Genomic DNA, 42061 nt, shown 5'->3' with positions numbered 1-42061 from the left:
TTGCTCAACACCTCGCGCATGACCTGTCTTGCTCGGTACAGTGGCCAGCTGCGTATGGGCCAATGATCATATGGGACCCAACAGCTATGCACCACCACGGTGTCGCCCTCGCGGACGAAGGCCAGCAGCCTTTCCAGCTCGGGACGCTGGGTGTCCTTGCCAGAAGCCTTGTCGGTGAACACCCGCGCCACCTGAACACCCTCCAATTGCCGTTCCGGGTTCTGGTCGAAGCTGCTGACGCGGACATAGCCGATGCGTTGACCTTGCAAGATGCCTCCAAAGGCAAAAGTGTCAGGATGAAATCTATTACCTTTGACGGAATATGTCAATCAATAGGAAATTTAACTCTATTCTGACATCGTTTGCACATGGCATCTGACATCAAGTTAGGGTATGCCTCAATCTGACGGCTGCGAACCGCCAGGGACAGGCGCAATGTCAGATTCTGTCGCGGCCTTGGCGCGTGCCTGGAAGCGTTCATAGCAATCCAGCCCGCAGAAATGTTCGACGTATTCCGCGCCTTCCGGGGTGAAGGCGGCATCGAGCGGAATTTCTTTGCAGCATACGCAGCAGGTGGTGCAACTGGCAGTGTTCGGGGCGTTTGCGTTCATGGTGGTACTCCTCCAGATTGGTAGCGAAGCTCAAAGCTGCCCACTCTCGGCTGGCTGGGAAGCGGTCATGATCTTCCCTTGAAGGCCCGCAGCAGCCGCGTCACAGACAGGACAAACAAGCCGGTCAGCGTGAGGGCTGCAATACCCCAGTGCTCCCCGATGAACGCGCCGGCCGTCGTGCCGGCTAGCACAATGGCGAGAATCGGCAAATGGCAGGGACAGGTGAGCACGGCCAGCGCGCCCCACAAGTAGCCGGTGATCGGTTTGTGCGTCTCAGACGGCAAGTGCTCTGGGCTGTTCATGGCAGACTCTCCGCGTGCTGTGCCGGTTCGGTTGGCATGGCGGCCAGTTGCATTTCGAGGCTGGCCAGGGCCTCGCGCCGACGCTCGACGAGTTGCCGCAACACGGCAAGCTGCGCAGACGCACCGTCACCGTCCGCAGCATCCAGCGCCCGGCACAGCCGCGCCAGTGCGTCCAGGCCGATACCCGCTTCGAAGGCAGCCCGTACAAAGCGCAGCCGTTGCAACGCGGTGTCATCGAACAAGCCGTAGCCGCCCGTGGTGCACGCGACCGGCCGTAGCAATCCGCGCAGCAGGTAGTCGCGCACGATATGCACGCTCACCCCGGCATCAAGGGCCAGCCGGGACACTGTGTAGGCGCTCATTGAACACCTCCTTTTCCTCATCCGGCGCAGCACGAAAGCTGCTTCACGTCCTTGCTGAAGGTCTGCGCCGCGAGCTTCAGCCCTTCGACCATGGTCAGGTAGGGGAACAATTGGTCGGCCAGTTCCTGCACGGTCATACGGTTGCGAATGGCGAGCACCGCCGTCTGGATCAGTTCACCCGCTTCCGGGGCCACCGCTTGCACGCCGATGAGCCGTCCGCTACCTTCCTCGATGACCAGCTTGATGAAGCCGCGTGTGTCGAAGTTGGCAAGCGCACGCGGCACGTTGTCCAAGGTCAAGGTGCGACTGTCGGTCTCGATCCCGTCGTGATGTGCTTCCGCCTCGCTGTAGCCCACGGTGGCGACCTGCGGGTCGGTGAACACCACGGCCGGCATTGCGGTCAGGTCCAGGGCCGCATCGCCGCCAGTCATGTTGATCGCAGCACGGGTGCCGGCCGCTGCCGCCACATAGACGAACTGAGGCTGGTCGGTGCAGTCGCCAGCCGCATAAATGTGTGGCGTACTGGTGCGCATGCCCTTGTCGATGACGATGGCCCCCTGCGCATTGGCAGCGACTCCCGCCGCTTCCAATGCCAGGCTGCGCGTGTTCGGTGCCCTGCCAGTGGCGACCAGCAGCTGGTCGGCGCGTATTTCACCGTACCCGGTGGTCAGCACGAATTCGCCGTCCACATGCGCGACCTGGCTGGCTTGCGTGTGTTCCAATACCTTGATCCCTTCGGCACGGAACGCGGCTGTAACGGCCTCGCCGATGGCCGGGTCTTCGCGGAAGAACAGCGTGCTGCGTGCCAGGATCGTCACTTTGCTGCCCAGCCGGGCAAAGGCTTGCGCCAGTTCCAGCGCCACCACAGACGAGCCGATCACGGCCAGGCGCTCGGGAATGGTGTCGCTGACCAGGGCCTCGGTGGAAGTCCAGTAGGGTGACTCTTTCAGGCCCGGAATCGGCGGCACGGCCGGGCTGGCACCCGTGGCGACCAGGCAGCGGTCGAACGCCACCACACGCTCGCCGCCATCGTTTAAACGGACGGCAAGGCTCTGGTCGTCCTTGAAACGCGCTTCACCATGCAGCACGGTGATGGCCGGGTTGCTGTCCAGGATGCCTTCGTACTTGGCGTGGCGCAGCTCATCGACGCGCGCCTGCTGCTGGGCCAGTAGTTTGCTGCGATCAATCGCAGGCACAGTCGCCGCGATGCCACTGTCGAATGGGCTTTCACGGCGCAAATGGGCGATATGGGCAGCGCGGATCATGATCTTGGACGGCACGCAGCCGACATTGACGCAAGTACCGCCGATGGTGCCGCGCTCGATCAGCGTGACGTTCGCACCTTGCTCGACGGCCTTCAGCGCCGCCGCCATCGCGGCTCCGCCGCTGCCAATAACGGCGACGTGCAGTCCGTCCCCATCACCACCAGCCTTGTCGCCACCGCCCAGCCATCCCAGCGCCTTGCCAAGCAGTCTGCCCCGCGCTGAAGTGGATGGGGCATCGGCGGGTGTGGCCTTGTAGCCGAGGCCGGCCACAGCGGCGGTCAGCGCCTCTGGCGAGGTGCCGGGATCGGTGGCGAGTTGCGCGGAGCCTTTCGGGTAGGACACGAGCGCCGACAGCACGCCCGGCACTTTCTCCAGGGCGTCCTTGACATGTGTCGCGCACGAGTCGCAGGTCATTCCGGTGATATTCAAATACATTGCATCGTTCCTTTTCGTTTCGGCAACTGCCAATGCAGTTAGCCGTGTTTGGGTGGTAGTTCGCAGCGGCGGTTGGCCGGTGAGAGCAGATCCCAGATCGACACCCCGATCATCAAGGCCAGACCGACATAGAGGAGGTTCGCCGTCCACCAATTGCCAAAAAACAAGAGCATGGCCGCCAGCACGATGGCTGGGCCGACCATCCCGAGCAGGCTGCGGTACCATTGCCGATGACTCAGCCAGCCCAGTGCATTCGCCAGCAAAGCCACGACTGCGAACAGCGGCAGCAGCTTGGAGATAAACAACCCTTCGTATTCCTGTAGAAAGCCAAGGCCGATGGCCGCGCCCAGGCTGGCGATAGCCGGGAAACAGGCAGCGCATCCCATCGCGGAAACAACGCTGCCAAGCGCGCCAGCCTTGTCGGCAATGCGTGTAATCAGTCCCATGATCGCCCCAGGTTCGGGTTCAGTGGCTCACTGCTTGACGCTGGACGGATAGCCCGCGTCTCCGGTTGCCTTGGTCAGCTTCTGCACGCTGGTCTTGGCATCATCGAACGTGACAACCGCTTCGCGTGTCTCGAAGGTCACGTCAATTTTGCTGACGCCTTCGACCTTGGAAATCGCCTTCTTGACGGTGATCGGGCAGGTGGAGCAGGTCATGCCCGGTACGGACAGCGTGACGGTCTGGGTGGCGGCCCACACGGGGGCAACAACGGCAGCGAGGGCGAGGGCGGCAAACAGTTTTTTCATGATGAACTCCTGTGATTAATAGAAAAATGGCATGACGTAGGGAAATCCGAGCGCGACCAGGACCAGCGCGGCCACGATCCAGAAAATGAGCTTGTAAGTAGCTCGCACTTGGGGAATCGCGCAGACCTCACCCGGTTTGCAGGCTTGCGCCGGGCGGTAGATGCGCCGCCAGGCGAAAAACAGCGCGACCAGCGCTGCGCCGATGAAGATCGGGCGATAGGGTTCCAGCACCGTCAGGTTGCCGATCCATGCCCCGCTGAACCCCAAGGCGATCAAAACCAGCGGCCCCAGGCAGCAGGCCGACGCAAGAATGGCGGCCAGCCCACCGGCGAAGAGCGCGCCGCGCCCGTTTTGTGGTTCAGACATACGCTTGTCCTTTCAAATTTGGTTTGGATAGCTTAAGCTTACTTCCGTAGTTATGTACGGAGTCAAGCGATATGCAAATTAATTTTGAGAATCTGACCATTGGCGTTTTTGCCAAGGCGGCCGGGGTCAATGTGGAGACCATCCGGTTCTACCAGCGCAAGGGCCTGCTGCCGGAGCCAGACAAGCCCTATGGCAGCATTCGCCGCTATGGCGAGGCGGATGTAACACGAGTGCGGTTCGTGAAATCGGCCCAGCGGCTGGGCTTTAGCCTGGACGAAATCGCCGAGCTACTGCGGCTGGAGGATGGCACCCATTGCGAGGAAGCCAGCGGCCTGGCCGAGCATAAGCTCAAGGATGTGCGCGAGAAGATGGCCGACTTGGCACGCATGGAGGCCGTGCTGTCTGAACTGGTGTGCGCCTGCCATGCGCGGAAAGGGAACGTTTCCTGCCCGCTGATTGCGTCACTGCAAGACGGAACGAAGCTCGCTGCATCGGCGCGGGGGAGTCACGGGGTGACTACGCCTTAGCGTGCTTTATTTTCCGAATTCTGAGACGACCCCATGTGGGCTCTTGTCTGTCTGCGTGGGCCCTCGCCTGCGCGAGGGTGACGGGCGATGCGCGGGTGACAGGCGAACACGCGGCCAACGGGGGAAACTGCCGCATGACCCCCGACGACACCCCCGCCCCCCGCGACCCCGCCGAGCAGGCCCGCCTCCACCTCGCCCTCACCGAGCTGTGGGAGCAGCGCCTGAGCTTCAACCAGCTCCTCGGCCTCAAGGTCGATTCCCTCGACCCCGACCACCCTCGCCTGCGCCTGGACATGCGCCCCGAACTCGTCGGCCACTTCCTCTACGGCCGCCTCCACGGCGGCGTCATCTCCGCCGCCCTCGACGCCGCCGCAGGCTTCGCCCTCACCCTGGCCATCGCCCGCAAGCACCCCCACGAACCCACCGCCCAGATCCTCCAGCGCTTCTCCCGCGTCGGCACCATCGATCTGCGCGTCGACTACCTCCGCCCAGGCCTGGGCGCTCACTTCATCGCCTCCGCCGAGGTCACTCGCCTCGGCGGCCGCGTCGCCTCCGCCCTCATGCGCATGCACAACCACGACGGCTTGCTCATCGCCACCGGCGCTGCGGCTTATGTCGTGAGCTAAGTGTCGGGCGCAGGCTCTGGCGAGGCTCGACTCTCGATCCTCGTGCGGGCTGCGGATGCTGCGGAAAAACGGGAACAAGGCGCTGCAGGAGGCTGGGTTGTCCGTGGGGGGATCGTCCCCACACTGAGGAGAAATCTTCTTTGCGGAGTTCCTCCATGGCTGCCCTCTTTCTCTGGATTTCTGTCCTCGCTCTGCTGGCGCTGTGGTCCCTGACGGTCTGGGCCGGTCATGCGGCGGCGGTCTGGGCGGTCTCGAATGCAGGCGCCCTGTCGGGCACGGCCGCCGACATCGCCGCCATCCGTCTGCCGCCCTGGCTGGAGTTCTGGGTGCCACGCGAGGTTCTGGAGTGGCTGCCGCGCATGCTGGCCGATCTGGCACCGCTGATCGACAGCCTGCTGCAGGCGGTGCCCGCGCTGGCGGGCGGCCTGACCGCGCTCGCCTGGGGCGTCTGGGTTCTGGGCGGGCTGCTGCTGGTGCTGCTGGGCATCGGCCTGCAGCTGCTGGTGTCGCTGCGGCGCTCGCGTTTGCCCGGCGGCGGCCGATCGGCGGGTGTTCAGGGTCTGGCGGCTCTGGCCGGCCGCTGGATGCGGCAGCGCACCGCGCGCTGAACGGACTTTTCTGAAACAGGATGTATCCTTGCGCCCATGCGGGTTTCCATCCTGATCAGCAGCCACAACTACGCACGCTTCCTGGGTGAAGCGATCGACAGCGCGCTGGCGCAACGTGACGGCGGGCCCGACGGCCTGCCGGTGCCCGAGGTGGAGGTAATCGTCTGCGACGATGCCTCCAGCGATGGCTCCGATGCGGTGATCCGGCGCTACGGCACGCGCATTCGCCACTGGATCAGCCCGGATAACCGCGGGCAGGCCTCGATGATGAATGCCGCGATGGCGCTGTCCACCGGCGACTGGGTGCTGTTCCTGGACGCGGACGACCGGCTCGAGCCCCAGGCCCTGGCGCATTGCCTGGAACGGCTGCGCGCCGAGCCCGACGGCGGACGCGATGTGGCCAAGATCCAGTTCCTGCTGCGCTGCGTCGACCGCGAGGGCCGCTGCATGAGCCGCACCATTCCCTATCTGATGCACGATGGCGACGTGCGGCCGCTGATCCGGCGCTTCGGCAGCTACGGCGGACCGCCCTCGAGCGGCAATCTCTACCGCCGCAGTGCGATCGCGCGCTATTTCCCGCTGGTCGAGGCGGACTGGCGGCGTGCCGCCGACACGCCGCCTTTCATCCTGGCGCCCTTTCATGGCCGCGTGCTGGGCATCGACGCGGCCCTGGGGGCCTACCGGATTCATTCCGGCGCGAATCGTGCGCGCGGCTGCTTCGGCAACATCGCCGCCCGCCATGCCGACACGCTGAGGGTGGATCTGCACCGCCGCGAGGCGTCGCTGGCGCTGCTGGCGCGCCACGGCGGCGAGCGCATCGAAGGCCCCTTTCTGCCGGCGCCGTGGAACCTGCGCACCCGGGTGCTGTCCTGGCGCACCGAGCCGCAGCGCCATCCCTACCGGCATGACGACGCGCTGCGCCTGCTGCGGCTGCAGGCGCGCTCACTGCGCGAATGCCCGGGCTACACCCGGCCGGAACGCTATGCCTCGCAGCTCTGGCTGATGGCGATGCTGGTGGCGCCGACGTCGCTGGCCAGCCGGATGGCGGTGACCAACACCTCCGGCCGGCTCAGACGCTGGCTGCGTCGGCTCCGGCCGGACACGGCGGTCGCATGAACGCCGGCTCCACCGCAGGCGCAGGCGCGGGCGCCCCGCCGGGCCTGATCGACCGCCTGCGCCATCTGGGCCGGCGCCTGCGCGGCTTTCATCGGCCGGATCTGTGGCTGGCGCGCCGGATCGGCCGGGTGCTGCCCGACCGGCTCTATCTGGCGGTCGGCCATCTGATCTACTTCGGCCGCTGGCCCGACTACCGGCAGCCGCGCAGCTTCAACGAGCACATCCAGGCCTACATGCTGCGCTGCCGCTCGCCGCTGCTGCAGCTCGCGGCCGACAAGGCCGCCGCCCGGCAGTGGGTGATCGAGCAGGTCGGCGACACGCATGTGCTGCCGCAGCTCGGTCTGTGGACACACGCCGAGGCGGTTCCGCTGCGCACGCTGGCGCGCCCCTGCGTGCTCAAGCCGACGGTGGGCAGCGGCCGGGTGATCTTCCTGCGCGAGAACGATCCGCCGCTGGACGCCGCCGCCGAGGCCGCGCTGCGGCTGGAGATGCAGCGCTGGCTCGACACCGACTTCAGCCGCCAGAGCCGCGAGTGGTGCTATTCAGGCCTGCGCGGGCGTATTCTGGCCGAGCCAATGCTGAACGATCCGAGCGAGCCCGGCGGCATTCCGCCGGATCACAAGGTCTATGTGATCGGCGGCGCGGTGCGCTTCATCCAGGTCGACCGCGGCCGCTTCGGGCGGCACACCCGCAATCTCTACGACACCGACTGGCGGCTGCTGCCGGTACGGCTGACGCTGGACAACCATGCGCCCGACCCGCGCCCGGCCGAGCTCGACGCGATGATCGCGCTGGCGCTGAAGCTGGCCGCGCCCTTCGAGTTCCTGCGCGTCGATCTGTATCTGTGCGAGGGGCGGCTGATCGTCGGCGAGCTGACCAGCTATCCGGGCGCCGGCTTCGAGCGCTTCATGCCGTCGGACTTCGCGCTGGATCTGGGCGCGCACTGGACGCGCGCGATGCGCGCCCGCCCCGACGATCAGCCCGCGTGAGGTGCCGCGGCCGGCACGATGACCGGCCGGGTATGCCAGATCTCGTGCGCGTACTCGGCGATGGTGCGGTCCGACGAGAACGGCCCCATGCCGGCGATGTTGAGCACCGCACGGCGGGTCCATTCGTCGGCGTTGCGGTATAGCGTGTCGACCCGGTCCTGCGTGGCGACATAGCTGGCGTAGTCGGCCAGCAGCAGATAGTGGTCGCCCCAGTTCACCAGCGCGTCGAAGATCGGCTGATAGCGGCCGGGATCGTCGGGGCTGAAGACGCCGTCGCGGATCGCGTCGAGCACCGCACGCAGCTCGGCATCGGCCTCGTAGATCGCGCGGGGCTGATAGCCGCGGGCGCGGATGTCGGCCACCTCGGGCGTGGTGTGGCCGAAGATGAAGATGTTCTCGTCGCCGACCTGCTCGCGGATCTCGACATTGGCGCCATCGAGCGTGCCGATGGTCAGCGCGCCGTTGAGCGCGAACTTCATGTTGCTGGTGCCCGAGGCCTCGGTGCCGGCGGTGGAGATCTGCTCGGAGAGATCCGCCGCCGGAATGATGACCTCGGCCAGGCTGACGCTGTAGTTCGGGATGAAGACCACCTTCAGCCGGCCGCCGACCCGCGGGTCGTTGTTGATGACCTTCGCGATGTCGTTGGTCAGCTGGATCACCAGCTTGGCCATGCGGTAGGCCGAGGCCGCCTTGCCGGCGAACACCACCACGCGCGGCACCCACTGCGCGTCCGGATTGGCCAGGATGCGCTGGTAGCGGGTGACGACATGCAGCAGGTTGAGCAGCTGGCGCTTGTATTCGTGGATGCGCTTGACCTGCACGTCGAACAGCGCGTCCGGATTCAGGTCGATGCCGAGCTGCTTGAGCACCAGGCGGCCGAGCCGCTCCTTGTTCTGTCGCTTGACCTTGCGCACCGCGCCCAGGAAGCCCGGCAGGTCCAGCGCATGGCGCAGGCTGTCGAGCTGGTCGAGCTGACGCCGCCAGCCCCGGCCCAGACGCTGGTCGAGCAGCGCCGCCAGCCCCGGATTGGCCTGCGCCAGCCAGCGCCGCGGCGTGACCCCGTTGGTCTTGTTGTTGAAGCGCTCGGGCCAGAGCTGCGCGAAGTCGCGGAAGATCGAGGCCTTCATCAGGTCGGAGTGCAGCGCCGAGACGCCGTTGATCGAATGGCTGGCCACCACCGCCAGATAGCCCATGCGCACCCGGCGCTCGCCGGCCTCGTCGATCAGCGAGACACGGCGCAGCAGGTCCGGATCACCGCCGCCGCGCTGGGCCACGCCGCCGAGGAAATGCGCGTTGATGTCGAAGATGATGCGCAGATGGCGCGGCAGCACCCGGCCGAGCATCTCGACCGGCCAGGTCTCCAGCGCCTCGTGCATCAGCGTGTGGTTGGTGTAGGAGAACACCTTCTGGCAGAGCTGCCAGGCGTGTGTCCAGGGCACGCGGTGCTCGTCGACCAGCAGCCGCATCAACTCGGGGATGGCCAGCACCGGGTGGGTGTCGTTGAGGTGGATGCTGACCTTGTCGGGCAGCGCCTCGAAGCCGGTGTGGGTGCGCAGATAGCGGCGCAGCAGGTCCTGCAGGCTGGCCGAGACGAAGAAGTATTCCTGGCGCAGGCGCAGCTCGCGCCCGGAGGCGGTCGAGTCGTCCGGATAGAGCACCCGCGAGACGTTCTCGCTGTGGTTCTTGGTCTCGACCGCGCCGAAGTAGTTGCCCTGGTTGAAGGCGCGGAGATTCATCTCCTCGGTGGCCTTGGCCGACCACAGCCGCAGCGTGTTGGTCGCCTCGGTGCCGTAGCCGGGAATGATGGTGTCGTAGGCCATCGCCAGCACATCGTCGGTGCCGACCCAGCGCACCGTGTCGCCGTGCTGCTCCAGGTGGCCGCCGAAGCGCACGCGGTACTGCACCTCCGGGCGCGGGAATTCCCACGGGTTGCCGCCGGTCAGCCAGTAGTCGGGCACCTCGACCTGGCGGCCGTCGACGATCTGCTGGCGGAACATGCCGTAGTCGTAGCGGATGCCGTAGCCGAAGCCGGGCACGCCCAGCGTCGCCATCGAGTCGAGAAAGCACGCCGCCAGCCGACCCAGGCCGCCGTTGCCCAGCGCCGCGTCGTGCTCGAGGTCGAGCACCTTGTCGACGTCGACATCGAGCTCGGCCAGCGCCTGGCGGATTACCGGCATCAGCTCGAGCGCCAGCACCGCATTGGTGAAGGTGCGCCCGATCAGGAACTCCATCGAGAGGTAGTAGACGCGCTTGACGTCCTGCGCGTACTGCGCGCGGGTCGTCTTCATCCAGCGCTCGACCAGGTGGTCGCGCACCGCGTGCGACACCGCGTGCAGCCAGTCCTCGGGACGGGCCGAGACGGGATCCTTGCCGACGGTGTACATCAGCTTGGTCGAGATGGCGCGCTTGAAGGCGCCGACGTCACGGGCAAGCTGCTCGTACTGGTGCTCGAACTGGGTCAGGTCCATGGGAATGATCGGGCGAAGAGGGAGAGATCGTCAGGCGCTGACCTGGCGGTAGAGCGCCTGGTAATGGCGCGCGGCGGCCGTCCAGCCGAAGTCCTGCCGCATCGCGCGCTGCTGCACGGTACGCCAGTCGGCCGGGCGGCGGAACAGCGCCGCGGCCCGCTCGGCGGCCCACAGCAGCGCGCCTGCGGAAAATTCGTCGAAGACGAAGCCGGTGGCGTCGCGGTCGAGCGTCTCCAGTCGCGTGTCGGCCACGGTGTCGGCCAGGCCGCCGACACGGCGCACCAGCGGCAGCGTGCCGTACTTCAGGCCGTAGAGCTGGGTGAGCCCGCAGGGCTCGAAGCGCGAGGGCACGGCGATCGCGTCGCTGCCGGCGATCAGCCGGTGCGCGAAGCGCTCGTCGTAGCCGATGCGCACCGCGATGTCGCCCGGATGGGCAGCGGCGGCTTCCGCGAACGCCGTCTCCATCCAGGCGTCGCCGCTGCCCAGCATCGCGAACTGCCAGCCCAGCGCGCGCAGGCCCGGCAGGGCTTCCAGCACCAGGTGCAGGCCCTTCTGCTCGGTCAGGCGGCTGACGATGCACAGCAGCGGCCGTGCCGGATCGACCGTCAGGCCGAGCTCCTGCTGCAGCGCCGCCTTGCAGGCGGCCTTGCCGTCGAGCGCATCGACATCGTAGTTCGCTGGCAGCAGCACATCGGTGGCCGGATGCCAGACCGCGTCGTCGACGCCGTTGAGAATGCCCGAGAGGTCGACGCCGCGGGTGCGCAGCAGCCCGTCGAGGCCACAGCCCTGCTCGTGGCCCTGGATCTCGCGCGCGTAGGTCGGGCTGACGGTGGTGATGCGGTCGGCGAAATACAGCCCGCCCTTCATGAAGCCGATCTGGCCGTGGAACTCGACGCCGTTGACGCCCCAGAAGCCGCTGGGCAGGCCCAGCTCCTGGAAGTGATGCCCGGCGAAGCCGCCCTGGTAGGCCAGGTTGTGCACCGTGAAGACGCTGCCGGCGAAATGCTGGTGGCGCGCCTGCTGCGCCGCACGCAGATAGACCGGCGCCAGGCCGGCATGCCAGTCATGCGCATGCAGCACTGTCGGATGCCAGATGGGATCGAGCCCCTGCGCCAGCTCCGCGGCGACCCAGCCCAGCAGCGCGAAGCGCAGATGGTTGTCGCCGTACGGGTGGCGGTTGGCGTCGGCATACGGCCCGCCCGGACGGCGGTAGTAGCCGGGCGCGTCGATCACATAGGCGGTGACGCCCTCGCCCACCGCCGGCAGCCGGCCCCACAGCAGCCGCGTGCCGCCACTGCCCCAGTGCAGCGCCGACGGCGGCTGCAGCTCGGCCACGACCACCGCCTCCTGCAGCCCGTCCAGGATGGCGTCGAAGCCCGGCAGCAGCACCCGCACCTCGTCGCCGAGCGCGGCCAGCGCCGGCGGCAGGGCGCCGGCGACATCGGCCAGACCGCCGGTCTTGAGCAGCGGGAAGATCTCGGCACAGACCTGCAGGACTCTCATAGCGCGGCAATCATCCTGCGGGTCACCAGGACCACGCCGTTGTCGGTGCGGAAGAAGCGCTGGGCATCCAGTTCAGGATCCTCGCCGATGACCAGGCCGTCGGGCAGCCGGCAGCGCCGGTCGATCACCACCTTGCTCAGGCGGCAGCCACGGCCGATCTGCACGTCGGGCAGCACCACCGCCTGGTTGATCTCCGAGAAGGAGCGCACCAGCACGTTGGAGAACAGCACCGAGTTGCGCACCGTCGCGCCCGAGACGATGCAGCCGCCCGAGACCAGGCTGTCGATCGCCTGACCGCAGCGGCCCGGCTCGTCGTGCACGAACTTGGCCGGCGGCAGCTGTTCCTGGTAGGTCCAGATCGGCCAGTCGCGGTCGTACATGTTCAGCTCGGGCGTGGTCGAGGCCAGATCGAGGTTGGCCGCCCAGTAGGCATCCACCGTGCCGACATCGCGCCAGTAGGCGCGCGAGTACGGCGGGTTGGCGATCGCCGACATCGAGAACGGATGCGCCAGCGCCTGGCCTTCCGAGACCGCCTTCGGGATCAGGTTCTTGCCGAAGTCGTGCTCGGAATCCGGATCGGCCGCATCCTCCTCGAGCAGGCGGTAGAGATAGTCGGCGCTGAACACATAGATGCCCATGCTCGCCAGCGAGGTGTTCGGATCGCCCGGCATCGGCGGCGGATCGGCCGGTTTCTCGACGAACTCGACGATGGCGCGGTTCTCGTCGATCGCCATCACGCCGAAGCCCTTGGCCTCCTCGCGCGGCACCTCGATGCAGCCGACCGTGACGCCCCGGCCGCTGGCGGCGTGGTCGGCCAGCATGATCGAGTAGTCCATCTTGTAGATGTGGTCGCCCGCCAGCACGACGATGTACTCGGGCGGGGTCGAGTTGCGGATGATGTCGAGGTTCTGGTAGATGGCGTCGGCGGTGCCGCGGTACCAGGATTCCTCGTCGACGCGCTGCTGCGCCGGCAGCAGGTCGACGAACTCGCCCATCTCGTTGCGCAGGAAGCTCCAGCCGCGCTGCAGGTGGCGCAGGAGCGAGTGCGACTTGTACTGCGTGATGACGCCGATGCGGCGCATGCCGGAGTTCATGCAGTTCGACAGCGCGAAGTCGATGATGCGGAACTTGCCGCCGAAGTGGACTGCCGGCTTGGCGCGCCGGTCGGTCAGATCCTTCAGGCGCGAACCGCGGCCACCGGCCAGGACCAGGGCAAGCGTGCGACGTGCCAGCGTGCGGCTTTCTGTGTAGCGGGTGATGTCCATGAGGCAGGTCTCCTTGTGCTCTGCTTGCTGTGTGCTGGTGAGGAACGGGAACAGGCGGGATCAGGTGTCAGGTGATGACGGTCGGCGCGGTCTGGCCGGAGAGTTCGCGGATGCGCGCCACCGTGTCGGCCAGCGCGATCAGGTCGGCCAGCGCGTCCTGGGTCGGCCGGTCATGGTCGCCGTCGGCCGGCTCGAAGCGCTCGAGGTAGACGCGTAGCGTCGCGCCCTCGGTGCCGGTGCCCGACAGGCGGAAGACCACCCGCGAGCCACCGGCCAGGATCAGGCGCACGCCCTGACGGCTGGAAACCGAGCCGTCGACCGGATCGGTGTAGGAGAAATCGTCCGCCTGCGCGATCTCCAGCGCGCCGAAGCGCTGGCCCGCCAGCGTCGGCAGCTGCTCGCGCAGCGCCGCCATCAGCGCGTCGGCGCGCTCGGTCGGGATGCCCTCCCAGTCGTGGCGAGAGTAGTAGTGGCGGCCGAAGCGCTTCCAGTGCGCGCGCACCAGCGACTCGACCGAGTCGCCGGTCGCCGCCAGCAGGTTCAGCCAGAACAGGATGGCCCACAGGCCGTCCTTCTCGCGCACATGGTTCGAGCCGGTGCCGTAGCTTTCCTCGCCGCAGAGCGTGGCCCGGCCGGCGTCGAGCAGGTTGCCGAAGAACTTCCAGCCGGTCGGCGTCTCCCAGGCCGGAATGCCCAGCGCCTGCGCGACCACGTCGGCGGCCTGCGAGGTCGGCATCGAGCGGGCGATGCCGGCCAGGCCGTCGCGGTAGCCCGGCACCTTGGTGGCATGCGCGGCCAGCAGCGCCAAGCTGTCGGAGGGCGTCACGACGAAATCGCGGCCCAGGATCATGTTGCGGTCGGCGTCGCCGTCCGAAGCGGCGCCGAAATCGGGCGCGCCGGCGCCGCTCATCGCGGCGATCAGCTCGGTGGCGTGGGCAGGGTTCGGGTCCGGGTGATGGCCGCCGAAGTCCTCCAGCGGCTCGCCGTTGACCACCGTGCCGGCCGGCGCGCCCAGCAGGCCCTCGAGCACCGCGCGGGCGTAGGGGCCGCTGATCGCGCCCATCGAGTCCATGCGCATGCGCCCGCCCCGGGCGAACCAGGCGCGCATCGCGTCGAAGTCGAAGAGCTTTTCCATCAGCTCGGCGTAGTCGGCCACCGGGTCGATCACCTCGACCGTCATGCCGGCCAGCGCGGTGGTGCCGAGCCGGTCCAGGTCCAGATCGGCCGCGCCCGCGAGCGTGCGGTACTCGGCGATGTCGCGGGTGCGGGCGTAGATGGCCTCGGTGATCTTCTCCGGGGCCGGGCCGCCGTTGGCGATGTTGTACTTGATGCCGAAGTCACCGTCCGGGCCGCCGGGGTTGTGGCTGGCCGACAGGATGATGCCGCCGTAGGCGCCGTGCCTGCGGATCACCGCGCTGGCCGCCGGCGTCGACAGCAGGCCGCCGCGGCCCACCATCACGCGGCCGACGCCGTTGGCGGCCGCCATCTTCAGGATGGTCTGCACCGCCACCCGGTTGTGGAAGCGGCCATCGCCGCCCACCACCAGCGTCTGGCCCGCCAAGGGGCCCACCTGCTCGGGCAGGATGTCGAACAGCGCTTGGACGAAGTTCTCGAGGTAGTGCGGCTGCTGGAAGACGGTGACCTTCTTGCGCAGGCCGGAGGTGCCGGGGCGCTGGCCGTCGAACGGCCGGGTGGAGACGATCTGGACGGTCGGAGCGTTCGGTGCGGTCGAGGTCATGGAAGCGTTCGGACTCATGGAATGAAGCTGGAAAACATTGTGCGCGGAGGCTATGCGCCGCGAACTACGGCGATTCCCGATGTGTTCACCGATCTGCGGCCTCGCTGCGATGGATCAGCAGCGCACGCGCCGGCAGCACCGCGACCGCGCCGGCGGCCAGCGCGGCGGCCTCGGGGTCGGGCGCGCCGCCCGGGCGGCTGCTGTCGAAGAGCGCCACCCAGCGCCGCCCCGGCCCCGGGTCGGGCAGCCGCGCCTCGCGGGCGATGTGCTGCGGATGCACCGACACCAGCACCGCCTGCGCATCGGCCGCCGCCTGCAGGCGGATCAGCAGCGTGCGGTCCTGGGAATCGCTCCAGTCGCCGTCGTGCATCGCACGGCCGGCCGGATGCCACCAGAGCACATCGGTGCAGCCCTGCGCGTCGGGCGTGCCGCGCAGCCAGCGGCCGATGCGCAGCGAGGCCAGCGTCTGGCGCCAGTGCCCGAGCCGGCGCGCGGTGGCCAGCAGGTCGTCGTCCTGCTGCGGCCAGTCCAGCCAGCTGATGGCGTTGTCCTGGCAGTAGGCGTTGTTGTTGCCCTGCTGGCTGTGGCCGATCTCGTCGCCGGCCAGCAGCATCGGCGTGCCCTGCGACAGCCACAGCGTCGCCAGCAGCGCCCGCTGCAGGCGCGCGCGCAGCGCGAGCACCGCGGCATCCTGCGTCGGCCCCTCCACGCCGCAGTTCCAGCTGCAGTTGTGGTGGTGGCCGTCGCGGTTGTGCTCGCCGTTGGCGTGGTTGTGCTTGTGGTCGAAGCTGACCAGATCGCGCAGCGTGAAGCCGTCGTGCGCGGTGATGAAGTTGATGCCGGCGGTCGGCGCGCGGTGCTCGTGGCGGAACTGCGCGCTCGATCCGGCGAAGCGGTGCGCAAAGATGCCGCGGTCGCCCGCATCGCGCAGCCACCAGGCCCGGATCGTGTCGCGGTACTGGTCGTTCCACTCGCTCCAGCCCGGCGGGAAGGCGCCGAGCTGATAGCCGCCCGGGCCGATGTCCCAGGGCTCGGCGATCAGCCGCACCGAGGCCAGCACCGGATCGGCGCGCAGCGCGGCGAAGAAGCCGGCCTCGCGGCTGAAGGCGCCGTCGCGCCCGCGCGCCAGCACCGGCGCCAGATCGAAGCGGAAGCCGTCGACGCCATAGGTCTCGACCCAGTGGCGCAGCGAGCCGGCCACCAGCTCGACCATGCGCGGCTCGGCCAGATTCAGGCAGTTGCCGCAGCCGGTCCAGTTCTCGTAGAGATCGGCGCGACCCTCGGCCCGGCGCAGATGGTAGGCGCGCGCATTGGCTAGCCCGCGCAGCGACAGCGTCGGGCCCAGCTCGTCGGTCTCGGCGCTGTGGTTGTAGACCACGTCCAGCACCACCTCCAGGCCGGCGGCGTGCAGGTCGCGCACCATCTGGCGGAACTCGCCCTCGGGCGTGGTGCCGGGGCGGCCGCTCCAGTAGCGCGGCTCCGGCGCCAGGAAGCCGATGCTGGAATAGCCCCAGTGGTTGGACAGGCCCAGGCGCTGCAGCCGCTCCTCGTCGGCGCGCGCGTGCACCGGCAGCAGGCTCAGCGTGGTCACGCCCAGCGCCTGCCAGTGCGCGATCATCGCCGGATGCGCCATCGCGGCGTAGCTGCCGCGCAGCTCGGCGGGAATGTCGGGATGGCGCATCGTCGTCGAGCGCACATGCGCCTCGGCGATCACCACCCGGTCGGCCGGATGGCGCGGGCGCTCGGCCGGATCGACCTTCGGCGTCGGCGCGACCACCCGTGCCTTCAGCGCGACCGCGGCGTTGTCGCGCGTGTCGGGCTGGCGCACGTCGGCGGCATCATGGCCGTGATAGAGGCTCAGGTCGACGCCCGGCCCGCCATAGGTGCCGACCACCGCCTGCGCCCACGGATCGAGCAGCACCCGGGCCGGATTGAAGCGGTGCCCCTCGCGCGGCGCCCAGGGCCCGTGCGCGCGCAGGCCGTAGACCGTGCCCGCGCCCAGCCCTTCGCCCAGCAGCCGGCCATGCCAGACACCGTCGGTGCAGCATGGCAGCCGCACCCGCGCCTGTTCCACCTGGCCGTCCGCATCGAACAGGCCGACCTCGACCGCCGTCGCGTCCGGCGCCCACACCGCGATGTCCAGCCCGCCCGCGACCGGCGTCGCGCCCAGCGGCGCCGGCCGGCCCGCCTCGATCCTCACGACCTTCATCACCCGATCCGACCGATCCGTCAATCGATCACCAGCATCACGGTGGCCAGCGGCGGCAGCGTCATGACGATCGACTGCGCCTGGTCCTGCCACGGCAGGGCCTCGCTCTCGAGCACGCCGTTGCCGACGCCCGAGCCGCCGTAGACCGCCTGGTCGGTGTTGATCAGCTCGCGCCAGGCGCCGGCCTGCGGCACGCCGATGCGCCAGCCGTGGCGCACCACCGGCGTCAGGTTGCAGATCACCAGCACCCGCGCGGCGTGGCCCGCCTCGTCGGGCGCGGCACGGCGCTCGAAGACGATCACCGAATGCTGCGCGTCCTCATGGCTGACCCAGGCGAAGCCGTCGGGCTGCACATCGCGCTGGTGCAGCGCCGGATAGTGGCGCAGCACGCTGTTGAGGTCACGCACCAGGCGCTGCACGCCGGCATGCGGCGCCTGCTCGAGCAGCGGCCAGTCGAGCTGCGCGGCCTCGTTCCACTCGTTCCACTGCGCGAACTCGCAGCCCATGAACAGCAGCTTCTTGCCCGGATGCCCCCACATGAAGCCGAGATAGGCGCGCAGGTTGGCGAACTTCTGCCAGTCGTCGCCGGGCATCTTGCGGATCAGCGAGCCCTTGCCGTGCACCACCTCGTCATGCGAGAGCGGCAGCACGAAGTTCTCGCTGAAGGCGTACATCAGCGAGAAGCGCAGCTGGTCATGGTGATGGCTGCGGTAGACCGGATCACGCGAGAAATAGGCCAGCGTGTCGTTCATCCAGCCCATGTTCCACTTGTAGTGGAAGCCCAGGCCGCCGGACTGCAGATCCTGCGAGGGCGGACGCGTCACCAGCGGGAAGGAGGTCGACTCCTCGGCGATCATCACCGCCTCCGGGCGCTGCGTGCCGACGATGAAGTTGGCACGGCGCAGGAACTCGATCGCCTCGAGGTTCTCGCGGCCGCCGTGGCGGTTGGGGATCCACTCGCCGTCGCGGCGGCTGTAGTCGCGGTAGAGCATCGAGGCCACCGCGTCCACCCGCAGGCCGTCGATGCCGAAGCGCTCGATCCAGTACAGCGCGTTGCCGACCAGGAAGTTGCGGACCTCGGTGCGGCCGTAGTTGTAGATCAGCGTGTTCCAGTCCTGGTGGAAGCCCTCGCGCGGATCGGCATGCTCGTAGAGGTGCGTGCCGTCGAACTCGGCCAGCGCGAAGGCGTCGGTCGGGAAGTGGCCCGGCACCCAGTCCAGGATCACGCCCAGCCCGGCCGCGTGCGCCGCATCGACGAAGGCGCGGAAGTCCTCCGGCGTGCCGAAGCGCGAGGTCGGCGCATACAGGCCGGTCGGCTGATAGCCCCAGGAGCCGTCGAAGGGATGCTCGTGCACCGGCAGCAGCTCGATGTGGGTAAAGCCCAGATCGCGCACATAGGGCACCAGCTGCTCGGCCAGCTCGCGGTAGCTGAGCCAGCGGCCGTCCTCGCCGTGCCGCCACGAACCCAGATGCACCTCGTAGACCGACACTGCCGCGTCCAGCGCATTGGCCTGGCGGCGCGTCTCGTCGATCGCCACGCCGGGCAGCAGGCGCTGCACCACCGAGGCGGTCTGCGGCCGCACCTCGGCGCGGAAGGCGTAGGGGTCGGCCTTGACCCGCACCACGCCGTCGGCGCCCAGCACCTCGAACTTGTAGAGATCGCCCTCGCCGACCTGCGGCACGAAGATCTCCCACAGCCCGCACTCATGGCGGCGGCGCATCAGGTGGCGCCGGCCGTCCCACTGGTTGAAGCTGCCGACCACCGAGACGCGGCGCGCGCTCGGCGCCCAGACCACGAAACGGGTGCCGCCGGTGCCCTCGTGGATCTGCGGATGCGCGCCCATCCACTCGTAGGGCCGGTGGTGCGTGCCCTCGGCCAGCAGGTAGAGGTCGGTGTCGCGGATCAGCGGCGCGAAGCGGTAGGCATCGTCGACCACCACCGGCTCGAGCGCGCGGCCCTCGGCATCGGTCCAGCGGATGCGCAGCCGGTACTCGAACGGGTTGCGCCGGCGCGGCACCGCGCCGGTGAACAGCGCGCTGCTCTCCTGGCGCGTCAGCGCGCACAGCCGCCGGCCCAGCGCGTCGAGCAGTTCGACCTCGGCTGCGCCGGGCAGCAGCGCACGCACCACCAGCGCGGTGCCGGTGTGATGCATGCCGAGCACCGCGAACGGATCGCCGTGGTCGGCGCGCATCAGCGCGTCCAGCGTCGCGGCATCGACCCGGCCGGTCTCGGGCACGGCGACCGCCGTCGGGGAAGTCTTCTTCGCGGGGGCGGCCGGAGCCGGGGACGGAGCGGAGGTCTTGCGGGGCATGGGGCGAGAAGAAGCGAGAAGAAAACGGTGAGCGGAAGTTATGCGGTCGCCAATGCAACCGCTGCGCCAAGCGGATCGATCTGCAGGCGCAGGCCATCGGCGCCAAGCCGGGCCGCGGTGCCCAGCGGGGTCCCGGTCTGCAGCGCGACCCCCTGCCAGCCGGCAGGAAGCAGCAGCTCGACCGGTTGATCCGAGGTATTGAAGGCCAGCAGCATGCACTCCTGTGGTGCGCCCGTGGCGTCAGCAGGATCAAGCCGGCGCTCGAACATCAGCACCGATTCGGGCGCATCGACAAAGCGGATCGAGCCCTCGCGCAGCAGCGGCGTGGCGCGGCGCCAGGCCAGCAGCGCCTGCGCGGTCTTCAGCACCGAGTCCGGCGCGGCCTGCTGGCGATCGGCTGCCCTGGCCTGCTGCGCCGCGCTGACCGGCAGCCAGGGCTCCACCGTCGAGAAACCAGCCTGTACCTCGTCGGCCTGCCAGGGCATCGGCGTGCGGCAGCCGTCGCGGCCCTTGAACTCCGGCCAGAAGGCCAGGCCGTAGGGATCCTGCAGCCGCTCGTAGGGCACGTCGGCCTCGGGCAGGCCGAGCTCCTCGCCCTGGTAGAGGCAGACGCTGCCGCGCAGCGTCAGCAGCATCGCCAGCTGCAGCTTCGAGCGACGGTCGTCGGACAGGCCGTCGCTCGACCAGCGGCTGGCCACCCGCGGCACGTCATGGTTGGAGAAGGCCCAGCAGCCCCAGCCGCCGGTGCGCGCGATCTCGCGCTCGAGCTTCTCGACCTCGGCGCGCAGATGCGCCGGCGCGCAGTGCGCGGTCAGCAGGCTGAAGCTGTAGGCCATGTGCAGGCGGCGACCGGCCTCGGTGTAGTCGGCCATCAGCGGCGGCGCGTTCTCGTCGCCGACCTCGCCGATGCTGGCCGCGCCGAAGGCATCGAGCACGCCGCGCAGCCGCTCCAGGAACGCCAGGTTCTCGGGCCGGCTCTTGTCGTGCAGGTGCTGCTGCATCGCGTAGGGGTTGTCGGCGCGCACCGTCGAGACCTCGCCGCCCTGCGCCGGCGGGTTGTCGCGCAGCTGCGCGTCGTGGAACTGGTGGTTGCAGGCATCGAAGCGGAAGCCGTCGACGCCCTTCTCGCACCAGAAGCGCACCTCGCCGAGCAGCGCGTCCTGCACCGCCGGGTTGTGGAAGTTCAGGTCAGGCTGGCTGGAGAGGAAGCTGTGCAGGTAGTACTGGCGCCGGCGCGAGTCCCACTGCCAGGCGCTGCCGCCGAAGACGCTGAGCCAGTTGTTCGGCGGCGTGCCGTCGGGCCGGGCATCGGCCCAGACATACCAGTCGCTCTTCGGGTTGTCGCGGCTCAGGCGGCTTTCCTGGAACCAGGCATGCTGGTCGGAGGTGTGCGAGAGCACCTGGTCGATCATCACCCGCAGGCCGAGCTGGTGCGCGCGCGCCAGCAGCGCGTCGAAGTCGGCCAGCGTGCCGAAGATCGGATCGACATCGCGGTAGTCGCTGACGTCATAGCCGAAGTCCTTCATCGGACTGCGGAAGAAGGGCGAGATCCAGATCGCGTCGACGCCGAGCGATGCCACATGTTCCAGCCGCGCGGTGATGCCGGGCAGGTCGCCGATGCCGTCGCCGTTGCTGTCCTGGAAGCTGCGCGGATAGATCTGATAGATCACCGCGCCGCGCCACCATGCGACCTCGGACGGACCGGCGCTTGGCGAGGCCGGATTTTTCATGTTCTGGATCATGCGTTTCATCTTGCCATGTAACCGCGACGGAACCCATCCTGAGGAAGACCCGGCTGTTCCGATTTTCGGCAGAGCAATCCAAGCAATCGGCGTGCCCTGGCACCGCTTTCATTTCAGTCTGGATTCCTGCCGGGCCCATGAACAGATGATTCGTGACTTAACTTGCATCTGGTAACTTTCATGCGCGTGAATTTTTCGCGCGAGCACCAGAAACCGCATCGTTGCCAGTCACCATGCCAGGAACATCCAGCATCCCCGGGCCAGCCACCGATCAGGCGCGCCAGACGCATCCAGCGCATCGCGTGCCTCAGGTCGATCCGCGCCGACAGGACTGGGTCGACATCGCGCGCGGAATCTGCATCCTGGCGGTCGTCGGCTACTGGGCCACACGCAGCCTGCATGCCAGCGATGGCGCCGCCAGCTGGCTGGGCTATCTGAGCGTCGCGATGCAGCCCTTCCGGATGCCGGACTTCTTCCTGCTGTCAGGCCTGTTCATGGCGCAGGTCATCCGCAGGCGCTGGTCGCATTTTCTCGATCGCCGGGTGCTGCATCACCTGTATTTCCTGCTGCTGTGGGCACCGATCCTGGTGATCGGGCAATGGCTGCTGGGCCAGCACCGTCCGCAAGGCATGACGGATGCGCTCGCACAGCTGCTGCTGGCGCTGTGGAAGCCGCCGGCGATGCTGTGGTTCCTGCTGATGCTGCCGATCTACGCGCTGGCCTCGCGCCTGCTGCAGGCGGTCTCGCCCTGGGTGGTCGGTCTGGCGGCCACGCTGATGCATCTGTTCCCGCTGCACACCGGCATTCCGGTGCTCGACTGGTTCGGCATGTACTTCGTGTTCTTCCATGCCGGCCATGTGCTGGCGCCCTTCTTCATGGCGCTGGCCGCGCGCAGCCAGGACCAGCCGCGCTGGGCGCTGCGGATGCTGGCGCTGTGGCTGCCGGCCCATCTGGTGCTGATGCTGTACAAGCCCGCGCCGTGGCCACTGGTTCAGTTCATGCTGGGCATGGTCGGCATCGCGGCGGTGGTGATGGTGTCGGCCCTGCTGTCAGGCCGCGCACCGGGCCGCTGGCTGCAGGGCGCCGGTCGCGGCTCGCTGGCAATCTATCTCGGCTTCTGGCTGCCGATGCAGGCACTGGCGCCGCTGCTGGCCGATCTGGGCCTGCCGCTGGCCTGGCGGGCGCTGCTGCTGCCGGCTGGCGCGATCATCGCCGCGCTGGCGCTGAACCGGCTGGCGTTGCGTCACGGCGCCGCCTGGCTCTACCGGCGCCCGACGCGAGTGCGGCTGCCGGTCGATGCCGGCGATCGCCGGGTGACGACCTGAGGACGGGGACGGGCCTCAGTGATCGTCCTCGGGCAGTTCCTCGTCGGGAACCATGCCCGCGTCGATGCTGCGGTCGAACAGCTCGATCTCGGTGAGCGCATGCGGGATCAGCGGACGGTCGAGCGGCCGGCAGACCCGGCGCTGCAGCCGGCCCAGGCGCTCCGAGCGCTCGACGGCGGCGAGAATGTCCTGCGGATTCATCATCAGGGCGAACGGGTCGGCGGGAAACGTCGTGTACTGCTGGGCGTTCATCGTGGCACTCCTGAAATCCATGGAGCCACTCTAGGACCGGGCCGGGCTGCGCACCATCGGTGCCCTGCCCGAGCGCATGTCGGAAGCTGTCCGACAGGCCGTCCGCGCCTGTCCGTCAGCGCCGCGGACGCACCCGCAGGGCCAGCAGCACGCCGGCCACCAGCAGCACGATGCCCGCCAGCGTGGCCGCATCCGGCCAGCGCCCGCGCAGCAGCATCGCGTAGCCCAGCGCAGCCAGCGTCTCGAACACGATCAGCTGCCCGAGCAGCGTGGTGGGCAGGCGCTGGCTGGCGGCGTTCCAGCACAGCGTGCCGACCCAGGACGCCAGCAGGCCGACCGCCAGCATCATCAGCACGAAGCGCAGCGGCTCGGGCCCGAAGGGCATGGCCACGCCCAGCCCGGCCGAGCCGGCCGGTGTCAGCGAGACCAGCCCCAGCGCGCCGTAGCCCAGCGCCGCCAGCGGCAGCGTCATCAGCCCCTGCGCGGTGGCCCAGCTGCGCGGATGGCGGTCCGGATGGGCGCGCATCCAGTCGGCATTGCGGATCGGGTACCAGGTCCAGCAGGCCACCGCAGCCAGGGCCAGCAAGGCGCCGCCCAGATAGCGGCCCGCATCCAGACTGCCCTCGGCGCGCAGCCGCTCCAGCTCGACCTGATTGACGCAGGCGATGCCGATGGCGATCAGCACCAGCGGCGGCAGCAGCTCGCGCCACGGCAGGCGCTCGCGCGGATCGCGCAGGTTCGAGCAGATGGCGATCACCACCGGCAGCGTGCCGATGATCATCGTCGGCAGCGCACCGCCGGCGCGCTGGATCGCGGCGGCCAGGCAGAGGTAGTACAGCAGGTTGCCGATGGCCGAGAGCTTGAGCGCCTCGATCCAGTCGCTGCGCTCGAGCTCGCGCAGCCGCGCGCGGTCGAACCAGGCGATCGGCAGCGCGATCAGCCCGAAGGCCAGATAGCGGCCGCAGGACAGCAGCGCGGCCGGATAGTCCGGCAGCAGCAGCGGCGTGACGAAGACCAGGCCCCACATCAGGCCGGCCACCAGGGCACAGAGAATTCCGATCGACATGCCGGGCAGTGTCGGTCAGGCGTGCCGGCGGGGTCTTGTACCGGATTGCTGCAGCTGCTGGCGGTAGCGCGCCGGCGTCACGCCGTAGCGGCGCGAGAAGGCACGGGTCAGATGCGCCTGGTCGGCCAGGCCGGTGGCCGCGGCCACCTGCGCCAGCGGCTCGCCGGCGGCGATGCGGCGCTTGGCCTCGAGCAGGCGCAGCGCCATCAGCATCTGCTGCGGCGTGGCGTGGTGCTCGCGGCGGAAGCTGCGCAGGAAATGGAAAGGGCTCAGGCCCGCGGCGGCAGCCAGCGCGTCGAGCGTCAGCGGCTCGTCCAGGCGTGCGCGCATCAGCTCCATCACCGGGCGGAAGCGCGCCGCGGCGCAGGCCTCGCGCGGCACGCCCGCGTCGCGTGCATGCGGGCGCAGGTGCTCGACCAGCTCGACGAGCAGGCTGTCGAAGGCCAGTGGCTCGGCGCCCTGCTCGGCCGCGCGCCAGAGCCGATGCATCAGCGCGCTGACCGGCGCGACGGTGCGCGGATCGCGGATCAGCGCCTCGTCGAAGCGCCAGGCCGCACCGCCGCCGAGGCCGCGCAGCAGATCCTCGTCCAGATAGACCATCCGGTAGGACCAGCCCTGCGGCGTCTCGGCGCGACCGGTGTGCAGATCCTCGGGCTGCATCGCCACCAGCGTGTCCACCGGCGCGAGATGCTCGGCGCCGCGCAGCCGGAAGCGCTCGACCCCCTGGTCGATCACGCCGAAGCCGTAGGCGTCATGGCCGTGCGGCTCGAAGGCGCAGTCGACGATGGCGGCGCGGTAGAGCTCCACGCCGGCGCGGTGCGCCGGGCGCAGGAACTCGGCGCGGTCGCGCGGCGAGTCGAAGCACTCCGGCACGCCTTCCATCGTCCACGTCGCCCCAGGCCGCTCAGGCCTTCACGCAGTCGATGAAATAGCGCTTGCGCCCGCCGCCGATGTCCTCCTCGACCAGACCGTGCACGTCGGTGTGGAAGCCGGGGAAACGCTCGTTGAAGTCGCGGGTGAAGCGCAGGTAGTCGACGATGCGCTTGTTGAAGCGCTCGCCCGGGATCAGCAGCGGAATGCCCGGCGGGTACGGCGTCAGCAGCGAGGTGGTGATGCGGCCCTCGAGCTGGTCGATCTCGACCCGCTCGGTGCGGCGGTGCGCGATGTGCGCGTAGGCGTCGCTGGGCTTCATCGCCGGCTCGACATCCGACAGATAGACCTCGGTCGTCAGGCGCGCGATGTCGCCCTCGGCGTAGGCCTTGTGGATGAGCTGGCACAGGTCCTTCAGGCCCAGGCGCTCGTACATCGGGAACTTGCCCGCGAACTCGGGCAGCACGCGCCAGATCGGCTGGTTGCGGTCGTAGTCGTCCTTGAACTGCTGCAGCGCGGTCAGCAGCGTGTTCCAGCGGCCCTTGGTGATGCCGATGGTGAACATGATGAAGAACGAGTACAGGCCCGTCTTCTCGACCACCACGCCGTGCTCGGCCAGGTACTTCGAGACGATCGAGGCCGGAATGCCGGTCTCGGCGAAGTCGCCCGAGACATCCAGTCCGGGCGTGATCAGCGTCGACTTGATCGGGTCGAGCATGTTGAAGCCGGCGGCCAGGTCGCCGAAGCCGTGCCAGCTCTCGTTGGCCTGCAGCACCCAGCCTTCGGCGCGACCGATGCCGTCGGCGGCCAGCGCCGGCGGGCCCCAGACCTTGAACCACCAGTCGTGGCCGAACTCCTCGTCGACCTTGCGCATCGCGCGGCGGAAGTCCAGCGCCTCCTTGATGCTCTCCTCGACCAGCGCGGTGCCGCCCGGGGGCTCCATCATCGCCGCGGCGACATCGCACGAGGCGATGATCGCGTACTGCGGGCTGGTGGAGGTGTGCATCAGGTAGGCCTCGTTGAAGAGGTGGCGGTCGAGCTTCTGCTCCTGCGCGTCCTGCACCAGCACCTGCGAGGCCTGGCTGATGCCGGCCAGCAGCTTGTGCGTCGACTGCGTGGCGTAGACCATCGCCTGCTTCGGGCGCGGGCGGTTCTTGCCCATCGCGTGGTAGCTGCCGTAGAACTTGTGGAAGGCGGCGTGCGGCAGCCAGGCCTCGTCGAAGTGCAGCGTGTCGATCCAGCCGTCCATCATCTGCTTGATGGTCTCGGTGTTGTAGAGCACGCCGTCATAGGTGCTCTGCGTCAGCGTCATGATGCGCGGCTTGATGCCGGTGGTGTCGACGCCGGCCAGCAGCGGGTTCTTCGCGATCTTGGCCTCGATGGCCTCGCGGGTGAACTCGGTCTGCGGGATCGGGCCGATGATGCCGTAGTGGTTGCGCGTCGGCGTCATGAACACCGGAATCGCGCCGGTCATGATGATCGAGTGCAGGATCGACTTGTGGCAGTTGCGGTCCACCACCACCACGTCGCCCGGCGCCACCGTGTGGTGCCAGACCATCTTGTTGGAGGTCGAGGTGCCGTTGGTGACGAAGAAGCAGTGGTCGGCGTTGAAGATGCGCGCGGCGTTGCGCTCGCTCTGCGCCACCGGGCCGGTGTGGTCGAGCAGCTGGCCGAGTTCCTCGACCGCGTTGCAGACGTCGGCGCGCAGCATGTTCTCACCGAAGAACTGGTGGAACATCTGGCCGACCGGGCTCTTCAGGAAGGCCACGCCGCCGGAGTGGCCCGGGCAGTGCCAGCTGTAGGAGCCGTCGCGCGCGTATTCCATCAGCTGCTTGAAGAACGGCGGCGCCAGGCCGTCGAGGTAGGTCTTGGCCTCGCGGATGATGTGACGCGCCACGAACTCCGGCGTGTCCTCGAACATGTGGATGAAGCCGTGCAGCTCGCGCAGGATGTCGTTCGGGATGTGCTGGCTGGTGCGCGTCTCGCCGTAGATGTAGATCGGGATGTCCGGGTTGCGGAAGCGGATCTCCTCGATGAACTTCCTCAGGTTCAGCACCGCCGGGTCCAGCTCGGGGCCGGGCGTGAACTCCTCGTCGTCGATCGACAGGATGAAGGCCGAGGCGCGGCTCTGCTGCTGCGCGAACTGGCTCAGGTCGCCATAGCTGGTCACGCCCAGCACCTCGGATCCTTCCGTCTCGATGGCCTGCGCCAGCGCGCGAATGCCCAGACCGGAGGTGTTCTCCGAGCGGAAGTCCTCGTCGATGATGACGATCGGGAAATGGAAGCGCTGCATGGCGGAAGGGTCTCCGAAGACCAGGGGGCGGTGGAACAGGAAAAAAGCGAAGGGCGAAGTGTAGGGCCAGCGCGTGACGCGACGACGATGGACGAGGCCTGCGGCGGGATGTGACGCGCATCAGGTGGCAGACCGGGTCCGCGCCCCTACACTGGGACCGTCTCGGCTGGACGGGAGACTGGCATGGATGCCGAACTGGATGGTGCACGGCTCTGGTGGATCGCCTCGGGGCTGCTGCTGGCGCTGGAGCTGTTCTCCGGCACGGTCTTTCTGCTGCTGCTGGCGATCGGACTGGCCTGCGCCGGGCTGGTCGCCTGGGGCGGCGGTGCGGTGACGCTGCAGATGCTGACTGCCGCGCTGATCGGCGGTGGCGCGATGCTGGCGCTGCGCACATGGCGCCGGCGTCCCCGTGGTGACGCGCCGCCGCACATCGGCCTGGTGCTCGATCGGGGCCAGGCCGTGCATGTGTCGCGCTGGCGCGCCGACGGCACCGCCAGCGTCCAGTACCGCGGCGCGCACTGGGTCGTCCGCTGCACCGACGACACCCCGGCCGCACAGGCCCAGTCCACCGGCGAATTCACCATCGTCGATGTCGAGGGCACGATGCTGCGCGTGCGCCCGGCCATACCCGCAACACCCTCGACGCCAAGGAGCCCGTGATGGATGTTCTTGCCCCGGTCATTCTGATCGTGACGATTCTCTTCATCGGCCGCGCCATCAAGGTCGTGCCCCAGCAGAGCGCCTGGGTGGTCGAGCGCCTGGGCAAGTACCACGGCACGCTCTCGCCCGGCCTGAACTTCCTGATTCCCTTCATCGACCGGCTGGCCTATCGCCACTCGCTCAAGGAAATTCCGCTCGACGTGCCCAGCCAGGTCTGCATCACCCGCGACAACACCCAGCTCAAGGTCGACGGCATCCTCTACTTCCAGGTCACCGACCCGATGCGCGCCAGCTACGGCTCGTCCGACTATGTGATGGCGATCACCCAGCTCGCCCAGACCACGCTGCGCTCGGTGATCGGCAAGATGGAGCTGGATCGCACCTTCGAGGAGCGCGAGATGATCAACGCGGCGGTGGTCAGCGCGCTCGACGAGGCTGCGCTGACCTGGGGCGTGAAGGTGCTGCGCTACGAGATCAAGGATCTGACACCGCCGGCCGAGATCCTGCACGCGATGCAGCAGCAGATCACCGCCGAGCGCGAGAAGCGCGCGCTGATCGCCGCCTCCGAGGGCCGCAAGCAGGAGCAGATCAACATCGCCACCGGCGAGCGCGAGTCCTTCATCGCCCGCTCCGAAGGCGAGAAGCAGGCCCAGATCAACCAGGCCCAGGGCGAGGCAGCCGCCATCGCCGCGGTGGCCGACGCCACCGCCGAGGCCATCCGCAAGATCGCCGCCGCCATCGAGCAGCCCGGCGGAGCACAGGCGGTGCAGCTCAAGGTTGCCGAGAAGGCGGTCGACGCCTATGCGCAGCTGGCGCAGAAGAACAACACCATGATCGTGCCCGGCCACATGGGCGAGGTCGCCGGGCTGATCGGCACCGCGATGACCCTGATGCGTGCCGGCAGCGCCGGGAGCGCGGCGGCGCCTCAGTCGTCGTCGGCCGCATCCAGGCCGGGAAACAGCACCTCGGTGTAGCCGAAGCGGCTGAAGTCGCGCACCCGCATCGGGTAGAGCGTGCCGATCAGGTGATCGCATTCGTGCTGCACCACCCGGGCATGAAAGCCGTCGGCGATGCGGTCGATCGGCTGGCCACGCTCGTCGCGGCCGGTGTAGCGGATGCGTGACCAGCGCGGCACCACGCCGCGCAGGCCCGGCACCGACAGGCAGCCCTCCCAGCCGTCTTCCTCCTGGTCGGACAGCGGCTCGATCACCGGGTTGATCAGCACGGTGGCCGGCACGGCCGGTGCGTCCGGATAGCGCCGGCTGGCACCGAAGCCGAAGATCACCAGCGCCAGATCGACGCCGATCTGCGGCGCAGCCAGGCCCGCGCCCTGTACCGCCTGCATGGTCTCGACCATGTCGGCGATCAGCGCGTGCAGCTCGGTGGTGCCGAACTCGGCCTCGGTGACCGGTCGGGCCGGCTTCAGCAGTCGGGCATCGCCCATCTTCAGGATCTCGCGTCGGGTCATGGCGGCAATCGGTGTCAGTGTCCAGGTACGGTCGGGAACACGAATTCTTGCGCATCGGCTGTCGCCTTGACCGGCGGCTCCCCCCGCATCCGGTCGGAGAGTCAGACAAAGACGCTTACACATTCATGGCTGATGATTACCATTGGTTACCATGAATGCGCTGGCCGATCACATTGCTTTGCAGAAGTTTCACACTGTCCAGGAGATCGGCGCGACGAGCTTCCGTCTCGAACGAGGCCTGCACGGCTGGATGAGGCTGCAGCCCCGCTGGCAGGCGATGCTGCTTGGCGGCACGCAGACCGACTGCGCCTTTCGGCAGCCCGTCTGGCATGGCGCCCGGCTGCGCCATCTCTGCAACGATCCGGACGAGCTGTTCTTCGTCTGTGCCGAGCGTCAGGGCCGTCTGCTGGCAGTGCTGCCGCTGGCGCTGTCGCAGAGAGCCGTGGGGCGAATGACCGCCATCCGGGAGCTGCGCACTCCGGTGCATGCGCATCAGCTGCTCTGCGACATCGCACTGGCGCCGGATCAGGACATCCACCGCCTCTGGCCCCAGATGCGCGCCTGGCTGCAGGGGCCGGGCGCCCGCCATCTGCCCCCGTGGGATCTGCTGCGCATCGACGGCGTGCCCGGCGTCAGCGCGCTGGATCAGGCGCTGTGCGCCCAGACCGGCACACACCAGCACACGCAGCTGCTGCGCCACAGCGCCTGGCTGGACTGCAGCGGCACGGTCGACCAGGCGCTGGAGCGGGTGTCGCGCAGCCATCATGGCAATGTGCGGCGCCTGCAGCGCCGCGCGATGTCGCGGGGCGCGCTGCGCTTCGAGGTGGTGAACGATCCGGCGGCGCTGCCTCAGGCGCTGTCGCATTTCCTGCAGGTCGAGTCTTCGGGCTGGAAGGGCGAACGCGGCACCGCGATCGCCGCCTGCGAGGGGCTGAGCGGCTTCTACCGGACGCTGGCGGAGCAGTTCGGCCGGCATCGCAGCTGCCGCATCCATCTGCTGTGGCTGGACGACCGGGTGATCGCGGCACAGTTCGTGCTGCTGGGCGCACGCACGATGAATCTGGTCAAGATCGCCTATCTCGAGGAAGAGTCGGACATCGCGCCCGGCCACTTGATCATGCGCGAGGCGATCGAGGCCGCCTGCGCCGATCCGGGCATCGACCGGCTCAGCTTTGTCTCGAGCCCCTCCTGGGCGCATCTGTGGAAACCGCTGCAGGAGCCGGTCCGCCAGCATCTGATCTTCCGCGACAGCCTGAGGGGCTGGCTGCTGCACCGGCTGCACGAGCACCGCCACCAGCCCGTTCAGGCCGGCTGAATGGCGAGGCGGATTCATCCATGCGATGATCCGCCCCCGATTCGATCCCAATTCGATCCCGATGCGATCGCGATTCCTCCCCTCACCGCCTTGATCTCCCGCTGGATACACCGCCGCGCCGTCATCGGCTTCCTGCTGCTGCCCTGGCTGACCCTGGTGCTGGCCCTGGGCGGGCTGGCCGCTGTCGATCTTCTGCTGGGTGATGGCGTGCTGGCGCAGCAATGGGCGCAGGAGCCGCGTCGCGAACTGCTGCGCCAGCTCGGCCTGGATCTGCTCTGGATCGTCGGCGCCCTCTATCTGCTGGGCGCCCTGCCCTGGCTGGGCGGCCTGCTGCTGGGCGCGCTGCCCGCACCGAGTTCAGGCCTGCTGCTGATGCTGATCTGCGGCGCTGCGGGTCTCGGGCTCGGGCTGTTCGCCGGGCTGTCGGTGCTGCAGCCGCAGTCCCTGGTGCTGGGCGGCGTCTGCGCGCTGGCGGGGCTGCTGTATGCGCTGAGCACCCGCCGCGCCCGCGTCCGGCCGGCTCGCCGTCTTCCGGTGTCCGTCTTCCAGGAAGAGGATGCCGTGGCGGCGACGCCGCCCAGCCGGCCGGCCCGGACACGGGCCCCGGCACCTCTGCCGGTCCTGACCGAGCGCCACGATGCGCCGACCACGCTTCCAGCGGAGCACTGACATGTCCCGCCTGATGTCCTCGCCGCGCAGGTCGGCGTTCTCCCGGCTGGGGGCGACCATGCTGGCCGCGCTGGCGCTGATGAGCGGTGCCGTCAGCGCCGCACCGCAGGCCGCAGGCCGCTCGCATGTCTGGCTGGTGGGCGGCGGCCCCGATCCGGACGGCTCCCAGGGGCAGATCGAGCTCAATGTGCTCTGGGTGGCGGACATCGTGCGCTCGGTGGCGCCCGGGGCGACGCTGAAGGTGTATTTCGCCGATGCCTCGCCTGAAGTCCGCGATGTCCGGATCTGGAGCCGGCCGGCGGACAGCCGCGAGAATCTGCAGCCTCTGGCACGGATCTTCGGCCAGCAGGAATTCAACGGCAACCAGTACCGCAAGCACCGGGTGCCGGACATCGTGCACGGTACCCGGGCCGATCTGCTGGCACCGTCGCTGGCGCGCGAATTCGGCGCGATGGGCCCTCAGGACCGGGGACTGTTCGTCTTCAACGGCCACGGCCTGCGCGATCTCTCCGACCGGGCCGGCAACACCCTGCGGCTGTGGGACGACACGCGCATGTCGGTGCGCGAGCTCGAGCGGCTGGCCACGAACGCGCCGCCCAGCGCGCCGCTGCGCTTCGTCTTCACCCAGTGCTATTCGGGCGGCTTCATGCGGCTGATCCGGCCGGACGCGCGCGACCTGCGCACGCTGGCCGCCTACAACCGCTGCGGCTTCGCGGCCGAATCGGCCGACCGGCTCTCCGAGGGCTGCTCGGCCAGCATCGAGGTTGGCGACTACCGCGACTACACCACCTATTTCTTCGCGGCGCTGAGCGGGCGCCATCGCTCCGGCCAGCCGCTGGAGCGCTCGCCCGATCGTGACCGCGACGGCCAGGTCACGCTGCACGAGGCCCATGTGCATGCGGTGATCGAGGGCTACAACGCCGATCTGCCGCGCTCGACCAGCGAGACCTATCTGGAGCGCTGGCAGCCGGCTTGGCTGCGCTACCTCGACACCACCAGCGAACCCGACAACGAATATGGCCGGCTGGCATCAGAACTGGCCTTGCGGCTGAAGCTGCCGGCGCGCGGCACGATGCTGCAGCGTGCCCTCGGCACCCGCCATGAGCAGCTGGGCCGGCGCCTGCAGGCGATCGACGAGCAGTCGCGCCAGCTCGAGGGCGAAATCAGCCGGCTGCAGGGCGATCTGAAGCGGGGTCTGGTTCAGCGCTGGCCGGAAGCCGCGCATGCGCACACCGCCGCCTATGTGCGCTTTCTGGCCACCGAGCTGGGCGCAGCGCAGGCCTATGTGACCGCCCGCCCCGACTATGCGCAGCTGGTCGAGCGCCAGGATCGGCATGCCGCACTGGAGCTGGAGCGCGTGGCGGTCGACCGCGACCTGACGCAGCTCGACAAGGTGCTGCGCCTGCGTCAGCTCTCGCGCCTGCTCGATCAGTTCGAGCGCTTCGCCACGCCGTCCGCACGGCGCGAGTACCAGCGGCTGATCCGCTGCGAGCGCACGCCGCTCTGAGCGACGGCGCTCCTGAGTGCTGCTCAGGCCAGGCCGGCCACCGGTGCGGTGAGCAGATGGCGGTAGCGCTTCATCGGGCCGGTGTCGACATAGCCCATCCAGCGCGCGACATCCTCTTCGGCATGACCGGCCTGCAGCTGGCGCACCGCAAAGGTGTGACGCAGCCTGAAGGGCGCGCCGCCCTCGATGCCCAGCGCATCGAGCTGCATGACCGCCGCGCGGTGGCAGGCCGGATGTGACCAGGGCTTGCCGGACAGGGTCGACGGGAAGACCCACTCGGAGCACTGCATTTCCGCGCCCAGCATGCGCCGGGCCGCCAGCCAGAGGCGAAGCTGGCGGGCGGCCCACGCCGCCAGCGGCACCTGATGCTCCGGACTGCTGCCATCGGCGACGATGGTGAGCCGCCAGGGCAGATCCGGATCACGATCGCCGTGACCGCCGCCGCAGCTCACGTCGCGCGACCGCAGCGCCCGGACCTGCCCGGGCGCCAGCCCGGCACCCAGCATCAGCGCCAGCGCGCAGCGGTCGCGCAGGACTTTCCAGGACGCGCCGGCAGCGGGGTCCAGCGACTGGAATTCGGTGCAGTGCGCGATCAGGGCATCGCACTGGGCATCGGTCAGTACCTCCGGCACCGGCGTCAGCGCGGCAGCATTGGCATGGCAGAACGGCGGCTCCTGCATCAGGGCCAGCGCGGGTTCAAAGGCAGGCTGATCCTCCTGCTCGCGGGCGTGGTTGAGCACCCGGTCGATCAGCTGCAGCAGTCGCCAGGCGTAGCGCGGCGTCAGTTCGGTGCGGCTGCGGCGGGTGCGGACCTGCCGCAGCGGCCGGATGGCCTCATGCTCGAGAAAGGCCAGCAGCGCCTGCCGGTCGAGCGCTTCCCTGCCGTCCGCAGCGGGAGGTCGCAGCGGATCGAGCCGGATGAGGCGCTCGCCGCCAGACGGCTCGGCCTGAGGCGGCACGCAGAAGGCGATGAAGGCCTGCCACATGTCGGCATAGATGCGTGCCGACTCCTCGCGCAGCCGGCCATTGCCGCGGGGCCCCCGGGCGGGCGCCGAATCGATCCAGGAATGGAAGCAGGCCTCAAGCCGGGCGACCAGCTGATCGGCCGGGGCGGGTTCGAACAGGGGCAAGGTGGCAGCATCCATGAAAAGATACTAACGAAAACAATTTTTCAAGACAAGGCCATTGCGGCCTTTCCCTGTAGATCATTTCCGAATCAAAGCTGTTAGTATTTTAAATGGCCATGAAAGCACGGTCCGTCACAAAGCAGGCCTCCCTGCATGGCGGCGTGAACCGGCGCTCTGCGCGAATGGCTCAGAATCGCGCATTCACGAAAGCCCGCCAGAAAAGGAAAAAATCGCTCATGAACACCGTCAGCCTGCCCGCCGACCTGCAACTGTGCGTCGAGAACGCCCTGGCCGAAGACATCGGCAGCGGCGACGTGACCTCGGTGCTGCTGTCGCGGGCCCAGCAGGTCACCGCCCAGGTGACGGTCCGTGAAGCGGCGGTGCTGTGCGGGCAGCCCTGGTTCGATGCGGTCTTCCGCACACTCGATCCCTCGATCCTGATCGAGTGGACGGTTCCGGAAGGCTCGGCGGTTCAGGCCGACGACCTGCTGTGCACCCTGTCAGGCCCGGCGCGCGCGATCTTCACCGGCGAGCGCACCGCGCTGAACTTCCTGCAGACCCTGTCGGGCACCGCGACCTCGGTGCGACGCTATGTGGAGGCGGTCGGCACGACCGGCACCTGCATCGTCGATACCCGCCAGACCCTGCCCGGCCTGCGCAGCGCGCAGAAATATGCGGTGCTGGCCGGCGGCGGCCTGAACCACCGCCTGGGTCTGCATGACGGCTTCCTGATCGAGGATGTGCACATCGCCTCGGCCGGCGGCCTGCGCGAGGCGATCACCTTCGCCCGCGCGCTCGGGCTGAACGTGCCGATCATGGCCGAGATCCGCACCCGCGAGGACACGCTGATCGCGCTCGACGAGGACATCGAGCTGATCCTGGTCGAGAGCCTGCCCCAGGAACTGGTGCGCACCGTGGCGCGCATGGTGCGCGAGCACCGGGAGTGCGGCGGTCGCACGCTGGTCGAGTATTCCGGCGGCATCTCGCTGGAGACGGTGCGCGCGCTGGCGGAGACCGGCGTCGACCGCATCGCGGTTGGCTCGATCACCAAGCACCTGCGCGCGGTCGATGTGACGATGCGCATCAGCCGGGAGCAGCCGGCCGCCGCCCCCTCCCCTGCGGCGGGCTGAACGGACAGAGCGCAGCGAGCGCCGCTCAGGGCCGGGGCAACGGCGCCTCGGCCTCGAGGCGGGCGAATTCCTCGTCGGTGAACAGCCGCGAACGACTCAGAAAGGCCTTGCCCAGCGGGCCTTCCAGACTGAAGTTGTCGCCGCCCAGCGGTGCATCCACCGCATCGACGATCATCTGGCTGCTCTTCCAGTAGGCGTACTGGGAACTGCTCATGTAGAAGGGCATGCCGCCGATGTGGCCCAGCAGCACATCGCTCGGGCTGATGGCCAGCTCGCCCGGCAGATAGCAGTTGGGCGCGCTGTTGTCGCAGCAGCCGCTGGACTGGTAGAACATCAGCGCGCCATGGCGGGCCTGAAGCTGCGCGATCAGTGCCAGCGCGGCTGCGGTGGCACTCACCCGCGTGAGTGGCGTCATGTCGCTCATGTCGTTTCTCCGCTCGTGAAAGGATGGATGAAGCCATGAAAAAGGGGGACCGAAGTCCCCCGAAGGCATGACAGCTCGTCAATCGATCAGGAGATGCCTGATCAGAAGAAGCCCAGCTTGTTCTCGCTGTAGGAGACGAGCAGGTTCTTGGTCTGCTGGTAGTGGTCCAGCATGACCTTGTGGGTCTCGCGGCCGATGCCCGATTCCTTGTAGCCGCCGAAGGCGGCGTGCGCCGGGTAGGCGTGGTAGCAGTTGGTCCACACGCGGCCAGCCTTGATCGCGCGGCCCATGCGGTAGGCGGTGTTGCCGTTGCGGCTCCACACACCGGCGCCCAGACCGTAGACGGTGTCGTTGGCGATCGCCAGCGCGTCGGCCTCGTCACGGAAGGTGGTCACGGCCAGCACCGGGCCGAAGATCTCCTCCTGGAAGATGCGCATCTTGTTGTGGCCCTTGAACAGGGTCGGCTGGATGTAGTAGCCGCCAGCCAGGTCGCCGCCGAGCTGGGCGCGGTCGCCGCCGATCAGCAACTGCGCGCCTTCCTGCTTGCCCAGTTCGAGGTAGCTGCTGATCTTGTCGATCTGCATCTGCGAGGCCTGCGCGCCGATCATGGTGTCGGTGTCGAGCGGGCTGCCCTGCTTGATGGCGGCCACGCGCGGCAGCACGCGCGCCATGAACTCGTCGTAGATCGATTCCTGGATGACGGCGCGCGACGGGCAGGTGCAGACCTCGCCCTGGTTGAACGCGAACAGCACCAGACCTTCGATCGCCTTGTCCAGGAAGGAATCATCCTTGTCCATGACGTCGGCGAAGAAGATGTTGGGCGACTTGCCGCCCAGCTCCAGCGTGGCCGGGATCAGGTTCGACGCGGCGGCCTGGGCGATGACCTTGCCGGTGGCGGTCGAGCCGGTGAAGGCGATCTTGGCGATGCGCTTCGAGGTGGCCAGCGGCATGCCGGCTTCGCGGCCGAAACCGTTGACGATGTTCAGCACGCCCGGCGGCAGCAGGTCGGCGATCAGCTCGGTCAGCACCAGGATCGAGATCGGGGTCGACTCGGCCGGCTTCAGGACCACGCAGTTGCCCGCGCCCAGCGCCGGGGCCAGCTTCCACGCCGCCATCAGGATCGGGAAGTTCCACGGAATGATCTGGCCGACCACGCCCAGCGGCTCGTGGTAGTGGTAGGCGACCGTGTTCTCGTCGACTTCCGACAGCGAACCTTCCTGGCCACGCAGGCAGCCGGCGAAGTAGCGGAAATGGTCGACCGCCAGCGGAATGTCGGCGTTGAGCGTCTCGCGGATCGGCTTGCCGTTGTCGACGGTCTCGGCGTAGGCCAGCATCTCGAGGTTCTGCTCGAGGCGGTCGGCGATCTTCAGCAGGATGTTGGAGCGCTCGGTGACCGAGGTCTTGGCCCACTTGTCGGCCGCGGCGTGCGCAGCGTCCAGCGCCAGCTCGACGTCCGCTTCGTTCGAGCGGGCGGCCTGGGTGTAGACCTGGCCATTGACCGGCGTGACGACGTCGAAGTACTGGCCGGCAACCGGCGCAACCCACTTGCCGCCGATGAAGTTGTCGTAGCGCGGCTTGTACTGGACCTTGGCGCCCGGGGTGTTCGGATTCGCGTAGAGCATCGATGTCTCCTTCAGTGTTGATGCCAGGGGTTGGGGTGCCACCTTTATTGCGAAGGTCGTGCCAGCCTGTGGATCCGGCGCATTCCGGCGGCTCTCCGCCCCCAGGATCGACCCTTCAGGCAGGAATGGCCCGTTTCCTGCTGGAAAGCTGTTCACCGCTCATTCAGTGACCAACCTGACGATCCGTACTGTCATTCGCCGAGACAGTACATACCCGATGCCGCTGCACAAGGCGAAACCTGTCACGGATCGGACCATGAGCGGCTGACTCCTGACGAGACAATCGGCACGAAAACACATAAGGGTAAACACCGAAATGAAGCATCCCGGACGTCCTGCGGGGGGCAAGACGCCACGACTGAAGCCCCTGAAACAGGCCTTGCTGCGTGGCGAGACCCACGCCGGCCCTGTGCCGCTGGCCCCGCTGCTGCAACGCTCCTGGCAGCGCAGCCAGGAAGCCGGGCTGACGCCAGCCGGCCTGGGCAGCGCCGGGCCGCATGCCTCGGCGGTGCAGCTCGCGCGGGCGCGCGACCGCCATCACGAGCTGATCGCGCACGCGCGGCCGGTGCTGGAATTCCTGTTCGAGCAGACCCGCGGCACCGACAGCGTGGTGCTGCTGGCCGATGCGCAGGGCATGCTGCTGGACGCGATCGGCGACACCGACTTCAGCCAGCGCGCCGCGCGGGTGGCGCTGCGCCCCGGCGCCGTCTGGCATGAGCAGTGGCGCGGCACCAACGCGATCGGCACCTGCCTGGCCGAGGAGCAGGCGCTGGTGATCCACGGCGACGAGCACTATCTGGACCGCAACGGCTTCCTGACCTGTGCCGCCTCGCCGATCGTCGATCCGGCCGGGCGCATCATCGGCGCGCTCGACATCAGCAGCGATCACCGCCAGGCGCACCGGCACACGCTCGGGCTGGTGCGCTCGGCCGCGCGCATGATCGAGCAGCGCCTGTTCGAGACCCGCCATGCGCAGGGACTGCGACTGCGCTTTCATTCCCGGCCCGAGGGCATTGCCAGCCTGACCGAAGGCCTGATGGCGCTGTCGGACGATGGCTGGGTGATCGGCGCCAATGCGGCGGCGCTGTCGATGCTGAAGCTGGAGCGCGGCCACATCGGCGCGCTGCGCGCAGACAGCCTCTTCGGCCTGGACCTGCGCAGCATCGAGGCGATGGCACGCACGCCTGCCGAGCCGCGGGCACTGCGCTGTCCGGACGGCACGATGCTGTGGCTGCGGGTCGACCGCAGTCACAGCATCGAGGTCATGGCGCGCCGCACCGATCGCCAGCCCGACGATGCCCTGCCGCCGTCGCCCTCGCCCTCGCCCTCGCCTTCGTCGTCGGACAGGTCAGCGCAGACGACACAGGACAGGCCAGGACAGGACGACGCGCTGTCCGGCTTCGCGCTGGGCGATCCGACGCTGCGCCAGATCGTCGGCCGGCTGCGGCGCCTGAGCGGCGCGCCGGTCGGACTGGTGCTGCAGGGCGAATCCGGCAGCGGCAAGAGCGCACTGGCCCAGGCGGTGCACCGCAGCGGCCCGCGCCGCGACGGGCCGCTGCGCACGCTGCACTGCGCCAGTCTGGATGCCGATCTGCTGGACGACACCCTGTTCGGCCGACCGCTGGAGCGCCCGCCGGCGCCGGGCCTGCTGCGCAGCGCACGAGGCGGCACGCTGGTGCTCGACGAGGTGGCGGATCTGCCGCTGCCGCTGCAGGCACGGCTGCTGCGAGCGCTGCAGGACGACATGCTGGCACCGCTGCCGGGCGAGCCGGCCCAGCCGCTGGATGTCGCGCTGATCTGCACCAGCCGGCGCCGCCTGATCGACGAGGTGGCCTGCGGCCGGCTGCGCGAGGATCTGTACTACCGGCTCAACGGCCTGACGCTGATGCTGCCGCCGCTGCGCGAGCGCAGCGATCTGGCCGCACTGTGCCGCCAGCTGCTCGACGCGGCGGGCTCGGAGGCAGCGGTCGATCCTGGCCTGCTCGAGCCTCTGGCGCACTACCCCTGGCCGGGCAACGGGCGCCAGCTCGCCAATGCGCTGCGCGCGGCCAGCGTGCAGCTCGAGCCGCATGAGCGCATGATCCGCCTCGAACATCTGCCGGATGATCTGCGCGAGGAGCTGGCCACGCTCGCGCAGCAGCCGATGCAGGACCTGAAAGGCATCAAAGGCGGCCTGGGCGGACCGGGCCGCGCGGAACGCGCGCTGCCCGATGCGGCCGAGGTGGCCCGCACGGTGGCCGCCTGCAAAGGCAATCTCTCGGAGGCGGCACGCCGGCTCGGCATCAGCCGCAACACCCTCTACCGGCGGCTGCGCGAAGCCGGGGAGGACACCGCAGCGGACGACAGCGCCAGCAGGTGACCCATCTTCTCGCGCTTGGTCGCGAGATAGGCGGCGTTCTCGGGGTTGGCGTCGATCTCGTGCGGCTCGCGCTGCACCACCTCCAGCCCCTGCTGCTGCAGCGCCAGCAGCTTGATGGGGTTGTTGCTCATCAGGCTGACCGAGGCCACGCCGAGGTCCTGCAGGATCTCGGCGGCCGCCTCGAAGCGGCGGCTGTCGGGCGCATGCCCCAGCGCCAGATTGGCCTCGACGGTGTCCAGGCCCTGGTCCTGCAGCGTGTAGGCGCGCAGCTTCTCGTCGATGCCGATGCCGCGGCCCTCATGTCCGCGCATGTAGATCACCACGCCCCGGCCGGCCTGGCTGATGCGCTGCAGCGCCAGGCGCAGCTGCGGTCCGCAGTCGCAGCGCAGCGAGCCGAAGATGTCGCCGGTCAGGCATTCGGAATGCACACGCACCAGCACCTCGCGCGCACCGGCCAGCTCGCCGCAGTGGATGGCCATGTGCTCGATGCCGGTGCTGCGGTCGAAGTAGGAGGAAATGGTGAAGTCGCCATGCTCGGTGGGCAGGCGTGCACTCGGGCCGCGCCGGACATGGGCATGCGCATGTTCGGCAGCCGCCTCAGGGGCGTCGGCGGCCGGCTCGCTGGCCGGCCGGAAGGTCGTTTCGGGCTTCATCGCAACATCGTCGGTCGGGAGCGGCATTGTCGCCGCATCCACGCTGGCGTGCAGGCGCCCGAGGCGCCGCACCTCAGCCGGCCGTGCGGCCGCGCCCGGTGCGCCGGCCGATCTCGAGCTTGGCGATGGCATTGCGATGCACCTCGTCCGGCCCGTCGACCAGCCGCACGGTGCGCTGGTGCGCATACATCTCCGACAGCCAGCTGTCCTGGCTGAGCCCCGCCGCACCATGGGCCTGGATCGCCCAGTCGACCACCTGGCAGGACACCTTGGGCGCCACCACCTTGATCATCGCGATCTCGGCCCGCGCGCCCTTGTTGCCGACGGTGTCCATCATCTTCGCGGCATTCATCGTCAGAAGCCGGGCCTGATCGATCATGCAGCGCGACTCGGCGATGCGCTCATGCCAGATCGACTGCGCCGACAGCGGCTGCCCGAAGGCGACGCGGGCGCTCAGCCGGTCGATCATCAGCTCCAGCGCCCGCTCGGCCGCGCCGATCGAGCGCATGCAGTGGTGAATGCGTCCCGGGCCCAGCCGCCCCTGCGCGATCTCGAAGCCGCGTCCCTCGCCGAGCAGGATGTTCCCGGCCGGCACCCGCACATTCTCCAGCAGCACCTCCATGTGGCCGTGCGGCGCGTCGTCGTAGCCGAAGACGCTCAAGGGGCGCAGCACCGTCACGCCCGGCGTGTCGCGCGGCACCAGGATCATCGACTGCTGCAGATGGCGCGCCGCCTCGGGATCGGTCTTGCCCATCACGATGAAGATCTCGCACTTCGGATGGCCGGCCCCGGACGAGAACCACTTGCGACCGTTGATGACATAGTCGTCGCCGTCGCGCCGGATCGAGCACTCGATGTTGGTCGCATCCGACGAGGCCACCGCCGGCTCGGTCATCAGGAAGGCCGAGCGGATCCGGCCGTCGAGCAGCGGCTCGAGCCAGCGTGCCTTCTGGGCCTCGGTGCCGTAGCGCTCGAGCGTCTCCATGTTGCCGGTGTCGGGCGCCGAGCAGTTGAAGACCTCGCCGGACCAGATCACCCGGCCCATCAGCTCGCACAGCGGCGCATAGTCGAAGTTGGACACCCCGCCCTCGCCCTTGTGCGCATGCGGCAGGAACAGGTTCCACAGGCCGGCCTCGCGGGCGAGCGGCTTGAGCGTCTCCACCAGCGGCACCGGCTGCCATGGATTGCCCGCAGCCCGCAGCGCATGCATCTGCTGGTCATGGAGGGCCTCGTTCGGGAAGATGTGACGATCGAAGAAGGCCTGCAGGCGCTCGAGCAGCTCGCGGCCGCGCTCGGTGGGGGCGATCAGGGACATGGCAACAGATCCTCGGCTGGGTTCCTGGCGGGATGACGGAACCGATTGAAGCACCGGCCCTCCAGGGGCCGCGTCACGCAGGCGACGGGCCCACGCTGCAAAAAAATCGCGTCCCCCTCTGGAACTTCAGGCCATCGGTGCCATCTGATGGCGCGGGGAAAGATTCGAGATCCTTCCCGACCTTCCTCCATTTCAGAAAACCACTGCATTCCACAGGAGCCAGCACAATGGGTCTGTTCGACATGTTCAAGAGCGATTCCGGCGACAAGATGACGCCGCACCTCGCCTTCACCACCTCGCTGATCTACATGATGAGCGCCGATGGCGAGATGGACAGCGAGGAAGTGGGGCATCTGCTGTCGGTGCTCGGCGGCAAGGACGACGGACGCGGCACGATCGGCGTGGGCGCGCAGAACCAGGCCCTGCTGGACTCGGCGCTGAAGTACCGCCGCAAGAACTCGATCGACACCTTCCTGGCCGAGGCCGCCCCGCTGCTGACCGACGCGCAGAAGATGTGCATCATGGTCAACCTGATCGACTCCTCGCTGGCCGACGGCCAGCCCGAGCCGGAAGAGCAGCAGATGTTCGCCAAGTTCCTGCAGGCCTTCGGCATCACCGAGGAGCGCTTCCGCCCCTTCTTCGAGGTCATCATGCTGAAGAACGACCGCTCGGTCTTCACCAACCAGAGCCACCCGAAGAACGCGCCGGGCTACCAGGTCAAGCTGTCGATTTGACATCCTCCCCGCCCTAAAGGACGGGGATTCCGGCAGACACGACCGCTTGCGCGGCCGAGCCTTCGGCGGGTTCCTGCTT

Annotated in this window: 39 protein-coding genes; 14 read left to right on the top strand and 25 right to left on the bottom strand. The window is 68.6% G+C overall.

Annotation, left to right across the window (positions count from 1 at the left end):
* The 8 genes from NFT33_RS11770 to NFT33_RS11735 all read right to left on the bottom strand — a co-directional run.
* The coding region (locus NFT33_RS11770) for a recombinase family protein (RefSeq protein WP_251675492.1) at positions 1–269 on the bottom strand (269 nt) is incomplete at its 3' end.
* A gap of 129 nt (positions 270–398) precedes the next feature.
* Positions 399–611: a DUF3330 domain-containing protein gene (locus tag NFT33_RS11765; RefSeq protein WP_000993245.1), complete on the bottom strand. Its 213-nt coding sequence runs from the start codon at positions 609–611 to the stop codon at positions 399–401.
* 65 nt (positions 612–676) lie between these two features.
* On the bottom strand, positions 677–913 hold the full coding sequence (merE, locus tag NFT33_RS11760; RefSeq protein ID WP_001087807.1) for a broad-spectrum mercury transporter MerE: 237 nt from the start codon (positions 911–913) through the stop codon (positions 677–679).
* Entirely contained in the window at positions 910–1275 is a 366-nt protein-coding gene (gene merD / locus NFT33_RS11755) for a mercury resistance co-regulator MerD (protein WP_001277463.1), read from the bottom strand. The genes merE and merD overlap by 4 nt, the downstream gene beginning before the upstream one ends.
* A gap of 17 nt (positions 1276–1292) precedes the next feature.
* Positions 1293–2975 carry a mercury(II) reductase gene (gene merA, locus NFT33_RS11750; protein ID WP_003055149.1) on the bottom strand — a complete coding sequence of 561 codons (1683 nt, stop codon included), beginning with the start codon at positions 2973–2975 and terminating at the stop codon, positions 1293–1295.
* 38 nt (positions 2976–3013) lie between these two features.
* Entirely contained in the window at positions 3014–3421 is a 408-nt protein-coding gene (gene merC / locus NFT33_RS11745; protein WP_000522993.1) for an organomercurial transporter MerC, read from the bottom strand.
* Between the two features lie 27 nt (positions 3422–3448).
* Complete coding sequence (gene merP / locus NFT33_RS11740) at positions 3449–3724, bottom strand: mercury resistance system periplasmic binding protein MerP (RefSeq protein ID WP_000732276.1); 276 nt, start codon at positions 3722–3724, stop codon at positions 3449–3451.
* Positions 3725–3739: 15 nt separating this feature from the next.
* Positions 3740–4090 (bottom strand): mercuric transport protein MerT, encoded by a 351-nt coding sequence (locus NFT33_RS11735; RefSeq protein WP_001294660.1) that lies wholly within the window; start codon positions 4088–4090, stop codon positions 3740–3742.
* Between the two features lie 71 nt (positions 4091–4161).
* Here NFT33_RS11735 and merR point away from each other — a divergent pair, with 71 nt between their 5' ends.
* From merR to NFT33_RS11710, 5 genes are all read left to right on the top strand, one after another.
* Positions 4162–4617: an Hg(II)-responsive transcriptional regulator gene (gene merR, locus NFT33_RS11730; RefSeq protein ID WP_001166628.1), complete on the top strand. Its 456-nt coding sequence runs from the start codon at positions 4162–4164 to the stop codon at positions 4615–4617.
* Positions 4618–4751: 134 nt separating this feature from the next.
* Positions 4752–5243 (top strand): thioesterase family protein, encoded by a 492-nt coding sequence (locus NFT33_RS11725; RefSeq protein ID WP_251675490.1) that lies wholly within the window; start codon positions 4752–4754, stop codon positions 5241–5243.
* Between the two features lie 155 nt (positions 5244–5398).
* Positions 5399–5851 carry a hypothetical protein gene (locus NFT33_RS11720; protein WP_220786533.1) on the top strand — a complete coding sequence of 151 codons (453 nt, stop codon included), beginning with the start codon at positions 5399–5401 and terminating at the stop codon, positions 5849–5851.
* Between the two features lie 36 nt (positions 5852–5887).
* Positions 5888–6967, top strand: coding sequence for a glycosyltransferase family 2 protein (locus tag NFT33_RS11715; RefSeq protein ID WP_251675488.1), 1080 nt, complete (start codon positions 5888–5890; stop codon positions 6965–6967).
* The gene (locus NFT33_RS11710) at positions 6964–7956 is read left to right on the top strand and encodes an ATP-grasp fold amidoligase family protein (protein ID WP_251675486.1); all 993 of its coding nucleotides are present in this window, start codon (positions 6964–6966) and stop codon (positions 7954–7956) included. The genes NFT33_RS11715 and NFT33_RS11710 overlap by 4 nt, the downstream gene beginning before the upstream one ends.
* Here NFT33_RS11710 and NFT33_RS11705 read toward each other — a convergent pair.
* From NFT33_RS11705 to NFT33_RS11675, 7 genes are all read right to left on the bottom strand, one after another.
* Positions 7944–10424: a glycogen/starch/alpha-glucan phosphorylase gene (locus tag NFT33_RS11705; RefSeq protein WP_251675484.1), complete on the bottom strand. Its 2481-nt coding sequence runs from the start codon at positions 10422–10424 to the stop codon at positions 7944–7946. The two genes, NFT33_RS11710 and NFT33_RS11705, sit on opposite strands and share 13 nt — an antisense overlap.
* A gap of 30 nt (positions 10425–10454) precedes the next feature.
* Positions 10455–11927 carry a glycogen synthase GlgA gene (gene glgA, locus NFT33_RS11700; protein ID WP_251675482.1) on the bottom strand — a complete coding sequence of 491 codons (1473 nt, stop codon included), beginning with the start codon at positions 11925–11927 and terminating at the stop codon, positions 10455–10457.
* The gene (glgC, locus tag NFT33_RS11695; RefSeq protein WP_220786528.1) at positions 11924–13192 is read right to left on the bottom strand and encodes a glucose-1-phosphate adenylyltransferase; all 1269 of its coding nucleotides are present in this window, start codon (positions 13190–13192) and stop codon (positions 11924–11926) included. The genes glgA and glgC overlap by 4 nt, the downstream gene beginning before the upstream one ends.
* 67 nt (positions 13193–13259) lie before the next feature.
* Positions 13260–14930 carry an alpha-D-glucose phosphate-specific phosphoglucomutase gene (locus NFT33_RS11690; protein WP_251675480.1) on the bottom strand — a complete coding sequence of 557 codons (1671 nt, stop codon included), beginning with the start codon at positions 14928–14930 and terminating at the stop codon, positions 13260–13262.
* Positions 14931–15015: 85 nt separating this feature from the next.
* Positions 15016–17139 carry a glycogen debranching protein GlgX gene (gene glgX / locus NFT33_RS11685; RefSeq protein ID WP_251675478.1) on the bottom strand — a complete coding sequence of 708 codons (2124 nt, stop codon included), beginning with the start codon at positions 17137–17139 and terminating at the stop codon, positions 15016–15018.
* 20 nt (positions 17140–17159) lie between these two features.
* Positions 17160–19451, bottom strand: coding sequence for a 1,4-alpha-glucan branching protein GlgB (gene glgB, locus NFT33_RS11680; protein ID WP_376744154.1), 2292 nt, complete (start codon positions 19449–19451; stop codon positions 17160–17162).
* A 38-nt stretch (positions 19452–19489) separates the two neighbouring features.
* A complete protein-coding gene (locus NFT33_RS11675) occupies positions 19490–21181 on the bottom strand; it encodes an alpha-glucosidase (RefSeq protein WP_251675475.1) in 1692 nt (563 codons plus the stop codon).
* Positions 21182–21495: 314 nt separating this feature from the next.
* Between NFT33_RS11675 and NFT33_RS11670 the strand changes: the two genes are divergently transcribed.
* Complete coding sequence (locus tag NFT33_RS11670) at positions 21496–22518, top strand: acyltransferase family protein (RefSeq protein ID WP_251675474.1); 1023 nt, start codon at positions 21496–21498, stop codon at positions 22516–22518.
* A gap of 15 nt (positions 22519–22533) precedes the next feature.
* Here the strand turns inward: NFT33_RS11670 and NFT33_RS11665 are convergent, their stop codons facing one another.
* The 4 genes from NFT33_RS11665 to NFT33_RS11650 all read right to left on the bottom strand — a co-directional run bounded on the left by NFT33_RS11665 (position 22534) and on the right by NFT33_RS11650 (position 26999).
* Positions 22534–22770 (bottom strand): hypothetical protein, encoded by a 237-nt coding sequence (locus NFT33_RS11665; protein ID WP_244954480.1) that lies wholly within the window; start codon positions 22768–22770, stop codon positions 22534–22536.
* Positions 22771–22885: 115 nt separating this feature from the next.
* On the bottom strand, positions 22886–23836 hold the full coding sequence (locus NFT33_RS11660; protein WP_251675472.1) for a DMT family transporter: 951 nt from the start codon (positions 23834–23836) through the stop codon (positions 22886–22888).
* A 15-nt stretch (positions 23837–23851) separates the two neighbouring features.
* Positions 23852–24718 carry an AraC family transcriptional regulator gene (locus NFT33_RS11655; RefSeq protein ID WP_251675470.1) on the bottom strand — a complete coding sequence of 289 codons (867 nt, stop codon included), beginning with the start codon at positions 24716–24718 and terminating at the stop codon, positions 23852–23854.
* A 22-nt stretch (positions 24719–24740) separates the two neighbouring features.
* A complete protein-coding gene (locus NFT33_RS11650) occupies positions 24741–26999 on the bottom strand; it encodes an arginine/lysine/ornithine decarboxylase (protein ID WP_251675468.1) in 2259 nt (752 codons plus the stop codon).
* 183 nt (positions 27000–27182) lie between these two features.
* Between NFT33_RS11650 and NFT33_RS11645 the strand changes: the two genes are divergently transcribed.
* Positions 27183–27659 (top strand): NfeD family protein, encoded by a 477-nt coding sequence (locus tag NFT33_RS11645; RefSeq protein WP_251675466.1) that lies wholly within the window; start codon positions 27183–27185, stop codon positions 27657–27659.
* Complete coding sequence (locus NFT33_RS11640) at positions 27659–28633, top strand: SPFH domain-containing protein (protein WP_220786520.1); 975 nt, start codon at positions 27659–27661, stop codon at positions 28631–28633. The genes NFT33_RS11645 and NFT33_RS11640 overlap by 1 nt, the downstream gene beginning before the upstream one ends.
* On the opposite strand, the gene def is transcribed toward NFT33_RS11640, so the two are convergent.
* Entirely contained in the window at positions 28585–29127 is a 543-nt protein-coding gene (gene def, locus NFT33_RS11635) for a peptide deformylase (RefSeq protein ID WP_220786519.1), read from the bottom strand. The two genes, NFT33_RS11640 and def, sit on opposite strands and share 49 nt — an antisense overlap.
* 250 nt (positions 29128–29377) lie before the next feature.
* Here def and NFT33_RS11630 point away from each other — a divergent pair, with 250 nt between their 5' ends.
* The 3 genes from NFT33_RS11630 to NFT33_RS11620 all read left to right on the top strand — a co-directional run bounded on the left by NFT33_RS11630 (position 29378) and on the right by NFT33_RS11620 (position 32618).
* Positions 29378–30442 carry a GNAT family N-acetyltransferase gene (locus NFT33_RS11630; RefSeq protein WP_251675464.1) on the top strand — a complete coding sequence of 355 codons (1065 nt, stop codon included), beginning with the start codon at positions 29378–29380 and terminating at the stop codon, positions 30440–30442.
* A gap of 90 nt (positions 30443–30532) precedes the next feature.
* Positions 30533–31111: a hypothetical protein gene (locus tag NFT33_RS11625; protein WP_251675462.1), complete on the top strand. Its 579-nt coding sequence runs from the start codon at positions 30533–30535 to the stop codon at positions 31109–31111.
* Position 31112: 1 nt separating this feature from the next.
* Entirely contained in the window at positions 31113–32618 is a 1506-nt protein-coding gene (locus NFT33_RS11620; protein WP_149503528.1) for a hypothetical protein, read from the top strand.
* A 23-nt stretch (positions 32619–32641) separates the two neighbouring features.
* On the opposite strand, the gene NFT33_RS11615 is transcribed toward NFT33_RS11620, so the two are convergent.
* Positions 32642–33748 carry a tyrosine-type recombinase/integrase gene (locus NFT33_RS11615; RefSeq protein ID WP_251675460.1) on the bottom strand — a complete coding sequence of 369 codons (1107 nt, stop codon included), beginning with the start codon at positions 33746–33748 and terminating at the stop codon, positions 32642–32644.
* Positions 33749–33981: 233 nt separating this feature from the next.
* Here NFT33_RS11615 and nadC point away from each other — a divergent pair, with 233 nt between their 5' ends.
* On the top strand, positions 33982–34875 hold the full coding sequence (nadC, locus tag NFT33_RS11610; RefSeq protein ID WP_180692814.1) for a carboxylating nicotinate-nucleotide diphosphorylase: 894 nt from the start codon (positions 33982–33984) through the stop codon (positions 34873–34875).
* Between the two features lie 25 nt (positions 34876–34900).
* Here the strand turns inward: nadC and NFT33_RS11605 are convergent, their stop codons facing one another.
* Both NFT33_RS11605 and exaC read right to left on the bottom strand, forming a co-directional pair.
* Positions 34901–35290: a DUF779 domain-containing protein gene (locus NFT33_RS11605; protein ID WP_251675494.1), complete on the bottom strand. Its 390-nt coding sequence runs from the start codon at positions 35288–35290 to the stop codon at positions 34901–34903.
* A 110-nt stretch (positions 35291–35400) separates the two neighbouring features.
* Positions 35401–36921 (bottom strand): acetaldehyde dehydrogenase ExaC, encoded by a 1521-nt coding sequence (gene exaC / locus NFT33_RS11600; protein WP_251675458.1) that lies wholly within the window; start codon positions 36919–36921, stop codon positions 35401–35403.
* 379 nt (positions 36922–37300) lie between these two features.
* On the opposite strand from exaC, the gene NFT33_RS11595 reads away from it, so the two are divergent.
* On the top strand, positions 37301–39280 hold the full coding sequence (locus tag NFT33_RS11595) for a sigma-54-dependent Fis family transcriptional regulator (RefSeq protein WP_251675456.1): 1980 nt from the start codon (positions 37301–37303) through the stop codon (positions 39278–39280).
* On the opposite strand, the gene ribA is transcribed toward NFT33_RS11595, so the two are convergent.
* A complete protein-coding gene (ribA, locus tag NFT33_RS11590) occupies positions 39220–39933 on the bottom strand; it encodes a GTP cyclohydrolase II (protein WP_220786511.1) in 714 nt (237 codons plus the stop codon). The genes NFT33_RS11595 and ribA overlap by 61 nt on opposite strands.
* A gap of 73 nt (positions 39934–40006) precedes the next feature.
* On the bottom strand, positions 40007–41248 hold the full coding sequence (locus tag NFT33_RS11585) for an acyl-CoA dehydrogenase family protein (RefSeq protein WP_251675454.1): 1242 nt from the start codon (positions 41246–41248) through the stop codon (positions 40007–40009).
* Positions 41249–41475: 227 nt separating this feature from the next.
* Between NFT33_RS11585 and NFT33_RS11580 the strand changes: the two genes are divergently transcribed.
* Positions 41476–41982, top strand: a complete 507-nt coding sequence (locus NFT33_RS11580; protein WP_251675452.1) for a tellurite resistance TerB family protein — start codon at positions 41476–41478, stop codon at positions 41980–41982.
* Positions 41983–42061 lie beyond the last annotated feature (79 nt).

This window comes from Sphaerotilus sp. FB-3, from assembly GCF_023706025.1.
Lineage (GTDB): Bacteria > Pseudomonadota > Gammaproteobacteria > Burkholderiales > Burkholderiaceae_C > Sphaerotilus > Sphaerotilus sulfidivorans.
The sequence above is the reverse complement of the archived record's forward strand: the minus strand, read 5'-3'. Positions and strand labels throughout refer to the sequence as shown.

What these genes read in the sequence shown, in the direction of transcription:
- NFT33_RS11765 (WP_000993245.1), bottom strand. Translation starts at nt 611, where the DNA reads ATGAACGCAAACGCCCCGAACACTGCCAGTTGCACCACCTGCTGCGTA.
- merE (WP_001087807.1), bottom strand. Translation starts at nt 913, where the DNA reads ATGAACAGCCCAGAGCACTTGCCGTCTGAGACGCACAAACCGATCACC.
- merD (WP_001277463.1), bottom strand. Translation starts at nt 1,275, where the DNA reads ATGAGCGCCTACACAGTGTCCCGGCTGGCCCTTGATGCCGGGGTGAGC.
- merA (WP_003055149.1), bottom strand. Translation starts at nt 2,975, where the DNA reads ATGTATTTGAATATCACCGGAATGACCTGCGACTCGTGCGCGACACAT.
- merC (WP_000522993.1), bottom strand. Translation starts at nt 3,421, where the DNA reads ATGGGACTGATTACACGCATTGCCGACAAGGCTGGCGCGCTTGGCAGC.
- merP (WP_000732276.1), bottom strand. Translation starts at nt 3,724, where the DNA reads ATGAAAAAACTGTTTGCCGCCCTCGCCCTCGCTGCCGTTGTTGCCCCC.
- NFT33_RS11735 (WP_001294660.1), bottom strand. Translation starts at nt 4,090, where the DNA reads ATGTCTGAACCACAAAACGGGCGCGGCGCGCTCTTCGCCGGTGGGCTG.
- merR (WP_001166628.1), top strand. Translation starts at nt 4,162, where the DNA reads ATGCAAATTAATTTTGAGAATCTGACCATTGGCGTTTTTGCCAAGGCG.
- NFT33_RS11725 (WP_251675490.1), top strand. Translation starts at nt 4,752, where the DNA reads ATGACCCCCGACGACACCCCCGCCCCCCGCGACCCCGCCGAGCAGGCC.
- NFT33_RS11720 (WP_220786533.1), top strand. Translation starts at nt 5,399, where the DNA reads ATGGCTGCCCTCTTTCTCTGGATTTCTGTCCTCGCTCTGCTGGCGCTG.
- NFT33_RS11715 (WP_251675488.1), top strand. Translation starts at nt 5,888, where the DNA reads ATGCGGGTTTCCATCCTGATCAGCAGCCACAACTACGCACGCTTCCTG.
- NFT33_RS11710 (WP_251675486.1), top strand. Translation starts at nt 6,964, where the DNA reads ATGAACGCCGGCTCCACCGCAGGCGCAGGCGCGGGCGCCCCGCCGGGC.
- NFT33_RS11705 (WP_251675484.1), bottom strand. Translation starts at nt 10,424, where the DNA reads ATGGACCTGACCCAGTTCGAGCACCAGTACGAGCAGCTTGCCCGTGAC.
- glgA (WP_251675482.1), bottom strand. Translation starts at nt 11,927, where the DNA reads ATGAGAGTCCTGCAGGTCTGTGCCGAGATCTTCCCGCTGCTCAAGACC.
- glgC (WP_220786528.1), bottom strand. Translation starts at nt 13,192, where the DNA reads ATGGACATCACCCGCTACACAGAAAGCCGCACGCTGGCACGTCGCACG.
- NFT33_RS11690 (WP_251675480.1), bottom strand. Translation starts at nt 14,930, where the DNA reads ATGACCTCGACCGCACCGAACGCTCCGACCGTCCAGATCGTCTCCACC.
- glgX (WP_251675478.1), bottom strand. Translation starts at nt 17,139, where the DNA reads ATGAAGGTCGTGAGGATCGAGGCGGGCCGGCCGGCGCCGCTGGGCGCG.
- glgB (WP_376744154.1), bottom strand. Translation starts at nt 19,451, where the DNA reads ATGCCCCGCAAGACCTCCGCTCCGTCCCCGGCTCCGGCCGCCCCCGCG.
- NFT33_RS11675 (WP_251675475.1), bottom strand. Translation starts at nt 21,181, where the DNA reads ATGAAAAATCCGGCCTCGCCAAGCGCCGGTCCGTCCGAGGTCGCATGG.
- NFT33_RS11665 (WP_244954480.1), bottom strand. Translation starts at nt 22,770, where the DNA reads ATGAACGCCCAGCAGTACACGACGTTTCCCGCCGACCCGTTCGCCCTG.
- NFT33_RS11660 (WP_251675472.1), bottom strand. Translation starts at nt 23,836, where the DNA reads ATGTCGATCGGAATTCTCTGTGCCCTGGTGGCCGGCCTGATGTGGGGC.
- NFT33_RS11655 (WP_251675470.1), bottom strand. Translation starts at nt 24,718, where the DNA reads ATGGAAGGCGTGCCGGAGTGCTTCGACTCGCCGCGCGACCGCGCCGAG.
- NFT33_RS11650 (WP_251675468.1), bottom strand. Translation starts at nt 26,999, where the DNA reads ATGCAGCGCTTCCATTTCCCGATCGTCATCATCGACGAGGACTTCCGC.
- NFT33_RS11645 (WP_251675466.1), top strand. Translation starts at nt 27,183, where the DNA reads ATGGATGCCGAACTGGATGGTGCACGGCTCTGGTGGATCGCCTCGGGG.
- NFT33_RS11640 (WP_220786520.1), top strand. Translation starts at nt 27,659, where the DNA reads ATGGATGTTCTTGCCCCGGTCATTCTGATCGTGACGATTCTCTTCATC.
- def (WP_220786519.1), bottom strand. Translation starts at nt 29,127, where the DNA reads ATGACCCGACGCGAGATCCTGAAGATGGGCGATGCCCGACTGCTGAAG.
- NFT33_RS11630 (WP_251675464.1), top strand. Translation starts at nt 29,378, where the DNA reads ATGAGGCTGCAGCCCCGCTGGCAGGCGATGCTGCTTGGCGGCACGCAG.
- NFT33_RS11620 (WP_149503528.1), top strand. Translation starts at nt 31,113, where the DNA reads ATGTCCCGCCTGATGTCCTCGCCGCGCAGGTCGGCGTTCTCCCGGCTG.
- nadC (WP_180692814.1), top strand. Translation starts at nt 33,982, where the DNA reads ATGAACACCGTCAGCCTGCCCGCCGACCTGCAACTGTGCGTCGAGAAC.
- NFT33_RS11605 (WP_251675494.1), bottom strand. Translation starts at nt 35,290, where the DNA reads ATGACGCCACTCACGCGGGTGAGTGCCACCGCAGCCGCGCTGGCACTG.
- exaC (WP_251675458.1), bottom strand. Translation starts at nt 36,921, where the DNA reads ATGCTCTACGCGAATCCGAACACCCCGGGCGCCAAGGTCCAGTACAAG.
- ribA (WP_220786511.1), bottom strand. Translation starts at nt 39,933, where the DNA reads ATGAAGCCCGAAACGACCTTCCGGCCGGCCAGCGAGCCGGCCGCCGAC.
- NFT33_RS11585 (WP_251675454.1), bottom strand. Translation starts at nt 41,248, where the DNA reads ATGTCCCTGATCGCCCCCACCGAGCGCGGCCGCGAGCTGCTCGAGCGC.
- NFT33_RS11580 (WP_251675452.1), top strand. Translation starts at nt 41,476, where the DNA reads ATGGGTCTGTTCGACATGTTCAAGAGCGATTCCGGCGACAAGATGACG.